Source organism: Pandoraea cepalis, from assembly GCF_902459625.1.
Lineage (GTDB): Bacteria > Pseudomonadota > Gammaproteobacteria > Burkholderiales > Burkholderiaceae > Pandoraea > Pandoraea cepalis.
Window position 1 is genome coordinate 57436 of the sequence record NZ_CABPRY010000005.1, and the last position, 57671, is coordinate 115106.

A 57671-nucleotide genomic window follows, 5' to 3' on the forward strand; every position below is an offset into this window, starting at 1 on the left:
CGCCCAGCCCGCCCGGCTCCGGCACGGGATAGATCAGGTGCGAGAACGGCGCGCGCTGCGCACAGGTGAAGTAACTTCCCTTCGCGTAGTAGCGCGGCGGAATGTATTCGGGGGCAAGGCCGACGAACGTGCGCGCGACATCCACGGCATAAAGACCTGCGCTGTTGACGACGATGTTGGCGCGCAGCGTCGACGTGACACCTGCCGTGTCGACATCCAGCTCGATGCCCTCGGCGTGCCCCACCCGGGCACCGACGACGCGCGCGTCGAACGCGAGCATGGCCCCCGCGCTTTGCGCATCGCCCTGCAAGGCGAGCATCAGACCGTGGCTGTCAACGATGCCCGTTGACGGCGACAGTAACGCACCAAAGGTTTGGAGTGTCGGCTCGCGCCGGGCGACTTCGCCTGCAGTGAGCCATTGCAGGTCGTCTACACCGCTGGCGCGCGCATTGGCGGCAATGGCCTCGAGCTCGCCCACCTGACGATCGTTGGTCGCGACGATCAACTTGCCGCAACGCCGATGCGCCACGCCATGCGAGGCGCAAAACGCATACAGGCGATGCTTGCCCTCGACGCACAACGTCGCCTTGAGCGAGCCGGGTGGGTAGTAGATACCGCCGTGAATGACTTCGCTGTTCCGCGAGCTGGTGCCGGTGCCGATCGCGCGCTCGGATTCCAGGATGATCACTTCCCGGCCGGCCATGGCCATCGCCCGCGCGACGGCCAACCCGACGATGCCCGCGCCGATCACCACGCAATCGACTTTATCCATCGCTGTTCCTTCGTGACTTTCCGATTCGCATGAAGACGCCACACCGTCGCGGGCCAGCCTCCTCATGCGGATCGGCTGCGGGAGACGATCCCGCAGCCTCACGCTTACAGTGCGCCCGTCAGCTCCGGCACCACCGTGAACAGATCGCCCACCAGACCGTAATCCGCCACCGAGAAAATCGGCGCTTCCGGATCCTTGTTGATCGCCACGATCACCTTCGAATCCTTCATCCCCGCCAAGTGCTGGATCGCCCCCGAAATGCCCACCGCCACGTACAACTGCGGCGCCACGATCTTGCCCGTCTGGCCGACCTGGTAGTCGTTGGGCACGTAACCCGCATCGACCGCCGCGCGCGAGGCGCCCAGTGCCGCGCCCAGCTTGTCCGCCAGCGGCTCGAGCACCTTCGTGTAGTTCTCGCCGCTGCCCAAGCCCCGGCCGCCCGAGACGATGATCTTCGCGCTCGTGAGTTCCGGACGGTCCAGCTTCGTCACTTCACGACCCACGAACTGCGACACGCCCGTGTCCGGCGTGGCCGCCACGGTTTCCACCGCCGCGCTGCCACCGCTGGCCGCAACGGGATCGAACCCCGTCGAGCGCACCGTGATCACCTTTACCTTGTCCGCGCTTTGCACCGTCGCAATCGCGTTGCCCGCATAGATCGGGCGCTCGAACGTGTCCGCGCTGTCGACCTTCGTGATGTCCGAAATCTGCGCGACATCCAGCAGTGTCGCCACGCGCGGCGCGATGTTCTTGCCGTACGCCGTGGCCGGCGCCAGGATGTGCGAGTACGCCCCTGCGATCGACACCACCTCGTCGGCGATGTTCTCGGCCAGGCCGTCACCGAAGTACGGCGCATCGGCCAGCAGTACCTTCTTCACACCGGCGATCTGCGCGGCCGCGTCAGCCGCCGCCTTCGCGTTGTTGCCCGCCACCAGCACATGCACGTCGTCGCCGCATTGCAGCGCGGCGGCCACCGTGTTCAGGGTCGCAGCCTTGATCGATTGATTGTCGTGTTCCGCAATTACCAGAATGCTCATCTCGTCGTCTCCCTTAGATGACCTTGGCTTCAGTCTTCAGCTTCTCGACGAGCGCCGCCACGTCCGCCACCTTCACCCCCGCGCTGCGCTTGGGCGGCTCCACCACCTTGAGCGTCTTCAGCCGTGGCGTCACATCCACCCCCAGATCCGCCGGCTTGACCGTCTCCAGCGGCTTCTTCTTCGCCTTCATGATGTTGGGCAGCGTCACGTAACGCGGCTCGTTCAGGCGCAGGTCCGTCGTGATCACCGCCGGCAGCGACAGCGACACCGTCTCCAGACCGCCATCCACTTCGCGCGTGACTTGCGCGCGGTTGTCCGCCACCGTCACCTTCGAGGCGAACGTCGCCTGCGGCAGCTTCGCCAGCGCCGCGAGCATCTGTCCGGTTTGATTGGAGTCGTCGTCGATGGCCTGCTTGCCCAGGATCACCAGTTGCGGCTGTTCCTTGTCGACGATGGCCTTGAGCAATTTCGCCACGGCCAGCGGTTGCAGCTCGTCGTCACACTCGATCAGGATCGCGCGGTCCGCGCCGATCGCCAGCGCCGTGCGCAGCGTCTCCTGCGACTGCGCCACGCCCGCCGACACCGCGATCACTTCCGTCGCCACGCCCGCTTCCTTCAGGCGCACCGCCTCCTCCACCGCGATTTCGTCGAACGGATTCATCGACATCTTCACGTTCGCTATGTCGACGCCACTGCCGTCGCTCTTCACGCGAACCTTTACGTTGTAATCCACTACCCGTTTGACGGGGACAAGCACCTTCATGCGGAACTCCCTTGATTCAGAAAACCCGGGCGGCGAGCCACGACGACGGCGCTTGCCCCCCGGGAACGTACGACCTTACTCGATCTCGCGCCCTTTCGTTTCAGGCAACAACAAGGCGGTAATCAGCACGACAAGATAGGCACCGCCGGCAAACATGCCGATGGCCGCACCAAGACCGCTGGTCTTGGCCAGATAACCGACCAGGCTCGGGAACAGCGCACCGAAGCCGCGCCCGAAGTTGTAGGTGAAGCCCTGACCATTGGCGCGCACCGCCGACGGAAACAACTCGGTCAAGTAAGCCCCCATGCCGCTGAAAATGCCCGACGCCGCGAAGCCCAGCGGGAAGCCGAGGACGAGCATCTGATCATTGCTCAATTGAAGCTGGGTATAAGCGTAGATGGTCACGCCCGACAGCACGGCGAAAATCAGCAGGTTGGCCCGACGCCCCAGACGGTCGGTCAGATAAGCCCCCGTCAGATAGCCGATGAACGACCCCAGAATGATCACGAGCAGATAGCCGCCGGTACCGATGACCGACAGATGACGCTCCGTCTTCAGGAACGTGGGCAACCATGTCGTCACGGCGTAATAACCGCCCTGCACGCCGGTACACAGCAGCGCGGCAAGCGCCGTGGTCTTGATGAGCGACGGCGAGAAAATCGCCCAGGCCGACGTGCGCTTGGCCGCGGAGGCTTCCTGCTTGCGTGTGCGCTCGAACAGCGCCGGTTCCGGCACGTTCTTGCGAATGAAGAGCACGAACAGCGCAGGGATCACGCCAATCCAGAAGAGTACGCGCCAGGCATAAGTCTCGGGCAGCAACGAGAACGACGCCGTGTAGCACAGCGCCGCCACCGCCCAGCCGATGGCCCATCCGCTTTGCACCGTGCCGACGGCGCGTCCGCGATACTCGGTGCGAACGATCTCGCCCATGAGCACCGACCCCACGGCCCACTCTCCGCCGAAGCCCAGCCCCTGCAACGCGCGCAGCACGAAGATCTGCTCGAAGTTCTGCGCAAAGCCGATCAGGACCGTGCAAATCGAGAACCACAGAATCGTCGCTTGCAAAATGCGCACGCGCCCGAAGCGGTCGGCGAGCACGCCCGCCAGCCACCCGCCGATGGCCGAGAACAACAGGGTCACGGTGGCCAGCATGCCGGCCTGCGCCTTGTCGATCTGGAAGACGGTGATCAACGTCGTGATGACGAAGGTGAACACCATGAAGTCAAGCGCGTCGAGCGCCCAGCCGCCGAATGCCGCGACAAACGTGCGCCGCTCCGTCTTGTTCATCTGCCGATACCAGTCCATCTTGTCTCCTCCTGACGTTTTGAAGTGCTTTGAAGTGGGGTTCGTACGCGGGCGCGCGGTGCGCCCGACAATGCCGGCAAAGTCAGTGCGTCAGGCCGTGGCCGAAAACCCGTAAAGACGCGCCGGGTTGTCCACGAGAATGCGGCGGCGTGTGTCGGCGTCGGGCGCCCACAGCGGCAGCAGATTGCGCAACGCACCGGTGTTCGGCATGCGCGTGAGCGACACATGCGGCCAGTCGCTGCCCCAGACCATGCGATCGGGGGCGTCTTCGATCAGTGCTTGCGCGAACGGCGTGACGTCGTCGAATGTCGGGAAACGCTCGCTGATGCGATAAGCCCCCGAGAGCTTCACCCAGTACCCGTGATCGCGCACGAGCGAGCGCAGTGCTGAAAAGCCGGGGGCGTCGAGCCCTTGGGCCACCGGCGTGTGTCCCATGTGATCAACGATACCCGGCACCGGCAGCTTCGTCATACGCGGCATGAGCTCGGGCAGCGCGTTCACGTCCATCAGGAACTGCATGTGCCAGCCGAGATCCTTGATGCGATGCGCGAGCGTTTCCATCGCCTTGAAGCCGATGCCACCGCCGAACAGCACGTTGATGCGCAGCCCGCGAACGCCCGCCGCGTGCATCGCCTCGAGTTCGGCGTCGGTCACCTCCGGCGAGACCACCGCGATACCGCGCAGACGGTCGGGATGACGGCGCAGTGTCTCGAGCAGATAGCGGTTATCCGTGCCGTAGACGCTGATTTGCACCAGCACGCCGTAGGTCATGCCGGTGGCATCGAGCATCGCGAGATACTTGTCTTCGGGCGCGGGCGGCGGCGTATAGCTGCGCTCGGGCACCATCGGGTACGCCTCGCTCGCCGCGACCACGTGCGCGTGCGTGTCGACGGCGCCGAACGGCACCACGAACGACGGTGGATCAATCTCGGGCAGCGGGCCGAGGCACAGCGGCGCTCCGGCGGCGGGGGTAACAATCATATCGACTCCTCAAGGGATGCGAGGGCGACGCTCGGAACGTCGGGCGCACGCCGGGGGAAAACCGATCGAGCGCCGGGGACGCCGGCACTCATCGACAAAGCACGCGCTTACAGCAGCTTGCCCGGATTCATGATGCCGGCCGGATCGAACACGGCCTTGATCTCGCGCATCAAGCGCAACTCCAGCGGCGACTTGTACTTCGCGAAGGACGCGCGCTTGAGCTGCCCGATGCCGTGCTCGGCGCTGATGCTGCCGCCGTAACGCGCCACTTCGTCGAGCACTTCGGCGGTGATTGCCTCGCCGTGCTTCGCCATGAAGTCGGCCGCCTCGCCCGCGGGACGCGACAGGTTGTAATGCAGATTGCCGTCGCCGAAATGCCCGAAGATGAAGGGACGCACCTGCGGGCACACGCGCCGCACGCGCGCTTCGGCGCTCGTCATGAAATCCGGAATCGCTTCGATGGGCAGCGAAACGTCATGCTTGAGGTGCGGTCCGTCGGCGCGCTGCGCCTCGGAGATTTCCTCACGCAACTTCCACATCGCCTCCACCTGCCCGAGCGTGGACGACACCACGGCGTCGGCACACAGATCGCGCTCGATGGCCGTTTCGATCACGCGCTCCAGCAAGGCGGCCAGCGCTTGTTCGTCCGCCGTATCGGCCAGCTCGATCAGCACGTAGCCGGGGTGTCGCTCGCCGAACGGCGCACGCACGTCGGGCACATGCGCCATCACCAGGTCGACACACTCGCCCGTGAAGAACTCGAACGCCTGCATGCGCGGGCCGCACGCCGCAAACAGCAATTCATACAAGGCCAGCGCCTGACGCGGCGACGTGACCGCGGCAATCACCACCTGACGCACGGGGGTCGGCGCGTAGAGCCGCAACGCCGCTGCAGTGATGATACCGAGCGTGCCTTCCGAGCCGATGAGCAACTGCTTGAGGTCGTAACCGGTGTTGTCCTTGCGCAGGGTGCGCAGGCCATGCAGGATCTCGCCGTTCGGCAGCACGGCTTCGACGCCGAGCACCAGTTCGCGCGTCATGCCGTAGCGCACGACGTTCACGCCGCCGGCGTTGGTCGCGAGGTTGCCGCCGAGCTGACACGAGCCCTCGGCCGCGAGACTGAGCGGCAGCAGGCGGTTTGCATCGCGCGCGACGCGTTGCAGGTCTTCGAGAATGCAGCCGGCCTCGGCCACCAGCGTGTTGGCGATGGTATCCAGACTGCGCACGGTATGCATGCGATCAAGACTGAGCACCACGTTCTGCGCCGATGCGTCGGGCGTGGCGCCACCGCATAGGCCCGTGTTGCCGCCACGCGGCACGACCGGCGTGCCCGTGCTCTGGCACAGCGCAAGAATCTTCGCGACGTCGTCCGTCGTGCGCGGACGCACGACCGCCTGGGCGTTGCCGCGATACATGCCGCGCCAGTCAGCGAGCCACGGCGCAACGTCGTCGGGGGAGGTGAAAACGCTGTCGGCGCCGACGGCGTCGACAAGGCGTTGAGCGAAAGCAGCGAGAGTCATAGGATCACGCGTCGAGGGTTACGGTGCGGAGGATGGCATCTGACGACGAGTCAGGCGCGGGTCGGCGCGATGGCGCCGGTAATGATGTCGCGCTCGGGCAGCGTCAGCCCGAGACGCGCCGAAGCACGCAACAGATGCGAGAGCGACGCCGCGCGCGCGAGCAGCGGATCGCGCGCTTTGATGGCGTTGAAAACAGCCACGTGTTCCTGATGCACCTGCGCGGCGAGTCCCTCGTGGCGCAGCGTGTTCGAACGCGCCGCTTGCACGACCTGCCGCATTTGCAGGTTCAGGTACTGAAGAAGATCGGCGTAGTAACGATTGTGCGTCGCACGTGCAATCGCGGCGTGAAATGCGGTGTCGTACTCCACGCCGTTGTCGGCGTGATACAGATTCGTCTCGAGTTTCGCCAGGATGTCGGCGAGTCGGCGAATGTCTTCGTCGGTATGACGAACGGCGGCGAGCGCGGCCGCCGTGCTCTCCAGATCGAGACGCAGTTCATAGACGCTGGCGAGATCGGCGGCATCGTGCCCGGCCGGAACCTGGAAGCCGCTCGAAGGCGTGCGGGCCTTCACGGTCACGCCCGCCCCTTGCCGGCTGTCGATCAACCCTTGGGCGCGCAGACGCTCAGTCACTTCGCGGATCACCGCTTGGCTCACACCGTACGTCTCGGCGAGTTGCTTGCCGGTCGGCAGCTTGGTGCCAACCGGATACACCCCCTGCCGGATCGCGTCCTGCAGTTGTTGCGCGACCTGTTCGGTCAAGGTTCTGGGCTTCGTCGTCATCCTGGCATGCCATCCGATATTTTTCTGGTTTGCATGTTATATGAAAACTTTTGACGTACCTCATCGCGTTAACCCTAGGCTTCAGCCGGATTCTGTCACGGCTTGGCCGCTCGCCCCCGTCCCATTTCCATCGCGCGCCCATTCCATGAATGACAAAGGCGGCGAGGGAGACTTACCCCCTCACCGCCTGCGGTGCGGCATTGATGCGCGCGACACGGGGATTGCGCGTGTTGCGCGACGCCCTTAGAAGCCGATCAGCGCTTCCGTGACGTGGCCGACGTTCGGCGGCGCCGCGAAGCAGTCGCTCACCAGCGCACGCCATTGCTGGAACGCTTCCGAGTTGCGGAAGTGGACGGTGTGGTCTTCGAGCGTTTCCCACGTCACCACGAGGCTGTAGTGCGTCGGTTGCTCGATGGACTTGAGCAAACGCATACCGTGGCAGCCTTTGGAGCCCTTGAACAACGGCGTCGCCTTGGCGACACCTTGCTCGAACGCGGCTTCGGTGCCGGGCTTCACTTCGATCTGGGCGATTTCAAAGATCATCGGATTTCCTCAGTGATTTGCGCGTGATAGCGCTTATGTCGATCTGGTTGTCGTCGCATGATGGCGCGGCCCGCGGCCCGGCATCGTCGACACCGGGCAGGCGCATGGCCCCGCGAGACCGTCAGATTCTATACCGCGCGTTCACGCGACGCATCGCATGAACGGCTGCACATCCTTTCCGCTTTTTTCGGCCATCGCGCGTCACGTCGATGCACGGACTTCGCTCATCGACACGCCACACGGCACCATCAACGTGCAGCATGGCGCCGACAATTTCATATCACCAGACAAAACATCAATATCAATCAATAGGATACAAATTGCTGGCACCACTCTTGCATATCATCGTTCTTCTTCATGTTTGCACCAAAAGAGCACATTCATGCCCAATTCCAATACACCCGGCGACGTGCTGTTCCTCCTGCTCGGCGCGATCCTGGTGCTTGCCATGCACGCTGGCTTTGCGTTTCTCGAACTCGGCACTGTTCGAAAGAAGAATCAGGTCAACGCCCTCGTCAAGATCCTGACCGACTTCGCGGTCTCGGGTCTCGCCTATTTCTTCATCGGCTATCCGCTCGCGTACGGCGTCGATTTCTGGTCGAGTGCCACAGTGCTGTCGGAGCACAACGGCTATGCGCTGGTTCGCTTCTTCTTCCTGCTGACATTCGCGGCGGCGATTCCCGCCATCGTGTCGGGCGGCATCGCGGAGCGCGCCAAGTTTCACCCGCAGTCCGTGGCGACGTTCTTCCTCGTCGGCGTGATTTACCCGTTCTTCGAGGGCATCGCCTGGAACGGCCATCTGGGGGTTCAGGACTGGTTCACGCATGCATTGGGGGCACCGTTCCATGATTTTGCGGGCTCGGTGGTCGTGCATGCTGTCGGCGGCTGGATCGGGCTGGCGGCGGTGTTGCACCTCGGCGCACGCCGCGGACGCTACAACGGCCAGGGACAAGTCGCCGCGCATCCGCCGTCTTCGATTCCGTTCCTGGCGCTTGGCGCGTGGATCCTGATTGTCGGCTGGTTCGGCTTTAACGTGATGAGCGCACAACGCGTGGGCGGCATCTCGGGGCTGGTCGCCGTGAACTCGCTCATGGCGATGGTGGGCGGCACGCTCGTGGCGATGTGGGTCGGACGCGACGACCCCGGCTTCATCCATAACGGCCCGCTCGCGGGACTCGTTGCCGTGTGCGCGGGCTCGGACGTCATGCATCCGCTGGGCGCGCTTGTTGTCGGTGCGGTCGCCGGCGGCCTGTTCGTGTGGCTGTTCACGGTGACGCAGAACCGTCTGCGCATCGACGATGTGCTCGGCGTGTGGCCGTTGCACGGCGTGTGCGGCGTGTGGGGCGGAGTGGCGGCCGGCATCTTCGGACAGAAGGCGCTCGGGGGCGTGGGCGGCGTGAGCTTCCTCGCACAGATCGCCGGGACCGTGATGGGCGTGGTGATCGCCTTCGCCGGCGGGTATGTCGTGTACGGTGTGATCAAACGTTGTGTGGGCCTACGGCTCGACGACGAACAGGAGTACTACGGCGCCGACCTCTCCATCCACAAGATCACCGCCACGCCGGAGCGTGAGACGAATTGGTGAGCGTGCTCGCGCCACGTCGCACGAAGCGCTGACGCGCAACGCTGCGCCGATCGCGAGGCTTGGACGTCAATATTGCTCGAAGGCCGCCTGAGCGCCGGGAACGGCCTCCGGCCTCTCGCCCCTTACCCCTTCGGCTTACCCCGTCTCCAACCTCTCCAGCAACATCGCCACAAACGTTTGCGTGACGGGAGGCAGTGTCCTCCCGCGCTTCTTGATCAACGCGATGGGCCGCACGAACGCGTTGTGATCGATGGGGCGAACCCGCAATTCCGGTTCCGCCCTCACTTCCCGGGCCGACGCCGGCAGGATCGTCACCCCGAGTCCCGCGCGGACCATGGCGACGGCCGTCATCATGTACGTCGGCTCGCAGGCGATTTCCGGTGTACAACCACCCCTCGCAAACGCGCCATCCACAACGGCTCGCACACTCGTGCCTTGCGCCGTCAGCACCAGTGGCACGCTCGCGAGATCCGTCAGCGATATGCGCTTGCGCCGCGCCAGCGCATGCCGCGCCGGGAGCACCGCCATCAGGTGATCGGCGCCTGCATACAGCACGTCAACCTCCGCGTCGCTCAACTCGCCGCCTGTCAGGCCAATATCGACCTCTTCGTTATGCACCAGCGTCTCGACCACCCCAGCGACGGCATCTCTCACGTGAAAGCCGGCACGCGGCACCGCGGCCTTCATTTGCTGGATCAACTCCGGCAGCACACTCGCCGCAAACGTCGGCAAACAGGCAATGCGTACCGTGCCGCTCGACCCGTCGCCGAGCGCGCGGGCATCGATCAGCACATGCTCCATGTCATGCAGCGACCTCTGCAACAACGGCAGTAGCTCACGCCCCGTCGGCGTCAGCGCAACATTGCGGCTGTTGCGATCGAACAGCCGCACGCCGACCGTCTCCTCCAGCCGCCGAATCTGCACAGTCAATGCCGGCTGTGACAAATGCAGTCGCGACGCCGCACGTGTGAAGCTGCCCGTCTGCGCCACCGCGATAAACGCGCGGATGTCTCGTAGATTCAAATCCATTATGTTTTTTGATTGCTGCGATCAAATCATTTCAATTGATTTATCAACGCCTCGAACTTACGCTCGATCGCATCAAAAAACAACATGGGAGACAAGCACATGCTGCCATTACTGGGGCTGGCTACCATCGTCGTGCTGCTCGGCGCGATTCTTTCGAAACGCATGTCGCCGCTCGTCGCGCTCATCATCGTGCCCATCGTGGCGTCGCTGATCGGCGGGTTCGGCTTTCAAACCAGCAAGTTCGTGATCGACGGCCTCAAGAGCCTCGCGCCTGTCGTCGGCATGTTCGTCTTTGCGATTCTCTACTTCGGCACCATCACCGACGCCGGCACGCTCGATCCGATCATCGATCGCATCCTGAAAGCCGTCGGCACCCGACCCACGCGCATCGTCATGGGCACGACGCTGCTGGCCCTGCTGATCCACCTCGACGGCTCCGGCGCCGTGTGCTTCCTCGTGACGATTCCGGCCATGCTCCCGCTTTACGACCGTCTGGGCATGGACCGCCGCGTGCTGGCAGCCGCCGTGTCGATGGCCGCGGGCATCAACTTCCTGCCGTGGACCGGGCCGATGATTCGAGCGTCGGCGTCGCTCCATCTGCCGGTGTCGAGCCTGTTCAATCCGCTGATTCCGGTGCAAGCCATCGGGCTGGTCTTCGTGTTCGGCATGGCCTACTGGCTCGGCCGCCGGGAAGAGAAGCGGCTCGGCCTCACCGCCGCGAGCGGTTCGATCCCGATGCCCAAACGCGAACTCTCGCCGGAGCAACAGGCGCTGCGCCGTCCGAAGCTCTTCTGGTTCAACATCATCCTTACGCTGGTCGTGCTCGGCACGATGGTCGTGATGGGCGAGAAGCTGCCGCCCGCGATCATGTTCATGGTGGGCCTGTGCGTTGCATTGATGGTGAACTACCCGGACGTCGACATGCAACGCAAACGCATCGACGCACACGCACGCGCGGCGTTGATGATGGCCGGCATTTTGCTCGCCGCGGGCGTCTTCACCGGGGTGATGCAAGGCAGCGGCATGCTCAAGGCGATGGCGCAAGCGGCCGTCGGCTTCGTGCCGCCGGACATGGCGGGCCACATTCCGGTCGCGCTCGGTCTGCTGTCGATGCCGCTGAGCATGCTCTTCGACCCCGACTCGTTTTACTTCGGCGTACTGCCTGTCATCGCCGAGGTCGCCGGACAGCTGGGCGTGCCGGCCGTGCACGTCGGGCAAGCCGCCCTGCTGGGCCAGATGACGACAGGATTCCCGGTCAGCCCCCTCACGCCCGCCACCTTCCTGGTCGTCGGCCTGTGCGGCATCGATCTGGCCGACCATCAGAAGTTCACGTTTCCGCTGCTGTTCGGCGCATCCATCGTCATGACGATCGCGTGTGTCGCACTCGGCGTCTTCACGCTTTAAGCCTTACTGAACGGACCCGACCCGCATGAACGGCACGCAACCCACCCCGTCTTCGCGACGAATCCGGATCGGCGCAGGCGCCGGATACTCGGGCGACCGCATCGAGCCTGCCGTTGAACTCGCGCAGCGAGGCGCGCTCGACTATCTCGTCTTCGAATGCCTGGCCGAACGCACGATTGGCATTGCGCAACAGGCACGTCGCCGAGACCCGCAATCGGGCTACGACCCGTTGCTGGAAGCACGCATGACCGCCGTACTGCCGGCAGCGCTGCGCAATGGCGTGCGGATCATCTCGAACATGGGCGCGGCCAACCCGCTCGCGGCGGCACGAAAGACAGCGGAGATCGCTCGCGCACTGGGGCTCGGCGGCGTGAAGATCGCCGCCGTCACCGGCGACGACGTGCTCGACGTCGTGCTGCAAGGCGACGCCCACTTCGAAGAAACGGGCGAGCGCGTGGCGTCTTACGGGAATCGTATCGTGTCGGCCAATGCGTATATGGGCGCGGCCGGCATCGTCGATGCCCTGGCGGCGGGCGCGCAAATCGTGTTGACGGGCCGGGTGGCCGACCCTTCGTTGTTCGTCGCGCCGCTGATCCACGAGTTCGGATGGCGCATGGACGATTGGGAAACGCTGGGACAGGCCACCGTCGTCGGGCATCTGCTGGAGTGCGCGGGACAGATCACCGGCGGCTACTTCGCCGATCCGGGCTACAAGGACGTGCCCAACCTCGCGACGCTCGGGTTCCCGATTGGCGAAGTCGCGCCCGACGGATCGGTCGTCATCACCAAGCTGCCCGACGCCGGGGGACGCGTGACACAAGCCACATGCAAGGAGCAGTTGCTTTACGAGATTCATGATCCCCGGCGATATCTTCAGCCCGACGTCGTGGCCGACTTTTCGCAAGTGCGCGTGGCGGAAGAAGCCTCCGACCGGATCCAGGTGACGGGCGGACGCGGCACCCCCCGCACGGACACGCTCAAAGTTTCCGTCGGCTACGTCGACGGATTCATTGGCGAAGGGCAGATCTCTTACGGGGGCCCGGGCGCCGTGGCACGGGCGAGGCTAGCGCTCGATATCGTTCGCGAACGACTGGCATTGACGGGGGTGCAGACGAGCGAATTGCGCTGCGATCTGATCGGCATGAATTCGCTGCACGGAGAAACGGCGGGCGCGCGCCACGCCGAGCCCTATGAAGTCCGTGTGCGCGTGGCGGGACGTATGTCATCCGCCGAGCAGGCATTACGCATTGGCAACGAAGTCGAGACGTTGTACACCAACGGTCCCGCCGGCGGTGGTGGCGTGACCAAGTCCGTACGCGAGGTGCTCGCGGTCCAGTCGGTGCTGTTGCCACGCGAGCACGTCAAGCCGTCCTTTACCTTCGTGGAGATCTGAGATGAAGCTGCGTGAACTCGCGCATTCGCGCACGGGCGACAAGGGCAACACACTCAACGTCTCGCTCATCTGCTACGACGCAAAGCATTACGAGCACTTGCGCGCCGAAGTCACGGCCGAGCGGGTGAAGGCGTTTCTGGGGGACGTCGTGCTTGGTGATGTCGTGCGTTACGAACTGCCTTGCCTGGGCGCGTTCAATTTCGTCCTGGGCAAGGCGCTCGGGGGCGGCGTGACGCGCTCGCTCGCGCTGGACGCCCACGGCAAATCGATGAGTTCAGCCTTGCTGGATTTTGAGGTCGCGACGCCGGATTGACACGCGACGCGCTCGACGCGCCGACACGCCCACCCCGACGACCGACGCCCTACCATTTCGCACCGACCGGCGACGGCCCGTCGGCATGCTGGCCAAGATAGTCGCGCAGATGGTCGACGAAGCAAGTGACCTTCGCCGAGAGGTTCAGGCGCTCCGGATACACCGCGTAGATGTCGGCCGGCGGCGTCTCGTACTCGGTTAGCACGTGCGCCAGTCGACCGGTGCGCAAATACTTCGCCACATCCCACTGGGCGCGCATCAGGATGCCGCGCCCGTCCAGCGCCCAGTTCAGGGCGACCTCCCCGTCGTTGGTGCTCAGCTTGCCGTGCACCTTGATCGTCTCGGTATTCCCGCCCCGGCTGAGCCGCCAATTGCCGTAAGCCCCGTCGTTCTGACGCAGCACGATGCACTCGTGCTGCGTCAAGTCATGCGGATACGCCGGCTCGCCCGCCGCGCGCAAATAGCCCGGCGAGGCCACGAGCATGCGCCGGTTCGCGGCAATCCTGCGCGCCGTGAGCCGGGAGTCCGGCATCTCCCCGAATCGGATCGCGATATCGATGCCGTCGTCGGGGAGCCCGACGGGCCGGTCCGTGAGGTGTAGTTGCACTTCCACATCGGGATACGCCAGCGTGAACGACGAGATGGCCGGGCCGACATACGAGCGCCCGAACCCCAAAGGCGCATTGACCCGGAGCGTCCCTTTCGGCGCCGCCCGGCTGCTCGATACCAGGCGCTCCATGTCGTCGATATCGCTCAGGATGCGCTGCGCGTGGGCGAAGTACACCTCCCCCTCGCTGGTCAGGCTGATGCGGCGCGTCGTCCGGTTGAGCAGCCGCACGCCAAGACGATCCTCCAGATTCGACAACCGCCGCGACACGGCCGGCGGCGTGAGATTCAGCTCGCGTGCCGTCGCCGCCAGACTGCCCTGCCGCACCAGCGTACAAAAGAATTGGAGTTCCGTATCCGCGTTCATTCGTAAATTTTTCGCAACAATGAATTAACTTTACATCGATTCAACTATTTATCCCAAGCATTAATCTCCGTTACCAGCCAGCCTCGTGTCGCGAACGCCCGATTCGGACACGTACATCGAGGTCGGCCGGCATGCCACATCAGATGGCAGACAACACCCATGCAGCCAGACCCGGCTGCGTGTCGGAACAACAGGAGACACCCCATGGATAACGAGCTGGAAAAACGCACGCTGCGCCGCATCACCTGGCGCATCGTTCCCTTCATCGTGCTGCTGTATTTCATCGCCTACATCGACCGGGTCAATATCGGCTTCGCGGCGCTGACCATGAAGAAGGATCTGGGTTTCAGCGCCTCGGCGCTCGGCTTCGGCGCAGGCATTTTCTTCTGGGGCTACTTCATGTTCGAAGTGCCCTCCAACATCGTTCTGCACAAGGTCGGTGCCCGCCTCTGGATTGCGCGCGTCATGGTGACGTGGGGGATCATCTCCGCGGCCATGGCCTTCGTTCAGGGCACGACCAGCTTCTACATCGTGCGCTTCCTGCTCGGCGCGGCGGAAGCCGGATTTTTCCCCGGCATCATTCTTTACCTGAGCTTCTGGTTTCCCGCGCGGCACCGTGCCGGTGTGACGGCGCTGTTCATGGCCGCGGCCCCGCTGTCGACCGCGATCGGCTCGCCCATCTCAGCCGCGCTTCTGCAAATGCATGGCCTGGCGGGTCTGGCCGGCTGGCAGTGGATGTTCGTTCTCGAAGCCGTGCCGGCGCTGGTATTGGGCGTGGTCGTTTTCTTCTACATGACCGACAAGCCGGAGCAGGCCAAGTGGCTCAAGGACGACGAGCGCACCTGGTTGGTCGACACGATGCGCGCGGAAGCCGCCAGCAAGGCGAGACATGCGGCGCACGGCCTCCTGAGCGGCCTGACCAATCCGCGTGTGCTGGCGCTCTCCCTGATCTACTTCGGCACCTCGGCAGGGCTCTACACGCTGGGCATCTGGGCACCGCAGATCATCAAGCAACTCGGCGTCTCGTCGATGACGGTCGGCTTGCTCAACGCGATCCCCCCGCTGCTCTCCGTGGTCGCAATGATCCTGTGGTCGCGTCATTCCGATCGCACCGGCGAGCGCGCCTGGCACGTCGTGATCGCCTGCCTGGCGGCGGCTGTGGGACTGGTTGTGGCCACGGGCGCCACCAGCATCGTCGGTCTCATTGCCGCACTCGCGCTTGTGAATATCGGCATCAGTTGCGCCAAGCCGCCGCTGTGGAGCATGCCGACGACGTTCCTGTCGGGCACGGCCGCCGCGACGGGCATCGCCACCATCAACTCCATCGGCAACCTCGGCGGCTTCGTCGGCCCGGCCATGATCGGCTGGATCAAGGACAAGACCGGCAGTTTCGAGGGCGGACTGTATTTCGTCGCCGGCCTGCTCGTGCTCTCCGCCGCACTGACCCTCGTGCTGGCCCGCACCCGCAAGCCGGCATCCACAGCAAACGGTGCCGTCGCGCATTGAGTGCACCGAGCACGCCACCGAACCATTTTTCAAGGAGCACCCCATGGACAAGGAAGCATCCATTCAGTCCCTGACGGACACCATGGCCAAATTCACGGCCTACATTGGCAAGCGATTGCCCAAGGACGTCAAGGCAAAGCTGGCCGATTTGCGAACGCTGGAAACCAACCCGCTCGCCAAGTCGGTGTACGACTCGATGGCGGGTAACCAGGAAGCCGCGGACAAGCTCGATCGTCCGAGCTGCCAGGACACCGGCGTGATCCAGTATTTCATCGAGGCCGGCGCCAATTTCCCGCTGTTGGGCGAACTGGAAGAGATTCTGCGCGAGGCGACCGAAACCGCCACGCGCATCGGACCGCTGCGCCACAACGCGGTTGAAACCTTCGACGAGCACAACACCGGCACCAACACCGGCACGCAGATTCCGTGGCTCGACTGGCGCATCGTGCCGCAACAGGACACCTGCACGATCGACGTGTATATGGCCGGTGGCGGCTGCACCCTGCCGGGTGCCGCCAAGGTGCTGATGCCGGGCCAAGGCTACGAAGGCGTGGCGGAGTTCGTCATGGACGTCATCACCGAGCGTGGCGTGAACGCCTGCCCGCCGCTGCTCGTTGGCGTGGGCGTGTCGACCTCGGTCGAGACGGCGGCGCGGCTCTCCAAGCTGGCGATTCTGCGTCCGGTCGATTCGAAGAGCGACAACCCGCGCGCCGCGCTGATGGAACAACTGCTCGAACAAGGCCTGAACGAAGTCGGCATCGGCCCGCAGGGGTTGACCGGCAACCACAGCGTGATGGGCGTGAACATCGAATCGTCGGCGCGCCATCCGTCCACCATCGGCGTGGCGATCAACACCGGTTGCTGGGCCCACCGCCGCGGCAAGATTCGCTTTAACGCCGACCTGTCCTACGAAGTGCTTTCCCACGAAGGAGTGGTGCTGTGAAGAAGATCCTGACGACCCCGATCAAGGATGAAGACCTGGAAGACCTCAACGTCGGCGACGTGGTGTACCTGACCGGGCGTCTCGTCACGTGTCGCGACGTGGCGCACCGTCGCCTGATCGAGCAGGGACGCGAGTTGCCCGTCAACCTCGAAGGCGGCGCGATTTTCCACGCGGGACCCATCGTGCGCAAGAAGGACGACGGCGGTTTCGAGATGGTGTCCATCGGCCCGACCACGAGCATGCGCATGGAGAAGTTCGAGCGCGAATTCATCCGCAAGACCGGCGTGAAGCTGATCGTCGGCAAGGGCGGCATGGGACCGGAGACGGCCGCCGGCTGCCAGGAACACAAGGCCATTCACGCCATTTTCCCTGGCGGCTGCGCGGTGCTGGCAGCAACATTGGTCGAGGAAATCGAAGGCGCGCAATGGCAGGACCTGGGCATGCCGGAGACGTTGTGGATCAACCGCGTGAAGGTGTTCGGGCCGCTCATCGTGTCGATCGACACAAAGGGCAACAACCTGATCCAGCAAAACAAGGTGACGTTCAACGATAAGAAAGCGCCGATTCTCGCGAAAATCAGTGAACAACTGAGTTTCATCAAGTAAGCGCAGGAACGCAGGGGCGCCAGAACCTAGGCCGCCGCCCGTTGCGAGTCCCCTGCGGGCCGCCGTTGGCCGGCGGCCACTTCATTTCCATGGCCGCGCACGCACGATCAACGAACGCCAAGCCGCCGTCATGACGGCTCAGCGTGCGGCGCTGCGCCATCTCCTCACACCCACGTCGACTCGATATCGACATGCGCTACGCCCGAGCGCGTGCGCGTAACGCCCGGCGGGACAGTGGGTCGATCATTCGGCGACGCCTCGGTCGCTTGCGCCGCCGGCGTACCGCACGACGACACCACACGTTCCAGTAACGCCGCGCTCCAGTGCTGATACAGCAGCAGCAACCGATACGACGTTCGGACAGGTGTCGCGCCCCCACATTGCCACGCCTCCCCCTGCCATCGATATCCCCACGGACTCTCGGCCGGATTCAGGCTCAGATAGCGGTGGCCATCAACGCACGACGTGTGGCACTGCACGTCGAACGCGACACAAGCGGCGGCGATGTCGTTCGCCGTCAACGATTCGCCGCACGTCAGTAGGCGCTCACGTAAGGCCTCGCTCGACGCGATGGCCGCCAGCAGCGGGGTGTCGCAATGCGTGGAGAGCTGCGTCACACGATCGACGCGATCGAGGACGGTCGCCTGATCGTCGGCCGGTACCGTCGCGAGCCGCTCACAAAGCGATTCCCATCGGCGCGTCAAGTCCTGCGCATCGCGAGTGAAGACCGCATTGCGCGCCCAGGTGCCGAGCAGACTCGTCACCGCGCGACAGGAATCGAGCATGAGCCCGGCCACGCGCAAGATGCCTCGATAACCATCGGTCCCGCTAGACGGGCTCGGCTCGCTCGCGAACCAGGACGGCATCCAAAGACCCAGCCGCGCGGGCGGCACGGCCGTGTTGGCGAATGTGAAGAGCGTGGCGACGTCGCGCGCACGTGTGAGCGTGCTCAGCGTGCCGCGCCACGACGACGGCGCGTCAGGGGATGGCGCAGGCGGTACCACGCACGCTTCCAGCAGCCGGCATCCCGCGTCCATGCGCTTGAGCACTTCGTCGACGGCATGGTGACGAATCAGCGTCGGCGAACCGAGCGACTGCGTCACGACGCCCTTCGCGCCCTCGAACGCCAGCAGCGTCCAGTCGGCCCACGGCACCCCAAACGGGGTGTTGGCGATCGAGGCGCCGCGACCGGCGCCCGGCGTCCCGGCGTCCCCTGGCGCGCCCTCCTCCCGGTAAAAGCACGCGGCAATGATCGCGAGCAGCGACAGGTTGCCCATGAGCGACAGGGCATCGCGCGCCGCACGAAAATGCCAACCGCGATCGCCGGTCGCGGCCACCGTGTCGATCCATCGCGCAATGTCGCGACACATCGGGTCGACATCGACCTTGATAGCAGTGGGCGTGGCCGATGCGTCGGCGTTGGCGTTGGCGTTGGCGTTGGCGTTGGCGTTGGCGTTGGCGGTAGCGGTAGCCGGGCGACTCGCGTTAGCGGTGCCGTAATGCACGCCCTCGTCGTGAGTGGGCGCCAACATCGCCTCGACCTGCGCGACGTTGCGCGCCAGACGCGCGTCGCGCGCGTGCGCAAGATCGAACTCCTTGCGATAGAAGTGCTGGCATGGCCCGGTCGTCACCCACAATCCCGCCCACGCCTTGGCAAAGGCCTGCGCAAGCGCAGGATCGACGCGATGTGACAGCACGCCCCCATCGCTGCGCGCATCCCTCGCCGTGTTGGCCGTCTGCGTCAGACGGGCGCCAATATCGGTTCGCGCGGCGCGGCGCGGCATCGTCGCCTCCGGCCGTCCCGACCGCCCAACGGCCGGCGCCGGGCCCCAGGCCCCTCCCCAACCGCTTGCGCCTGCACACTGCTGGTACCACATCGCTCCCCCCCCACCTGGTCGCCGCCGGGCGCGCCGGCAAACCGTCAACTATAGGGAGATGGCATGACGCATGCCGTGCCCCATGGAGCGAGCACGCGCGCCCATCCCGAATCCAGCCGTTGAACCCCGTCAGTGCCGCGTCGCAACCATCCCCCAGCGAGTGCCCACTTACGCAGCTTGCACAGGGCAGAGTACAACTCCCCTCTCGCCAAGTGCCAATGCGCCGGGGTAGACTTTCGGACACCTGACGTCAGCGGTCGCTCGCGCATTCCGGCGAGTCCCCCTTCGCTACGATTGCCGCGAAGCCGGTGGGCCGATACCATGCCGGCCAGCTAACGATCCACGACATTTCAACGCACGAACGCGAGCGCGCCCGCCGCGCGCCCCCTGCCCCAATGGTCGATACCTCATCTCAGACGTCTGCCGCGCCCCTCCATGCGCTTCCCCTTGTCCCGCTCGCGCCCCACGAGATCCCCCTGGGCGACGCCCTGCCCTGGGCCATCGTTGATCGCAATGGGGAACCCCTGCTTGCCGCGGGCGATATCGTCCCCACACAGGCGGGCCGCGACTGGCTGTTCGCGTCGTTCGCCCCGCACCGGGTCGCCAACCTCGGTGGAGACGACCTCGCCCCATCCGACGTTACCGCGCCCGCGGCGGCGGCTCCCGACAATGCGAGCTCTGCCGCCGCCGGCGCGACGCAACCGCAGTACGCGCTCACCGACCTGAATCTGCGCCCCGGCGACTGGCTGCAGATCCAATTGCCGCCGGGCGCCGGGTCGCAGCGGGTGCGCACGCGTGTGATCGGATACGCGCCGAATCAGATGCTGTTCATCACCGCCCCGACGGGCCGCGTCGCGCCGCTGACCCTACACGCCGGCGAGCGGCTCGAACTCTGGACATTCTCCGGCGAAGACATTTACCACTTCGTCTGTACGGTGGAGCGTGTGAAGCGGCTGCCGTTCGATTACGCCGTGCTCTCCGCGCCGGCGCAGATCCGCCGCAAGGTGCTGCGCCGTTCGCAGCGCGTGCCCGCCAGGCTGGTCGTATCGGTCGGTGCGGGTGAGGCGCGCCACCTTGCCCTGCTGCAAGACGTCAGCGCCGAAGGTGTCTCGCTGCTGGCCGACGCGCCGCTCGGCGCGCCCGGCGACAGCATGCAACTCGCGTTCCGCGTGCGTGTCGGCGACATCGACATGCCCATCGAAGCCAGTGGCACGATCCGCAGCGTGCAACAAGGCGACGACGGCAGTCATTTGCACGGCGTCGAATTGCCCGTGCTCGACCCGTCGCATTACGTCGCGCTCAAGTGCTACGTCTACGAGCGCCTGCTGGCGCTCGGGGGGGCCTGATGGCGAAGCCGAAGCCTCCCGAGGCCGAGCGTCCGCGCACGCTCGCCAGCCAGACGCTCTTCCGCGGCCTCGATATCGTGGAAGCCGTCGCCGCCGGCATCGACACCGTGCCGGCACTCTCGGCACATACCGGCATCACAACGTCGACCACACACCGGATCGCCTCGGCGCTCGTGCACGCGGGGTATCTGCGTTTTGAGCCGCGTCGCGGCTACCGGCTGGGCAACAAGCTCATCGAACTGGGGTTTCTTGCCTACCGACAAATCGACTTGCCACGCGTCGCACGCCCCACGCTCGAATCGCTCGCGAGCGAGACGCAGGACACCGTGCATCTGGCCGTCGCCGACGGCTGGGAAGTGATGTACCTCGACAAACTGCCGGGACAACGCGCCGTGGAGATCAGCTCGCGCATTGGCGGACGCAAGCCGATCTGCGTGACCGGCGTGGGCAAGGCGCTGTTGCTCGATCAGGACGAAGCGGCTTGGAAGGCACAACTTGCTCACTATCAGTCGCAAGCGCCGTCAACGTCGATCGACACGAAGGCGTGGCTCGCCCGCATGCACGACTACGCCCGTCTCGGTTACGCCTTCGATCTGGAAGACGACACGCCGCAAATTCGCTGTGTGGCCGCGCCGGTGTATGACGCAAGCCAGCATATCGTGGCCGCCATCAGTGTCTCGAGCACGACCAAGTACATGAGCCGCGAGCGCATGCAGGAACTCGTGCCGCGCGTGAAGCACGCCGCCGCGCAAATCAGTCACCAGCTCGGCTGGTCCGGTCACGGGGGCTAAGGCTCGTCGACCGAGATTCTCGTCGATAAAAAAACGGCCCTTGTGTGCAAGGGCCGTTGGCGTTAAGGCGTGGGAGACGCGGCTCCCTGGGAGATCCCTGGGGCGATGCGCGTCCGGGCGCTACGCCGCGCGTCGCTTGAGCAGATCGAGCGCCACGTCGACGATCATGTCCTCCTGACCGCCCACCATGCGACGCTGCCCCAGCTCGACCAGTATGTCGACGGTCTTGAGGTCGTAGCGCGCGGCAGCGGCTTCCGCGTGACGCAGGAAGCTCGAATACACGCCGGCGTAGCCGAGCGCCAGCGTCTCGCGATCCACGCGCACCGCGCGATCCTGCAACGGGCGAACGAGGTCGTCGGCGGCGTCCATCAACGTGTACAGATCGCAGCCGTGGTGCCAACCCAATCGCGACGCCGCGGCGATAAACACTTCCAGCGGCGCGTTGCCCGCGCCCGCGCCCATGCCCGCCAGACTCGCGTCGATGCGATCGCAGCCCTCCTCCACCGCAACGATGGAGTTCGCCACGCCGAGGCTCAGGTTGTGGTGCGCGTGCATGCCGGTGAGCGTCTCGGGCTTGAGCACGTCCTTGAAGGCGCGAAAGCGCTCGCGCACGTCGGTCATACCCAGCGCGCCGCCCGAATCCACCACATAAATACATGTCGCGCCATACGACTCCATCAACTTGGCCTGCTCGGCGAGATGCTGCGGCGTGGTCATGTGGCTCATCATCAGAAAGCCGACCGTGTCCATGCCCAGCTCGCGCGCGTAGGCAATGTGTTGGCGCGAGACGTCGGCCTCGGTGCAGTGCGTTGCGATACGCACCACACGCGCCCCTGCGTCGTAGGCTTCGCGCAGATCGTGCACGGTGCCCACGCCCGGCAACAACAAGGTGGCGACCTTGGCGTGCGTGACCGTCTCGGCCACGGCGGCAATCCATTCGAGATCAGTATGGGCGCCGAAACCGTAATTGAAGCTGGAGCCGGCCAGTCCATCGCCGTGCGCGACTTCGATGGAGTCGACATGCGCGGCGTCGAGCGCGGCGGCAATCGCTTTCACATCGGCAATGCGGTACTGGTGTCGAATTGCGTGGCTGCCGTCGCGCAGCGTCACGTCGGAGATATAAAGCTTTTTCTGCGTCATGATGAGGTGTGTCTCCTGAGAGCGCGTGCGACCGTCAGGCCGCGAGCGCCAGGCGAGTGGCGGCGATACGGTCGGCGCAGGCCAGCGCGGCGCTGGTCATGATGTCGAGGTTGCCTGCATACGCCGGCAGATAGTGCGCGGCCCCTTCCACTTCTAGAAAGACCGAGGTCTTCAGGCCGGTGAGCTTGCCCAAGCCCGGCACGTTGAGCGGGCGCGATGCGTCGAACAACTCGAACTGCACCTGTTGCTTGAGACGATAGCCCGGCACGTAGGCATGCACCTTGTCGACCATCGCCTGAATGCTTGCGGCAATGGCGGCCTCATCCCCCGGCTCGGACAGCACGAACACCGTGTCACGCATGATGAGGGGCGGCTCCGCCGGGTTGAGCACAATGATCGCCTTGCCGCGCGAAGCCCCGCCCAGCACTTCAATCGCTTTCGACGTCGTTTCCGTGAACTCGTCGATGTTGGCGCGCGTGCCCGGCCCCGCCGACTTGCTCGAAATCGACGCGACGATCTCCGCGTAATGCACCTTCGCCACCTGCGAGATGGCCGCGACCATGGGGATGGTCGCCTGACCGCCGCACGTCACCATGTTGATGTTTCGCGCGTCCAGATGCGCGTCGAGGTTGATCGACGGAATCACGTACGGGCCAATGGCGGCCGGCGTCAGATCGATCACCTGCACGCCACGCGCTTGCAGCAGCGCGTTGTGATGCGCATGCGCCTTGGCCGAGGTCGCGTCGAATGCGATGCGAATGTCCTCGAAACCGGGCATCGCCAGCAGGCCGTCGATACCTTCCGCGGTGACCGGCACGCCGAGGCGCTGCGCACGCGCCAGGCCATCCGAGGCCGGATCGATACCGACCATCGCGCCCATTTCCAGATGTTCGCTGTTGCGCATCACCTTGATCATCAGGTCGGTGCCGATGTTGCCCGAGCCGATGATCGCCACTTTCTGTTTGCGTCGTTCCGTCACTGTCGTCTCCTGAACGTATCCGTCCACTGATATGAGCCGCATCGTAATTGCGCGACACTCGAAATGTCAATATGTAAATATCGATCCCATATATTGAGATTGATAAAACACGAGCTTATCCACATTTTTTGTTCACAAGCCCGTTGATAACTTGCGGAAAAGCAGGGCAAGTGGCTGATTCGACAGGGAAGAATGGGGGCGCGCGAAAGTTGAGCCACGCGTGGGAAAACGCCGTCTGGCGGGGGTTTCGCGGAAGTTCGTTATCCACAGAATTTGTTTGCAAGCCAGTGGACAACTCGCGGATAGCTTTCTCAAGTCCTTGATCGGACAGAGAAAAAGGGTGGCGCGCATTTGCTGCGCGCCGTCGAGCGTCTTGCGATACCCCAATTTCGCATGGCCCACGCGGGCGCACGCGGCGAGAGGTTATCCACAGAAAATGTTCACAACCCGGTGAATAACACGTCGATATCCACGATAGGTCATTGACGCGAAACGACTTCTTCGGCGAGCGTCAGGTTCGATCAGCCCGTGCTTCGGGCTTGGGCCGTTACGCGAAAAATCGGCCATTCGAACTTTTGCAACGGCGACGAGGTCTAGAAAGATTGGAATGCCGGTCACGAAGCGCGTCGGGGCGACGTCCCAAGCTCGCGGCGTGCCGTTTGCCGGCACCATGCCGACGACCGTGATCGACACGTTTCTTGCAACACGACAAGCTCAACCATGAATACGAACCCCCGACGCACCGGGCGGCTCGCGCCATCGATTCGACTCGCACCGCCTGCCTCGCCCTCAAGAATTTCTCCCTCGTCTGGCCGCCACACGTTTGTCGCGCTGGGTGCGGCGTTGACGTTGTTGTCACCGCTGGCAGCCCATGCCGACGACGCCCCGAGTGGCATCTCGACGTGGACCGGCGCCATCGTCGATGAAGTGCGCGACGTTGCCACGCAAGGTGCGAGCGACCTCTACGTACCGCTGCATACCCATCACCTGCGCTTCGCCTACACGAGCGAAAAGATCGCCCAGTACAACGAAAACCCGTGGGGACTCGGCTACGGACGTGTGTTGTCCGACGGCGATAAGGGGTCGCGAATGCTGTACGCCATGGCGTTCAAGGACTCGCATAACGACTGGTCGCCGATGGCCGGCTACGGCCGCATCTGGAACATCGCCAACGCCGGGCCCGTGCGTTTCGGGCTCGGCTATACGGTCTTTCTGATGTCGCGCTCGGACACGCTCGGCGGCGTGCCTTTCCCCGGCGCGCTGCCCCTCGCCGAAATCGGCGTGGGGCGCGCCTCGGTCTCGACCACCTATGTGCCCGGCGGCAAGGGCAACGGCAACGTGCTGTTCTTCTTCGGTCGTTATACGTTCGGCAAGCCGGGTTGATCGTCGGACGTTGACCGGCCGCTCGCGTTCACCGGCCCGAGCGCCGCCTCATCGTGATCGCCGGCAGCAGATTCGGGCGCGGTGCGTGTGCACCATGCCCCGAACCCCGCGATGTAGCCGTACGCCAGCGCAGGCACGAGGAACGACAGCGCGATCCCCACACCATCGGCCAGCGCCCCCTGCAGATAGGGCAATACGGCCCCGCCGACGATTGCCATGCAGATCAGCCCGCCCCCCTCGCTTACACGCGCCCCCAGTCCGCCCACCGACAGCGAGAAGATCGTCGGAAACATGATGGCGTTGCCGAGGCCGCACGCCAGCAGCGCCGCCATCGCCAACGACGCTGGCAGCGCGAGCGACGCGAGAATCAGCACCACGTTGTAGATCGCGCAAAGACTCAGCAGCCGCCCGGGCGACACCTTGCGCAACAGCCACGCGCCCACGAATCGCCCCGCCATCGCTCCACCCCAATACAGCGCCAGATACCGGCTTGCCTGCGCATGGTCGACGATGCCCGTGCCCGCTTGTGTCAGATAGGCGATCAGGAAACTGCCGATACTGACTTCCGCGCCAACATAAAGAAACAGCGCCACGATGCCGTAACGCAAGGGACGGTGTGACAACAGACTGCGCACGTTGCCGAGCACGCTCGGTGGCGACACGCGGCGCGCACGGTGTTCCGGCGGCGTCAGCCGCCAGAGCACCCCGCCGCCGATGGCCAGCACCGCCGCCAGCAGGCCATAGGGGCCGCGCACACTGTCTACGGCGTGGCCGGTTGCGGACTGCGCCTGCGGCGCGAGGATCCAGAGCGCGGCGAGCGGCGGTCCGACGGTGGTGCCCAGCGAATTGAACGCCTGCACCAACGTGAGCCGGCTCGCCGCCGCCCCGCGCGTGCCCAACGTCTCGACGTAGGCGTTCACCGCGACTTGCAGCAACGTGATACCACTCGCCAACACAAAAAGCGCGGCGAGAAAGCAGGGATAGGACATGAGTGCGGCGGCAGGGAAGAACAGCGCGCAGCCGACGCCGGCCAACCACAACGAACTGGCCAGCGCGCGACGGTAACCGACGCGTGCGGTGTATTGCCCCGCCGGGTACGACACGACGAAATACGCGGCGAAGAAACTCGATTGAATCAGGGCCGCGTCGCGAAAGGTCAGGTCGAACGCGGCCTTGAAGTGAGGCACCAGAATGTCGTTCAGCGACGTAATGAGCCCCATGGCGAAGAAGAGCGTCGCGAGCATGGCCAGCACGCGATTCGCGGAAGGCATAGGGGCGGCGGGGAATTCGTTGGGCGAGGGAATATCAGGCAGACCAGGGGCATTCGTGCGATCGACAACCATGCATGTCTCCAGTGGACAACGAGCGGTGTTCTCGTTGAGAGCGGGGGCCGGGCATTAGCAGTCTAGAACGCGTTCTCGATGTCGGGACACGGGCGAAATCTCATAATTGCGCAACACCGGGATGGCATGTGATGCGGCTTCGCGTCTCCGAGTCCCCCTACGTTTCGCGACTTTCGACACTTGTCAGCCGACAACTTTTGATCGACTATCCGCGGCATAACGATTGCCGCCACATTCGGAGAAACATCATGCGGGGTTTGGCTTCCATGAGCATCGCGACGGCGTGGCTCGTCGCGGGCATATTCGGCCTCGCCGGCCAGGGGTACGCGCAGTCCGGCGGCGCATCGCGTGCGCCGGCCGCCGCGTGTGACTGTGCCCAGGTCGTCGCCGACTGTTCGGCCTCCGTGTCGGTGATTCCGATACGTGCGGTCAACGGCGCCTTCTCCGCCGACGTCATGCTGCAAACGGACGCCCCGTCGTGCGCCAAGGTCGATTACCGGCTAGACGACACGCCGTACGTCACGGTGCTGCCCGACGGCGCCGCAGGCGGCCAGCGCCTCTACGCCACGCGTGCGCTGACGCGCAACAGCGTGTCGCACCTGTCGTGTCATGTGTGCGCGGCGGCATCGGCACCGGTGCCGAACGACGGCCTGTCTCCCGGTATGGCCCGTGTCGACGGCGCCCCCGGCACCTACAGCGCGGCGCCCGCCGGCAGCGCTGGCACAGTGACCACTGCCGCCTCGACTGCGACTACCGCTACGACTGACACCACGACCTCCACGACCGTGTACACGCCGCCGATGCCGTCGGGCACAGCGGCGCAACCGGGCGCAGCCGCCCCCTTGCTCGTGGTGAATCCGTCCGGGCACTGGCGCGGTCTGTGCACGAATGCGCCGCCGTGGTGGAAGCCTTGGGGCTCGCCGATGACGCGTCTGATGGCGCTCGCGCTCAATGGCGCGCAGGTCACGGGCAGTGTCGACGATGTCGAGCCGAACGTTCACACCACGGTGCAGGGCACACTGTCGGGCGACCGTCTGCAACTCGCCGGCAGCTACGGCGCGAAGCACGACATCACGTTCGGCGCGAATGGCACCACGCTGACCGATGCCTGGTGCAACGGCGACGGTCGCTGCGAAACCTGCGAAATGCAGCGTTTTTAAGGCTTTGCGGGCCATCGACGTCGACGGCGGCGCGAGGCATGCGCACCAAAATCGCGCAAAAAAAGTGCCGAAGGCCGCACGAAATTCGAGAGGCAAATTCTCCAACGCGAGGACGGATCGCCACGTTGTCGATGAAACGAAGCGAAATGCGGCGCGCTTCCCCGCTCAGCCTTGTGCGGCAGGCACGCAACATAATTCGCGCACGGCTCGCACAACGCGATTTCTTAGGTAGAATCGTCGGCGCAGCAATACGTATCATTCGGGTGGCCGTTCTACGACGGCACTTTCTTATTCTCATCGATTGGATCGATATGGCAACGGCAAAGAAAGCAGCAGCAAAGAAGGCCCCTGTGGCAAAGAAAGCCCCGGCAGCGAAGAAGGCGCCGGTAGCGAAAAAGGCAGCACCGAAGGCCGCCCCGAAGGCAGCCGTGAAGGCCGCTCCGAAGGCAGCCGCCAACGGCAAGGTGTCGCCGATCAAGGACGCACTCAACAAGACCCAGCTCGCAGCCCACCTCGCCGAGCAATCGGCAGTCGCCGTGAAGGAAGTCAAGGCAGTGCTGGCCGCGCTCGAGAACACCATCGTCAGCTCGCTGCACAAGAAGGGTGTTGGCGAATTCACGCTGCACGGCCTGTTCAAGGTCACGTCGCAACAAATCGCCGCCAAGGCGAAGCGTTTCGGCAAGGACCCGTTCACGGGCCAAGAGCGCTGGTTCCCCGCCAAGCCGGCGTCGGTGCGCGTGAAGGTTCGCCCGCTGAAGAAGGTCAAGGACGCCGCCCAGTAAGTCCAGCGCTCGCGCCGCCGTGGCATCCACGACAGCGCGATTTGCCAGGACCGGGCAAGCAGTGCCTGAACACGGTGCCGAATTTCGGCACCGTTTTTTTCGTCTTCATCTTCCCGTCTCGTGCACGCCGAGACACTGATTTCGTCGTCCTCATCACTGTCTCGACACGGCGCCGCTCGTGCGGGACTCAGGGTTTTCGCTGGGGTTTGTGCGGAGTGGACGCGTCTTGTACCGCCCGCTACCATCGCTCGGGTTAACCGTCAGACGGCCGCGAGACGTTCGCCTCGCACCCGACCTCAGCATTCTGGTAACGCCTTCGCAGCCTCAGGAGACCCAGCATGACTCGCAAGTTATCGCGTCACCCTGCGCAAGTTCGGCATTCCCATTCCTTTACGCATCCGGCCAGCCGGCCAAACGTTCCCGTCACCCCCGACCTTCGCTCGCGTCGCGGCTTTCTCACCGCGCTCGGCGTGGCGGCCATGCCGGCCGGTTTCGTCGGATCGCTCGGCGGCACCCTGGGCGGCCTGCTCACGAGCACCCTGACGCTGTTTTCCACGCCTGCCCACGCGCAAACTGTGGCCGACATCAGGAAGAAGGGCACGCTCAACGTCGGCATGCTCATCGACTTTCCGCCGTACGGCACGACGAACGCGCAGATGCAGCCTGACGGCTACGACGCCGACGTGGCAAAACTGCTGGCGAAGGATCTGGGGGTCAAGGTCAACATCATGCCGGTGACGGGACCGAACCGGATTCCCTATCTGCTCAGCGGCAAGGTCGATGTGCTGGTCGCGTCGCTCGCCATCACGCCGGAGCGCGCCAAGCAGGTGCAGTTCTCCAAACCCTACGCCGCCGCGACCATCGTGCTGCTCGGCAAGACCGGCGCGCCCATCAAGTCCGCCGCCGATCTGAAGGGCTTGCGAGTGAGCGTCGCGCGGGCGAGTACCCAGGACATGGCCGTTACGAAGACGGCGCCCGAAGGCACCGAGATCCGTCGATTCGACGATGACGCGTCCGCGATGCAGGCGCTGCTCACCGGGCAGGTCGATGCCATCGGTTGCTCGGTGACGGTCGCGAACGCGATTCGTCAGCGAGCACCGGGCCAGTTCGAGCCGAAGTTCAATTTGCTGCAGCAGGCGATGGGCATCGCCTTGCGTCCCAATCAGCCGGAACTGCTCGCGGCGATCAACGACTTCGTCACGCGCAATACAGCCAACGGCGAGCTGAACAAGCGCTATCGCAAGTGGCTCGGCACCGATCTGCCGCACATGCCATAAGCACCGCCGCCCCCGGCGCTGAGCGCGCTGGGGCGCTTGCTTCCCCAGCAATTGTCCGACCGCGCCCGTGCCGACTCCGGCACGGCGCCAACCTATCGAAATGCACATTTCGATCCAATCTCCGCACCTCGCGAAGCCCTCCCGTAATACTCCGTAATTCCCTGCCGTCCCCCGCCCCACGGTCATCCCCCGCCCTTCCGACGTGATCTTCACAAAAATAGCTTTGCTTTCGATGCAATTTAGATATATCGTAAACACGTCTTAACTACATCGATAAGGAGTCGCATCATGCGTGGATCACGTGGCGATTTCATGGGCCGAGGCCCGCTGGACCTGGACAACATGGAGGTTGGCGACGACCGGCGCGGTGGGCGCCATGGACGGCGCGGCAGTGGCGAGGGATACGGTGACGCCCGCTTCGGACGCGGCGACGAAGGGCGCGGCGAACGCGGCGGCAGGGGCGGACGTGGCGGCGGCCGCCTCTTCGGTCATGGGGGCTTGCGGCTCGTGCTGCTGCACCTGATCGCGCAGCAACCCCGCCACGGTTACGAACTCATCAAAGCCATCGAGGAGAGTGTGAACGGCACGTACAGCCCGAGCGCGGGTGTGGTCTACCCGACGCTCACGCTGCTCGAAGAAATGGGCTATCTCCGTGTGCAGGAGAACACGGGCGACAGCCAACGGAAGTCTTACGAAATCACCGATACCGGCCGCGTCTATCTGGCGGAAAACGAGGTCGCGGTCACGGAACTGCTCGCACGGCTGACTACGCGCCGTGAGCGTTCGGAAGACATGCCGCCGCAGGTCATGCGCGCGCTGCACAACTTCAAATACGCCGTGCATCTGCGCCTGGGCGGCGAGCCGCTCTCGACCGAGCAGGCCAACGCATTCGCCGCCATTCTCGACGCGGCGGCGCAACAACTGGAGCGACTTTGATGAGAGATAACGCAGCACCGCCCGTCATCCCCGATCGCACACCGCAACGCGTGCGCCACGAACTTCGCCTGCGTCGGCTGGAAGTCCGTCACGTCGAACAGCTCACGCCGCACATGCTGCGCGTGACCCTGGGTGGCGACGATCTCGAAGGCTTCACCAGCCCCGGCTTCGATGACCACGTCAAACTGTTCTTCCCCGACCCGGCGACCGGCGAACTGGTGCTCCCGCAGCCCGGCGCGCAAGGGGTCGCCGAGCCCGCGCCCGGCGACGCACCACGACTGATGCGCGATTACACGCCGCGCCGGTACGACGCGGCGTCGCAAACCCTGGTAATCGATTTTGCGATGCACGACTCCGGCCCCGCCACGCAGTGGGCGCGCTCGGCTCAACCGGGTGACGGCATCGGTGTGGGCGGTCCACGCGGCTCGCTCGTCATTCCCACGACCTTTGACGGCTATGTCCTGATCGGCGACGACACGGCGCTGCCCGCGATCTCGCGGCGTCTGGCCGAATTGCCGGCCGGCGCACTGGCGTTCGTCTTCGCCGAAATCGACAGTCCAGCCGACCGCCTGCGCTTCGCCAGCGATGCCGACGTCGTGGTCGAATGGCTCTATCGCGAAGGCACGCCGGCCGGTCAAAGCACCGCGCTGATCGACGCGCTCTGCGTGGCCACGCTACCCGCTGGGGATGTGCATGCCTGGGTCGCGGCCGAGGCCGGCGTGGCGAAGGCCGTGCGTCGCCATCTCGTCGACGCGCGCGGGCTCAACCCGAAATGGGTGAAGGCGGCCGCCTACTGGCGACGCGGCGACGCCGCCGTGCACGAGACGCTGGACGACTGAGCTCGGAGGCCGCGTGTATGCTTTCTATCCCCCGCAGACGAGAGAACGCTCGGCACCGATGAATACGCCCCTGCTACCCGATACGAATCTATTTGCCGGCCTGCCGTCGCCTCCGGACCCGGCCGCAGCCGAGCAGTTCACTACGCTGCTTGCGCACCCCGGGATGCGTGTCGAGCGCATCGTCTCGACCGGACAGGCGTCTCCCCCAGGCTTCTGGTACGACCAGGCGCAGCACGAATGGGTCGTGCTGCTCACGGGCGGTGCGGGCTTGGCCTTCGCCGACACGCCCGGGCAGACACTCGTACTGAAGCCCGGCGACGCCGTCGCGATTGCCGCGCATCGCCAGCATCGTGTCGCCTGGACGACACCGGGCGAAACCACCGTCTGGCTGGCGATTCACTACGATTGACGACGTCCGCCGCGTTCCCCTTTGGAGAAATTCCCTGCCGTCTTTCGGAATTGCCTGATAGAAATGCCTGGAACAAATTCCGACTATGGAAACGCGTCCCGGGGATGTCGAATCTCGGCACCCGAAGGGCGGTTCACCCAAAAGGGGGTACGACGACATGGAGCAACGCAAACGACACGACGGCTTCGAGCGTTGGGCAGCGGGCGCGACGGCGCGTCAGGCGGCGCGCGATGATGCTCGCTGGCGCGTGTTTCGGGCACCAGAGCAGGCCGACTTTCACGGGTTTGTCGTCTGGTGTTACACGCAGGGTGTGTTTCTCGGTCAGGAATTCGATCGGCGCACCGACACCATCACGCACTGCTATGTGCGTAACGGTGCTTGGGCCGTGCAGTTCGATTCATTTGGGGAGGCGTGTGAACGTGCCTTCGACATTCATGCGCCAACGCTGATTCTGTACGCACCGGAGCGCAACGGCAGCGTCTTCATCACCAGTACCGAGCAGTAGGCCGCACGACGCGCCGACGTCTTCGGCGATGGGATGGCACCGGCCGGCGAAACGCCGCCCGGTGCTTTCTTCCGTGCTTGCCAGCCTAGCCGCGACAGCAGGCGTGTACGACTGTCGGGTCGGATCAGGCGTAGTGGCGGATGTCGTCGATTTCAGTCTGACCGAAATCGTCGCGCTCGGTCAGCGCCAGAATGCGCTGCGCCACCGCATCCGGCGACGACAGCTTGCCGCTGGCCTTGAGGTCCTGAAAACGCGCCAGCGCCGGAAAACTCTCCACGCTGCTACCGCGAATCGTCTCTTGCATGCCGGTATCGACCACACCGGGCGCGAGCGATACGGCCTGAACGCCGTGCTCGCGATGCTCCGCGTTGACCACCCGCGTGTACATGTCCAGTGCGGCCTTGGTGGCGCAGTACACCGACCAGCCGGCGGTCGGATTGCGGCCTGCACCCGACGAAATGTTCACGATCTGTCGCTTGGCCGCGAGTCCCTGCGTAGCGGCGAGAAAGCACGCCGTGAGCAGCATGACGGCGGTGACGTTCAGGGCGAAGGCCGCGCCAATGGCCGCCGGGTCCGTGAGGGCCGCGGCATTCGCGACCGGATTGACCGTGCCCGCATTATTGATCAGCAGGTATCGCGAGGCATCGCGCGGGAGTGCCGCGAAGATGCGCTCGGCGACCTGCGCTGCGGCATTGGCATCGGCCAGATCGACGGCCACTTGTTCAAGCGTCGCGCCTTGCGCGCTGGCCAGCGCCGCAAGGTCGTCGTCCGTGCGACGGGCCAGCGTCACGAGATGGGTGCCGGGGGCGAGCAGACCGCGCGCGAGCGCCGCGCCGAGACCACGGGATGCGCCGGTCAGAATGGCAATCGTTTGGGACATGGGGAATTGTGCGGTCGTATTAAGCCGCAGCATGAGACGAACAAGCCCGTCATTATCCGCGCATCGTCCCGGCCCCGCTATCCCGACGACACGTCGATTTTCCGTCGACCCGACGCCCGCTGCCTGAAATGCGAAATGAGGTATTGCGGAATATAATCACAATCAAAATGCGCCGGTGATTGCAAGTGTAGAAACGCATTCGGTGAGACGCGCGCAACGCTCGGTAAGCAGGGGCAGTGCAAGCATTGCGCACGCGTCGGTGTCCTGAATCGCCATGGTTGTCGCGGTCGGTCCAGCGCGTTGCCTGCGCTGCACGGTACCGCCTTATGGGTATATATTTCCCCCTCATGGAAACGATACCGAGAACTATTCCGGCGCCGGATGTTGCGCCAGCCACAAGCAAAACCGCACGCCCGGTGCCACCGCGCCCGCGCCAATACGATGCGCGGCTTGCGCGCTGGATGGTGACGCCGCTGGTCGACACGCGGGTCACGCCGAACCACCTCACGACGCTGCGCCTGATCGTCGGCCTCGCCTGCGCGTGGGCATTCGCGCAGGGCGGCTATGCGATGGCCAACCTGGGCGCCGTGCTGCTCGTCCTGTCGAACTTCATCGATCATACGGATGGCGAACTGGCGCGCGTCAGCGGCAAGACGAGCCGTCTCGGTCACTTCTACGATCTCGCGTCCGACGCCTTCGTCACGGTGCTGCTGTTTGGCGGTATCGGCATGGGCGTGGCGGCCGGTGCCCCGGGGCAATATGCCGTGCCGCTGCCACTGTCTGCCTCGGTGCTCGGCTGGATGGCCGGGGTTGCCGTCGCCCTGATCTTCTTCCTGCGCATGCGCATCGAGGAACGTGTCGGCAAGGCCGGCACGACACAAGCGCGCGTCGGCGGGTTCGAGACGGAAGACGTGCTTTACCTGATGCCGCTCGTCACGCTGTTCGACGGCACGCGCGGCTTCCTGATCGCCGCTGCCATCGGCGCGCCGCTCTTCGCGCTGCTGGTCATCGTCGACTACGTGCGCGCAATGCGCCGCCCGCTGCCGGTGGAGATGAGCGATGCGCTCCAACGGTCGGCTGCCGCCCCGGCAGGCGCTGCGGAGCCGGCCGCGCCGCCAGCGCGCACGGCTTTCACGGCAGATGCCGACATCGAACGGGCGCTGGACGTCATCGACGTCGACGCGCTCACGCGCGAATTCAAATCGCAGGACGCCTTCGTCTATCTCGAGACGTTCCTGCCCGACGCCGTCATGCAACCGTTGATCGCTGCCGCCCGCGCGGTGACACCGAACGTGAACCGTAACTACCTGCCCGGTCACAAGCAGGGGGGCAGCGTGAGCCGCCACACGCTCGACGAGCACGCCCCGTTCGTGGCCGAGTTGTACCGCTCGCCGGCGCTGATGCGCTTCCTGGAGCGTCTGGCTGGCGAGAAGCTGCTGCCGTCGCCGCAGGACGACCCGCACGCCTATGCGCTTTACTACTACACGCGTCCTGGCGATCACATCGGCTGGCATTACGACACGTCCTACTACAAGGGCCGCCGCTACACGCTGTTGCTGGGTGTAGTGGATCAATCGAGCTGCCTGCTCGAATACCGTCTTCACACGCGCAACCCCGGCGTGCCGCAAGTCGATGGTGCCGTCGCGTATCCGCCGGGCGCGCTGGTGTTCTTCGACGGCGACAAACTGCATCACCGCATCACACCGCTCGGCGAGAACGAGGAGCGCATCTCGCTCACGTTCGAGTACGTGACCGACGCGCGCATGGGCGCGTGGCAGCGCTTCATCTCGAACATGAAAGACGCGGTCGCCTATTTTGGATTCCGGCAAGTGTTTCGTCAGCTATTGGGACGGACGAAACGCTAAATGAACCGGACTGCCATCGTCTCTCTCACCCTTGGCTTCGCCCTTTTCGTCGCCCTGTTGATCTGGCAGGGCACGGGATCGGTGATGTCCACGCTGGCCGTCGCCGGCTGGGGCCTCCTGCCTGTCGCCGCGTTTCACCTCGTGCCGCTGCTGCTCGACGCCGCCGCCATCCAGGTGCTGGTCGCCAAATCGTGCTCGCTGCGCCGCGCCACGCTCACCCGCTGGGTGGGCGAGTCGGTCAACAGCCTGTTGCCCGCCGGACAGATCGGCGGGCCGATCGCGATGGTGCGCCAGATGAAGCAGCGCGGAATGGCCGGGCGCGAAGCCGCGGCGGCCATCACGGTCAGTACGACGCTGCAAGCCGTGGCGCAGATTGTGTTTGCGCTCCTGGGACTGGCCGTTTTCGGCATCAGCGCCACGCACCGCTCCGATGACAGCCTATGGCTGCCGATGCTGCTCGCCACCGCGCTTATCTCCGCTCTGCTCTATGCGTTTTACGCGGCGCAGCGGCGCGGCCTCTTCGGCTGGGCGTTTCGCCTGCTCTCGAAGCTGTCGTCCAAGCGCGACTGGTCGTCGCTGCTCGACCGGGCCGACGCCGTCGACGACATCGTGCAACGCATGTACGGCCAGCGCCGTGAGGTGCTCGCAAGCTTCTCGCTCAGTCTCGTGGGCTGGATCGTCGGCACCGGGGAGGTCTGGTTGATTCTGCAGTGCATCGGGTACCCGGTAAGCTGGGTCGACGCCCTGCTGCTCGAAAGCCTCGGGCAGGCCATTCGCGGCGCCGCGTTCTTCGTGCCGGGCTCACTCGGCGTGCAGGAAGGCGGGTACCTGCTGCTCGCCCCGCTCGTGGGTCTGCCGGCCGACGCCGCGCTGGCCCTCTCGCTGGCCAAGCGTACGCGCGAGCTGCTGCTCGGCGTGCCCGGCCTCGTCTATCTGCATTTCTCCGAACGCGGCTGGCGCCGTCAGCGGGCCGCGCAAGACAGCGCGTCGCTGCCTGCCGCCACCGATACCGCACCGCTTTAAAGAAGGATATCGACCATGCGGGCCATCATTCTCGCAGCAGGCATGGGCCTGCGTTTGCTCCAGCCGGAAGACAAGCAGTCGCCCAAGTGCCTGCTCGAGTTCGACGGTATGTCGTTGCTGGAGCGCCACTTGCGCATGCTGGCCGCGGCCGGCATCACCGACGTCGTGTTGGCGCTCGGCTTCCATCACGAGCAAGTGAGCGAGGCCATCGAGCGGCTGAACTGGACGCCGCGTCCGCAGATCCGTCTCAATTCCGAGTTTCATCTGGGCAGCGTGCTGACGCTGCACACCGCCGCCGACGCCATGACAGCGGGAGGGGACGTACTCGTCATGGATGCCGACGTGCTCTACGACCAACGTATCTTCAACGCCCTGGTCGCGGGCAAGACGGCAAACCGCCTGCTCATCGACCGCGACTTCGAGGTCGGTGACGAGCCGGTCAAGCTGTGCCTGCGCAACGGAGTGCCGGTCGAGTTGCGCAAGCAGGTCATGGTCGGTCTCGACTACGACACCGTCGGCGAATCGGTCGGCTTCTTCCGGTTCAACGAAGCGACGGCCACGCGCCTTGCGGAAATCACGCGCGATTACGTCGAATCGGGTCGCGCCAAGCTGCCGCACGAGGAAGCCGTGCGCGATTTGCTGCTCGAGCGCGGCGCGCAATTTGAAACAGCCGACGTCACCGGCTTCCCCTGGATCGAAATCGACTACCCTGAAGATGTGAAGCGCGCCGCCGACCAGGTGCTGCCACAACTCGAACCGCTCACGATGGTGTCCGAATGAACGCGCCCGACACATTCGCTCCTCCGCCGGTCGCGACCCGTGCGTCGCAACTGCGCGACATGCTGCGCAGCCCGCAGCTCGAATTCCTGATGGAAGCCCACAACGGCCTGTCCGCGCGCATCGTGCGCGAAGCCGGTTTCAAGGGCATCTGGGCGTCCGGACTCGCGATTTCGGCGCAGTTCGGCGTGCGCGACAACAACGAGGCGAGTTGGACGCAGGTGGTCGACAACCTCGAATTCATGGCCGACGCCAGCCAGTTGCCCATCCTGCTCGACGGCGACACCGGCTACGGCAACTTCAACAACATGCGCCGCCTCGTGCGCAAGCTCGAGCAACGCGGCGTGGCCGGCGTGTGCATCGAAGACAAGGTCTTTCCGAAGACCAACAGCTTCATCGGCGGCGAACGCCAGCCACTCGCCGATATCGACGAGTTCTGCGGCAAGATCAAGGCCGGCAAAGACTCGCAGGCCGACGACGACTTCTCCATCGTGGCGCGCGTTGAAGCGCTGATCGCCGGCTGGGGTATGGAAGAGGCGCTGCGCCGCGCCGAAGCCTATCGCCAGGCGGGGGCGGACGCCATCCTGATTCACAGCAAGCTGAGCCGTGCCGACGAGATCGTGCAGTTCGCCCGGGAGTGGGGCCGCCGCTGCCCGCTCGTGATCGTGCCGACCAAGTACTACAGCACGCCGACCGACGTGTTTCGCGAAGCGGGCATCAGCGTCGCCATCTGGGCGAATCACCTGATTCGCTCGGCCACGTCGGCCATGCAGGCCGTGGCGGCCGAGATCCACCGCAGCGAGACGCTCGTCAACGTCGAAGACCGCATCGCGACCGTCGACGAGATCTTCCGCCTGCAGGACACCGCCGAATACAGCGAAGCCGAGGACCGCTACCTGTCGGCCGCGAACGGGCCGTGCTCGGCGATCGTGCTGGCCGCGAGCCGTGGCAAGAACCTCGAGAGCGTGACGACCGACCGCCCGAAGGTGATGCTTCCCGTGGCGGGCAAGCCGTTGCTGCGTTGGCTGGTCGACGGCTTCAAGAAGCAGAACGTGAACGACATCACCGTCGTGGGCGGCTATCGCGCCGACGCGATCGACACGGCGGGCATCACGCTCGCGATCAACGAGCGTTACGCCGAGACCGGCGAACTTGCTTCGCTCGCGCGCGTGGCGAACGCCTTCGCGCACGACACGGTCGTGTCGTACGGCGACCTGCTGTTCCGCAGCTACATCGTGCGCGATCTGGTCGAGAGCGAGGCCGACTTCACGGTGGCGGTCGACTCAACGGCGGCGACAACCGCGCAGGCGGCCAACGCCAGCGTGCGCGACTTCGCCTATTGCTCAGCCGGCGACGATCGCGGCCTGTTCGGCCAGCGCGTACTGCTGGAGACGATCAGCCCCGACGCTGCGCACGCCGGGCGTGCGCCCAATGGCCGCTGGATCGGCTTGCTGGGGGTGCGAGGCGATGACGCCCGCGCGCGGTTGCTGCGCGTCTTCGCGGCCCTGCAGGCCCGCGCGGACTTCGACCGGCTCGGCATGCCCGACCTGATCAACGCCCTCGCCGCCGACGGCGCCAGCATCGAAGTGCAATACGTGCACGGCCACTGGCGCGGGGTGAACGACATGGACGAATTCCGCCACGCGGCCGACTTCGCGCATGGCCAGACGCCGTTGGGCGGCGCCGCGACGGAGACCCCGCATGATTGAGGCCGGACAGTTCGTCGAAGCCGCACGCCAGCACGGCTTCACGTGGTACACCGGTGTGCCGTGCTCGTTCCTCACGCCGTTCATCAACTATGTGCTGCAGGATCCGACGCTGCACTACCTGTCGGCCGCCAACGAAGGCGACGCGGTCGCCATCGCCGCCGGGGCGACGCTCGGTGAAGGCCATGGCGCTCGCGCGGTCACGATGATGCAGAACTCGGGCCTGGGCAACGCCGTGAGCCCGCTGACCTCGCTCACGTGGACCTTCCGACTGCCGCAGTTGCTGATCGTGACGTGGCGCGGTCAGCCGGGCATTACCGATGAGCCGCAACACGCGCTCATGGGCCCGATCACGCCCGCGATGCTCGACCTGATGGAAGTCCCCTGGGAGTTGTTCCCGACCGAACCCGAGGCCATTGCGCCGGCGCTGGCGCGTGCCGTTCATCACATGGACGAGACCGGTCGCCCCTATGCGCTCGTGATGCAAAAGGGCAGCGTCGCACCCTTCCCGCTACAACCGGCCGAGCGCCCCGCGCGTCCGGCGCAACCCGCCCCGGTATCGCTCATGCGAGACGTCACGCCGGCCGAGTTGCCCACGCGTCGCGACGCCCTGGCGCGCATCATCGCCCGGACGCCGCTCGAAGGCACCGTCGTGCTCGCGTCGACCGGCTTTTGCGGACGCGAACTCTACGCGCTCGACGACCGCGCCAACCAGCTCTACATGGTCGGGTCGATGGGATGCGTGACGACATTGGCCCTGGGCCTCGCGTTGTCGCGTCCCGACCTGCGCGTGGTCGCGCTCGACGGCGACGGCGCCGCGCTGATGCGCATGGGTGCGTTCGCGACGTTGGGCGCTTACGGCCCGTCGAATCTCGTGCATCTGCTGCTCGACAACGCGTCGCACGACTCGACCGGCGCACAGGCCACGGTCTCGCCAACGGTCTCGTTCGCGGGCGTCGCGGCGGCCAGCGGCTACGCGCTCGCGCTCGAAGGCGACACGCTGGACGTCATCGAAGCCTTGTTCGACGCCCCCGCCGCCCGCCTGAACGACGGCCCGCGCTTCGCTTGTCTGAGCATGCGTCCGGGAACGCCTGACGGGCTGCCACGCCCGAAAGTCACGCCCGAAGCGGTCAAGTCGCGCTTGATGGACCACATTGCACAACGCGCGCAGACTTCTGCCTGAGCGTCCCCCCCTTTCAAAAAAACTGCCGAGGAACCTTCGCCATGCTGTTACTGAATCCGGGCCCTGTTACGCTGACCGAGCGTGTCCGCAAGAGCTTGCTGCAACCCGATCTGTGCCACCGCGAGCCCGAATTCTTCGACCTGCAGGATGAGGCGCGCGCGCGTCTGGTCGCCGTGTATGGCCTCGATCCGGCGGTGTGGACGCCGGTGCTGATGACCGGCTCGGGCACCGCCGCCGTCGAGAGCATGACGGCAGGCCTCGTGCCGGAAGGCGGCCGCCTGCTGATCGTCGAGAACGGCGTGTATGGCGAGCGCATCTCTCAGATCGCCAAGCAATACCGCATCGATCACGACGTCATCCATTTCGAGTGGATGCAAGCGCCGGACCTGGCGCGGATCGTCGACAAGCTCGACACCGCGGGCGATCGTCCGTACACCCACGTGTCGATCATCCACCACGAGACGACGACGGGCCGCCTGAACGATCTGACCGGTCTCGCCGGTGCATGCCGTGAGCGCGGCATCGGCCTGCTGGTCGACGGCGTGAGCAGCTTTGCCGCCGAAGCCCTCGACTTCAACGATTCCGGTATCGTGGCCGTGGCCGCCACCGCGAACAAGTGCGTGCATGGCGTGCCGGGCGTGTCGTTCGTGATGGTGCGCAAGGACGCCCTCGCCAAGGCGGCGAGCCGCACGTATTACCTCGACATCGCGCGTCTGGCCAAGCTTCAGGCCGAGCGCAACACGCCGTTTACGCCGTCGGTGCATGCCTACTACGCGCTCGTGGAAGCGCTGCGCGAACTCGACGACGCCGGGGGGTGGCAAGCACGTCACGTCCATTACGGCGCGCTCGCCGAGCAGGTGCGCGCCGGTCTGGCCGCACTGGGCATCGACAGTGCACTGCCGCCGGGCGAGTCGTCCGTGGTGCTGCGGGCCTACAAGCTGCCCACCGGCGTCGACTATCCGCGCCTGCACGACTGGCTCAAGGCCGACGGCTTTGTGATCTACGCCGGCCAAGGCGGACTGTCGAAGGAATTGTTCCGCATCTCGACGATGGGCAACCTCACGGCCGCCGACATCGACCGCCTGCTGGCGTCCTTCGCCCGGCTGGTGAAGTGAGCGCGGGAACGAACCTTTGACCATGACCGAATTGCTCGCCAGCGTCTCCTCCCCTGCCGACCTGCGTGCGCTCTCGCGCGCCGACTTGCGCCGCGTGGCCGACGAATTGCGCGCCTGTGTGCTCGATAACGTTTCGCGCACCGGCGGCCATCTGTCGTCGAACCTGGGCACGGTCGAACTGACGATCGCGCTGCACTATGTCTTCGACACGCCCAACGATCGCATCGTGTGGGACGTGGGGCACCAGACCTATCCCCACAAGATCCTCACCGGGCGCCGTGGGGCGATGCCAACGCTGCGGCAATGGCACGGACTGTCGGGCTTTCCGAAGCGCGACGAATCGCCTTACGACACGTTCGGCACGGCGCATTCGAGCACGTCGATTTCGGCGGCACTCGGCATGGCGCTGGCCAGCCGGGTCAAGGGCGAGAAGCGTCACGCCATTGCCGTGATCGGTGACGGCGCGATGACGGCGGGCGAAGCGTTCGAGGCCCTGAACAACGCGGGCGTCCACGACGACCTGCCCTTCCTCGTCGTGCTCAACGACAACGACATGTCGATCTCGCCCCCGGTCGGCGCGCTCAATCAGTACCTCACGCGGCTGATGTCCGGGCAGTTCTACTCGGCGGGCAAGGAGAGCGTGCGCCAGTTGCTGCGCAACGCGCCCGCGCCGATGCGCGAGCTGGCCCACAAGCTCGAAGAGCACGCCAAGGCCCTCGTTTCCCCCACGGGCACGATGTTCGAGGAGTTCGGCTTCAATTACCTGGGCCCCATCGACGGCCACGATCTCGACGCGCTGATTCCCGCGCTCGAGAACATCAAGGCGCTCAGGGGGCCGCAGTTCCTGCACGTCGTCACGCGCAAGGGACGCGGCTACAAGCTCGCCGAGGCCGATCCGGTTCTCTATCACGGCCCCGGCAAGTTCAATCCGAGCGAAGGCATTCGGCCGGCCGCACCGGGCACTGTCTCGGCCAAGACCTATACGCAGGTCTTTGGCGAATGGATGTGCGATGCGGCGGCCGCCGACCAGCGTGTCATCGGCATCACACCGGCCATGCGCGAAGGCTCCGGCCTCGTCGCGTTCGAGCAGCGCTTCCCCGAGCGCTACTATGACGTCGGCATCGCCGAGCAACATGCGGTGACCTTCGCAGGGGGATTGGCGACCGAAGGGCTCAAGCCCGTCGTGGCCATCTATTCGACGTTCCTGCAACGCGCCTACGACCAGTTGATCCACGATGTGGCCTTGCAGAACCTGCCGGTCGTCTTCGCGATCGATCGCGGCGGCCTGGTCGGCGCGGATGGTGCTACCCATGCGGGCGCCTATGACATCGCCTATCTGCGCTGCATCCCGAACATGGTGATAATGGCCCCCGCGGACGAAAACGAATGCCGTCGGATGTTGCAGACGGCGCTCGGAATCGACGGCCCCAGCGCCGTGCGTTATCCGCGTGGCACCGGTCCCGGCGTAACGATCGAATCGGGGTTGTCTACGCTGCCCGTGGGCCGGGCCCAGATACGGCGTCGAAGCGCCGCCCCGGCAGGCCGTCGCGTGGCGATGCTGGCGTTCGGCTCGATGGTCGCACCGGCGGAACAGGTGGCCCACGAGTTCGACGCGAGTGTCGTCAACATGCGCTTCGTCAAGCCGCTCGACGACGCGACGCTGCTTGACATGGCGCGCACGCACGACCTCGTCGTCACGCTCGAAGAGGGCGCGGTGATGGGCGGTGCGGGCACGGCCTGTGTCGAGGCGCTCAATGCCAATGGCGTACAAGTCCCACTGCTGCAATTGGGCTTGCCGGACACCTACATCGATCAGGGCACGCCCGCGCAGCAACTCGCGTCGGTCGGGCTCGACGCCCCGGGCATCGCGGCATCGATTCGCCGGGCGCTGGCCGAGCGTCTCGGCGGCAAGGTCGAGGCGGTGCCGTCGGCGACTTGAGTGCGGCGGTTTATCCCGCTCGGTTCAGCGCATCCGATTTAGCGCATCCAAAACGACAAACGGCACCTTTCGGTGCCGTTTTTCCTTGCGTCGCTGCCGTCAGGTTGTTGGCGGCGGCGCCGGCTTCTTGCGCGGCTTGCCCATGAGCACCGGCTGGAAGAACACGGCGCCGATCAGCGTGCAGACGAGCGAGAGCGCCAGCAGTTTGCCCATGCTCGACGTGCCCGGGTGATGCGACAGCCACAGGCTGCCGAAGGCGATGCCCGTGGTCGCGGCCGACAGCACGATCGCCTGCGTCAGACCCGATGCGAGCAGCCGCGTCTGCCCGTGACGCCATGCGATCACGTAGTAGATCTTGAACGCCACGCCCACGCCCAGCAGCAATGGCAGTGCGATGATGTTCGCAAAGTTCAGCGGCAGGCCGATCAACACGCTGAGTTCGAGCGTGACGCCCGCCGAGACCAGCAGCGGCACCAGCGTGCGCAGCACGTCGCCAAAGTTGCGCAGCGCCAGCCATAGCAGCAAGGTGATCGAAAGCAACGCCAGCGCCCCCGCCTCGATGAACGCGCGAATGATCGTGTCGGCCGAGCGCAGGATCGAGATCGGTCCCCCTACGGCGTCCGGCGTGGTCGCCAGCACGGCGGCACTGAACTTGCGCAGCATGGCGTCGTCACTCGGATCCGCGCCCTTCGCCACGCGCGGCGAGATGTTCACGAGTGCGCGCCCATCGGCCGCCACCCATTGCGAGGTGATGTCCTCGGGCAGCGACTCGCGCGTCACGGCATGCGGCTGCAGGGCATCGCGCAACTGACCGAGCGCAAGCTTCAACGGCTCGGCGATCGCCCGATCCGCGCGATCGCGTGTCGCGGCGTCGGCCGCGGCGAGCTTGCGCAACGCGGCGGCCAGGCGCTGGGCCGGCTTTGCGCCGTCGCCCGGATGATCGAGCGCGGCGTCCTCCAACTGACCGGCGGCCGTCTTGAGCGCCGACACGCGCGCCGCATCGGCTACCGGTGCCAGCGGCGTTTGCGAAAGCACCGGCAGCAACGATTCGGCCGCCGTGCCGATCAACGCAAGCTTGGCGGGCTGCTCTGCCGGCAGGAATGTCGTGAGCGTGACCACGCGACCGACTTCAGGCACGGCGCGCAGTTTCGCGGCGTCGGCGTCGGCGGCGGCGAGCGTCGGGGCGAGCAGTTGCACGTCGTTGACCCCGGCCTCCGGCGAATTGGCCAGATCCCTCAGCGTCGCCATCGACTCGGTGTTCGGATCCTTCAGATGCAACGGGTTGAAGTCGAAGTGCAAATGGGCGAGCAGCGGCAGGCCCGCGACCACGAGGGCGAGCGTGCCGTACAGCAACGGCTTGCGGTGCTTCTCGGTGAATTCGTCGACCGGACCGAGGCTGCGAAAGCCCGGCGGACTCGGTTCGCCCTTCGGCTTGAACACACTGATGAGCGCCGGCAACAAGGTGATGGCCGACGGAAATGCCACGCACAGGATGCCCACGCCTGCGATCAATCCGAGTTCGGACACGCCGCGATAATCGGTCGGCAGAAACGAGAAGAAACTCGCGGCCGTGGCGGCGGCGGCCAGCGACAGCGGCATCGCAATTGCCCGGCCCGCACTCGTGAGCGCGCCGTGGAGTGCTTCGTCGCCCGACGCTCCCGGCCGATGGTCCAGGCGATGGCGCTCCTCGCGATAGCGCACGCCGAACTGAATACCGAAGTCCACCCCAATGCCAACGAACAGAACCGCGAACGCGACCGAAATCATGTTGAGCGCGCCGACCATCATCAATCCGAGCGCAAACGTGACGGCCAGCCCGGCCAGCAGCGTGATGAACACCGCGAGAATCATCTTGCCCGAGCGCACCGCCAGCCACAGCACGACCAGCACGGCGAGCAGCGTGACGACCGCGTTCGGACCGGCGTCCTGACGCACGGAGGCGAACTCCTCGTCGGACAACGGGCGCGGGCCCGTCAAACGCACCGTCGCGCCATAGCGCTCACCCAGCTTCAGGTCGGCCACCGCCTCGCGAATGCGCGTCGCGGCATTCGCCCCGGCTTCGAGGGCCGCGTAGTCCACCTTCGGCTGCACCTGGACGTAGCTGCGGGCCACGGTGTCGGGCGCGACGAGCGCTCGCCACGACATGGCCGCCGGACGCCCGGCAAGCACCGCCTCGGTCGTCTCGGCCGCATCCCCGAGCAGGTTGGCCATTTCCGGCAGATTGACTTGTCCGCTGAGGAGCGGCGTTTGCAGCGTGACCGACAGCAGGTTCGACAAACCGGTCAGGCTAGGGTCCTGCGCCAGACGGTTGAGCAGGGGCTTGGCGTCATCGAGCTTGCCCGTGAGCGACTTGACGTCGTCGAGCGGCGCGAAGAGCAGCGCGTTGTGCGCAAAGAACGCCCCCGAGCCGGGACGGCTCACCGCCCGGAACACGTCGGTCTCGGTCACCAGCTTCGCGGCCAGCTCGGCGGCGGCCCGGTCGGCGAACTCGGCCGCCGGGGCCTGCACCACGGCCAAGGTGAGGTCTGTCTTCTGCGGGAAAGCGCGATCGATGGCACGACCGCGCTCGGCGGCGGGTGTATTCAGATCGATCAGGCCCGAGATATCGGTGTTGATCGCAAAGTGCTTGGCGACGTACGCGCAACTCGCCATCACGAGCAGTAGCGAAGCGAAAATGACCAGATACGCGTGCTTCGCCGAAAAACGGACGATGCGCACGACGAGCGACGTCAGCATGTAGCGGTTCCGGAAGAGAATCGAGGTCCCCCCGCCCCGGCCGCCGCGCTCTAAAATGCCACGAAACGCAATGTATCAAGCGATACCGGGGAACCAATCGCAGACGAAGTCCGTCGATCAGCTCATGGAAGACAAGGAAACGGTGAATTGACGAAATCGCAGCAGTATACAAGGCCGCGTGAACTACACTACGGCCAACCCGATTGAAATCCACGAAGACGGTATGAACAAATTTCTGGTGACGGCACTCTCGGCCGTCGCATTCAGCGGCATCGGCCTCGCCTCTGGCGCCTGGGCACAGGCAAGCAGCAACAATCCGAACGACATGGTGAAGACGGCGGTCGAGACCGTCGTCAAGGCGGCCAAAGCCGACGCGGCAGCCCGCGACGGCGATGTCGCCGCCACTGCCCGTGTCGTGGCCCGCGACTTCCTGCCCTATACCGATTTCCATCGGACCACGCGTTACGCCGTTGGCTCGAAGGCGTTCGATGCGGCCACCCCGGCGCAGCAGCAGCAGATCTTCGAGCAGTTCCAGCAATTGCTCGTGAACACCTTCGCACTGCAACTCTCGCAGGTGCGCGGTAGCCAGATCGCGTTCAAGTTCACGCCGGCCAAACTCACGGCGAACAGCAGCGACGTGGTGGTGGGCGCCTCGGTCAGCGGCAACGGCGACAATCTGTCGGTGGCCTATCGTCTGGCCAAAACGGACAAGGGGTGGAAGATCTACGACATCAACATGATGGGCGAGAACGTGGCCAACGCATGGCTCATCCAGTTGTATCAACCGCAATTCAAGGCGCGCATCGCCCAGGGCGGTATCGACGGCCTGATCACCTACCTGCGCGACAAGAACGCGCGTTTCGGCAAGTAAATCAACAGCGTGACGACGCCTGCCGTGTCCGGTACCGCCGGGCCGCGGGCGTCAGTGGCGACTTGGCGGCACCTTCGACGCAAATCAGATCCAGATGAGCGCCGATTCGTCAACATTTACGAAATATGCGCTGGCGTCTCTCTACTCGGGAGTGCTCAGCAGCATTTGGCGGCGGCGGTTACAATCGTCGCTTGTCAAACGACCGGACGGCGGTCCCCCCAAGGGTGCGCGCGAATTGCCATTGGCAATGGCGCCGCGGGCGCCATGAGGCCATGGCGATCAGGCCATGCACCTCGATGGGAACCGTCATCCCGGCCGACCTGAGCCGGAGAGCTGAATGCAAGTCTTCCTTGCCCAACCCCGCGGTTTTTGTGCGGGTGTCATACGTGCCATCGAGATCGTGGAACGCGCCCTGGAAAAGTACGGCGCCCCGGTCTACGTGCGCCATGAGATCGTTCACAACAAGCATGTGGTCGATTCGCTCAAGGCCAAGGGCGCGCGCTTCATCGACGAGCTGTCCGAAGCCCCCGCGGGCGCGGTCACTATTTTCAGTGCCCATGGCGTGGCGCGCGTCGTTGAACAGGAAGCACAGACGCGCGGCCTGCGAGTGCTCAATGCCACCTGCCCGCTCGTGACCAAGGTGCACCTGCAAGGCAAGAACTACGTGTCCGCCGGGCGTGACGTCATTCTGATCGGCCACGCCGGGCACCCGGAAGTCGAGGGCACGATGGGCCAGATCGACGGCCCCGTGCATCTCGTGCAGACCGAGCGCGATGTCGACGCGCTGCCGCTGGCCGTCGACACGCCGGTCTCGTATGTGACGCAGACCACACTGTCGGTCGACGAGACTCGGGGTATCATTGCGGCGCTGCAAGGTCGCTTTACCGATATCGTCGGTCCGGACACCAAGGACATCTGTTACGCCACGCAAAACCGCCAGACCGCCGTGCGCGAGCTGTGCGAGCGTGTGGACGTGCTGCTCGTGGTGGGTGCGACGAACAGCTCGAATTCGAACCGCCTGCGCGAAATCGGCGCCGAAATGGGGCTGCCGAGCTATCTCGTGGCCGACGGCACCGAGGTCGATCCGGCATGGGTGCGCGGCCAGGCCCGCATCGGCATCACCGCCGGGGCGTCCGCGCCCGAACGCATGGTCGAAGACGTGATCGACGCGCTGCGCCGCATCGACACCGTCGAAGTGACTCTCATGGACGGCATCGAGGAAACCATCCAGTTTCGCCTGCCGTCGGAACTGACCAAAGACGAGCCGGTCGCCGCGCATCACGCGCTGGCCGGCTAACGCAATACGAACAGGAGCCGAACGTGGCCATCCCCTTCCTGCAACAGGCGTATGTTGGCGCCTATCTGATGAAACAACGCTTCAAGGGCAACAAGCGCTACCCGTTGGTGCTGATGCTCGAACCGTTGTTCCGCTGCAATCTCGCCTGCTCGGGCTGTGGCAAGATCGACTATCCGGACCCCATTCTGAACCAGCGCGTCTCGCTCAAGGACTCGCTCGATGCCGTGGACGAATGCGGCGCGCCGGTGGTCTCGATTGCCGGTGGCGAACCGCTGCTGCACAAGGAAATGCCGGAGATCGTCAAGGGCATCATCGCGCGCAAGAAGTTCGTCTATCTGTGCACGAACGCGCTGCTGCTCGAGAAGAAGATCGACGACTACCAGCCGAGCCCGTTCTTCGTTTGGTCGATTCACCTCGACGGCGACCGTGAAATGCACGACGCCGCGGTGTCGCAGGATGGCGTGTACGAACGCGCCGTGGCCGCCATCAAGCTGGCCAAGTCACGTGGCTTCCGCGTGAACATCAACTGCACGCTGTTCAACAACGCCGACCCGGAAAAGGTTGCCAAGTTCTTCGATTCCACGAAGGAAATGGGCCTTGACGGCATTACCGTGTCGCCGGGCTATGCCTACGAGCGCGCCCCGGACCAGCAGCACTTCCTGAACCGCTCGAAGACCAAGCAACTGTTCCGCGACATTCTCAAGCGCGGCAACGGCGGCAAGAACTGGACGTTCAGCCAGTCGAGCCTGTTCCTCGATTTCCTCGCCGGCAACCGTTCGTACCATTGCACGCCGTGGGGCAACCCGACGCGCACCGTGTTCGGCTGGCAGCGTCCGTGCTACCTGCTTGGCGAAGGCTATGCCAAGACGTACACGGAACTGATGGACACCACCGACTGGGACAAGTACGGCGTGGGCAACTACGAGAAGTGCGCCGACTGCATGGTGCACAGCGGTTTCGAAGCCACGGCCGTGAACGAGACGCTCTCGCATCCGTTGCGCGCGCTGGGCGTGGCGCTCAAGGGGGTCCGCACGGACGGCGCGATGGCCGACGACGTTTCGTTCGCCAAGCAGCGTCCGGCCGAGTTCGTGTTCTCGAAGCACGTCGAGATCAAGCTCGACGAGTTGCGCCGGGCCAAGGCCTAAATGCCGTCGCGTGTCCTGGTCACCGGCGCCTCCGGGTTCGTCGGGTCCGCGGTAGCACGCGCGGCGCTGGCGCGCGGTCACGAGGTTCGCCTGCTGGTGCGCGGCACCAGTCCGCGCGCGAACCTCGCCGATCTTCCTGTCGAGGTCGTGGAAGGCGATATGCGCGACGCGGCGTCGATGCAGCGCGCGCTCGCCGGCGTGGATGCCCTGCTCCACGTGGCCGCCGACTATCGTCTCTGGGCGAAAGACCCCAACGACATCATGCGGGCCAATATCGACGGCACGCGCACGGTGATGGAAGCCGCGCTGCGCGCGGGCGTCGGGCGCGTGGTCTACACCAGCAGCGTTGCCACGCTGCGCGTGCACGACGCCGTCGGCCCCGTCGACGAAACCTCCCCGAACGACGAAGCGACGACCATCGGCGTGTACAAGCGCAGCAAGGTCGCCGCCGAGCGTCTGGTCGAGCGGATGATCGCCCACGACGGCTTGCCCGCCGTGATCGTCAATCCGTCTACGCCCATCGGACCGCGCGACATCAAGCCCACGCCGACGGGACGCATCATCGTCGAGGCCGCGCAGGGCAAGATCCCCGCGTTCGTTGATACCGGTCTTAACCTCGTGCACGTCGACGACTGCGCCGAAGGCCATCTGCTCGCCCTGGAGCACGGCCGCATCGGTGAGCGCTACATTCTTGGCGGCGACGACGTGCCGCTGCGTGACATGCTCGCGGGCATCGCCGACATGGTGGGGCGCCGCGCTCCGAAGATCGCGCTGCCGCGCTGGCCGCTCTATCCGCTCGCGATGGCGGCGCAAGGCGTTGCGCGCTTCACCGGCAAGGAGCCGTTCGTCACGGTCGACGGCTTGAAGATGTCGCGGTATCAGATGTACTTCTCATCGGAGAAGGCGAAACGCGACCTCGGCTACACCGCTCGTCCCTACGCTGCGGGCCTGCAGGACGCGCTCGCCTGGTTTGGCTCCGCCGGATATCTGACATGACCGCTCTGGCCTGGATCGCCGCGCTTTCGCTGGGCATCTGGATCTACCTGCTCAGCTCGCAAGGCGGCTTCTGGCGTGCGCGCGAGCGCGACGATCTGGATGAAGACCGTCTGCCTGTGCCCGATGTCTGGCCATCGGTGGCGGTGGTCATTCCCGCGCGCAACGAGGCGGAATCGATCGCTCAGGTCGTGGCATCGTTGTGCCGCCAGGACTATGCCGGGCGGCTGCGCATCGTGGTCGTCGACGACCAGAGCAGCGACGGCACGGCCGATCTCGCGCGCGAAGCCGCCGCGCGGGCGGCGGCCGACGGCTTCACGCGCCGCGTGGATGTGCTCAGCGGCCAGCCCCTGCCCGGCGGCTGGACCGGCAAGCTGTGGGCCGTGAGCCAAGGGGTCGCGTTCGCGAGCGATCCGGGCACGAACGACGATGGCATCCCCCCCGACTACCTCCTGCACACCGACGCCGACATTGCCCATCTACCCGAGAACGTACGCCGACTGGTCACGCGGGCGGTCGGCGATGGCCGCGTGCTCGTCTCGCTGATGGCGAAGCTGCGCTGCACCGCCTGGTTCGAGCGCACACTGATTCCAGCGTTCGTGCTGTTCTTCCAGATGCTTTACCCGTTCGCGTGGGTCAACGATCCGAAGAAACGCATGGCTGCGGCCGCGGGCGGATGCATGTTGATCCATCGCGCTTCGCTCGAAGCCGGTGGCGGCATCGAAGCCATTCGCGACGAGATCATCGACGACTGCGCGATGGGACGCCTGCTCAAGCGGCAAGGCGCGATCTGGCTGGGGTTGACCGAGCGCGCCCTGAGCGTGCGTCCGTACGACAACCTCGGAGAGATTCGCAAGATGGTGTCGCGCACGGCCTACGCGCAGTTGCAGTATTCGCCGGTGTTGCTTGCGGGGACCCTCGTCTCGCTACTGCTCACGTTCATCGTGCCGCCGGTCATGACGATCTTTGCCACGGGCATCGCCCAATGGCTCGGCCTCTTCGCGTGGATGGCGATGACGCTGGCCTACGTGCCGATGTTGCGCTTCTATCGGCAGCCGTCGAGCTTCGGCCCGCTGCTGCCGCTCGTCGCTGCGCTCTATACCGTCTTCACGTTCGACTCGGCGCTACAACACTGGCGCGGTCGCGGTGGCATGTGGAAGGGGCGCGCTCAAGCACGCGGCCAGCAATCGTCGGACGCTTGAATCGGCACACCGACCGACGTGTGCCCGAAAACAAAAATGCCAGCCCGTCGACAACGACGCGCTGGCATTTTTGTTGAGGGTGATCGTGGTGATGGATGGCGGGGAAAGACGCCGTGATCAGAGGCCGGCAGCCACCGCGCCGAATCCGTCGCCCAGTTCGCGCGCGACGACCTCGCGCCCATGGCGCATGGCCTGATTGGCGCGGCTCGCATCTTTCCCGACACGCAGCAGCGCGGGCAATTGAAGCGGATTGACGGCGAGCGAGCGCAGCACGCCGAGGATATCGGTGGAGCCGTCGCTGCGAAGTCCGGCGAGCGCCGCTGGGGGGAGCGAGCGCTCCGCCGGGTCGATCACCACGCGGGCGGCGACGAACGGTAGTCCGTGCGCCTGTGCCACGCGTGCGACGATGTGCGACTCCATGTCGGCCGCCGCCGCCCCGCTCTCGCGCCACAGGGCGGCCTTGTCGTCGGCCCTGACGACAGGGGCCGTCACCCCGGCCAGATCGGCGTGCAAGGCGTCGGGCATGGCACGACGCAGCGCATCGGCCCAGCGCACGCACGACACATACGCGTGCGCCTGCTGCGGCATATCCAATACCCTATGCGCGATCACCCACCGACCGGGCGCCACGCCGGGCCTCAAACCGCCCGCCGTGCCGAAGCTCACCAGCCCGCGCGCGCCGTCGCGTGCCATCGTGGCCTCCAGGTCTGACGCGAGCGTATTGTTTTGCGCGCAGACCACGACCACCCCGTCGCCGCGCGCGATGCGGGCTTCGAAGGGCATACCGGTCACCACGATGATGGGCGGGGTCATGGCGGGCGCGATCACATCCCGCACGGCACCGGGCAGTCATTGCGCACCGTCAGGTTGCGGTAGCGCGCGAGTGCCCACAGCGGGAAGAACTTGCGATAGCCGTGATAGCGCAGATAGAACACGCGCGGGAAGCCCGTCGCCGTGTACAGGGCTTCGTCCCACAGCCCTTCATCGTTCTGCGTACTCAGCAGATAAGCGACACCGTGCTTGACCGCCGGGTCGTCGGCCTTGCCCGCCGCCATCAGGCCGAGCAGCGCCCACGCCGTTTGCGACGCCGTGCTCGGTGCCGCTTCGTAGCCCTGGTAGTCGAGCTTGTAGCTCTCGCCGTCCTCGCCCCATCCGCCGTCGGCGTTCTGGATCGAGAGGAGCCATTGCGCCGCGCGCGCCATGGCCGGATGCGCCGGCGGCACCCCCGCCGCCTGCAAGCCGCACATCGCCGACCACGTGCCGTACACGTAATTCATGCCCCAGCGGCCGTACCAACTGCCGTCGGCTTCCTGATCGTCGAGAATGTATTTCAACGCCAGATCGGCCGAGGCCTTGCGCTCCGGCGATGGCGGCAATTGCGCGAGCATTGACAGGCATCGCGCGGAGACGTCCACCGTCGGCGGATCGAGCAAGGCGCCATGGTCCGAGAACGGGATGCTGTTCAGATACAGATGCGTGTTCTCGGGCTCGAATGCGCCCCAGCCGCCGTTACCGCTCTGCATGCCGATGACCCACTCCGTGCCGCGATCGATCGCGTGACGCATCGGCCGCGGGCTCGCGTCGACCGTGTCGTTCCCGAAGGCGCCCACGAGCTTCTCGTAGCGATCCATCGCCATGGCGACCACGGCGGTGTCGTCGACATCCGGGTAGTGCGGATTCGCGAACTGGAAGGCCCAACCGCCCGGACGCACGTTCGGGCGGCGTGAAATCCAGTCGCCGCGCACGTCCAGGATCTGCAGCGGAATGAGCCACTTCAGCCCCTTGCCTGCCTGCTCGATGGCGCGCTTGTCGCCGGTTTCGAGCAGCGCGTGCGCGGCCAGCGCGGTGTCCCACACCGGCGACAGACACGGCTGCACATAGGTCTCGTGATCGGCAGGCGTCACCAGCTTCTCGACCGACCGGCGGGCGATCGCGCGGCTCGGATGCGCTTCGGGATAGCCAAGCGCGTCGTACATCATGACCGCGTTGGCCATGGCCGGATAAATCGCACCGAGGCCGTCTTCTCCGTTCAGGCGCTCCTCGACGAACGCGACGGCACGCTGGATCGACTTCTCTCGCAGTTTTCTCGGAAAGAACGGATCGAGGGCTCGCAGCACATGATCGACGCCCGAAAAGCACGTGAACCAGAAGCGGCTCTGGTGCGGTGCGCGCCTGGGCGGGCCAACGTCTTTGGGACGACCGATGAACAGCTCGTCGATGCCGACGCCCTTGGGATTACGCGCGCGCGGGCGCTTGGCTTGCAGCACAAGCAACGGCACGATCACGGTGCGCGCCCAGTACGACACCTTCGACAGATGGAAGGGGAACCACTGCGGCAACAGCATGATCTCGACGGGCATCATCGGCACGGCCTTCCACTCCAGCACACCGTACAGCGCCAGCAAGATTCGCGTAAAAACGTTCGAGTTCTGCGCACCGCCACGCGAGAGGATGGCCTCGCGGGCGCGCACCATGTGCGGGGCGTCAATGGGATCGCCGATCATCTTGAGCGCGAAATACGCCTTCACGCTCGCGCTCATATCGAACTTGCCCTGATGGAACAGCGGCCAGCCGCCGTGCTCGCCCTGGATGCGGCGCAGATAGGCGGCGATCTTCGCTTCGAGTTCGGCGTCGACCGGCTCGGCCAGATGGTGACGCAGCAGCACGTATTCCGCCGGAATCGTGGCGTCGGCTTCCAGTTCGAAGAGCCAGTGACCGTCGTCTTGTTGCAGGTCGAGCAACGCCGTGATCGAGCGGTCGATGCCCGTCTCGAGCGTCTGCGTTGCCATCGCCGTGCTCACCTTATGGGCAAGCTCGGTATGCAGTTCGAGGTCCACGGCCGTGGCAGTGGCCGTGCGTCGCGCTTCCTTTTCGGAAGCATCGCGTATCGTGTCCATGGCATTCTTGCCTACTCAAAGGCGTGTGATCGGCGCGGTGTACGCGCCGGTTAAACAGTGTCATTGACGATAGGTGCCGGGTTCTGTCGCCCGGCTCATGCACGAGACGGTTCGACAAGCCTCAGGCGGGATGCAGCACGTCGGCCGCCCGGTTGCCGCTGCGCAGCGCGCCTTCGATGGTCGCGGGCAGGCCGGTGGCCGTCCAGTCTCCAGCGAGCGCGAGATTGCGCCAGCGCGTGCGCGCGCCGGGGCGAAGCTTGTCCTGCGCCGGCGTTGCCGCAAACGTGGCGCGCTTCTCGCGCACCAATTGCCACACCGGCATCGGCGTGGCGGGTACCTGACAGGCGCGCGCGACCTCGTCCCAGATGCGCAGCGCGAGCGATTCCCGAGATTCGTCGAGCAAATGGTCCGCCCCGCTGATCGTCACCGACAACCGGCCGTCGAACGCGAAGATCCAGTCGCTCACGCCGTTCACCACGCCGATCATCGGCGGGCAGCCCGGCGGCGGCGGCACCTGGAAATGGGCGTTGACGATGGCCCGGTATTCGTCGGGCGTCGTCAGGTCCGGCACCAGCCCGGCCGCCACGTTTGGCGGCACCGCCAGCACGACGGCATCGTCCGCCGCCAACGCCTGCGGTCCGTCGCCAAAATCGATCGACGCCACACGACTGTCGTCCGGCGTAAATCCCAACGCCCGCACGCGGTGCTGCATCATCACGCGCGCGCCGTTCGCTTTCAGGAACGCCAGCGCGGGCGTGACAAACGATACGTCCAGGCCCTCGCTCGCGATCAGCGGATGACACGCCTTGCCGCCCGCCGCGAGCGTTTCGCGAATGACGGCGGCCGCCATCTGCGCCGAGCCTTCGGCCGGATCGGCGTTGAGCACGGCGAGAAAGAGCGGGTGAATCAGGCGCTGGTAAAGCGCGGGCGGACAACGCATCGCGTCGGTCATCGTCGCGTCGGGCCCGGCGCGCAGCAGCGGCGCGAGCGACAGGTAGTCCGACCACTTCGTGCCCGGCACGCGGGCGGTGCTGTCGAAGATCCACCATGGCAGGCGCCCTTCCGACAGACGCACCGTCCAGCGCTCGTCGCTCGTCAGATCGACGAATGCGAATTCCGCACGATCGGGGCCGGTCAATGTGTGTTCAGAGCCGATGGTGCGCGTAAATTCGCGCATCGTTGTATTGCCCGAGAGCACCAGGTGATTGCCGTTGTCGATCACCGCGTTCAACTGCCGGTCGAAGTAGGACCGGCAGCGTCCGCCTGCCTGCGGTGCCGCCTCATGCAGCACGACCGGCACGCCACGCTTCACGAGCCTTACCGCGGCGGCCAGGCCTGCCAGACCGGCACCGATAACGTGAGCCGTGCCCGACATCAGAACGCCATCTGCCGCAGCAGCATCAGCATGAGACGCCAGCGCGGCACACGCACGCGCTCGCGAGGCACGGCAAAGCCGCGCGCAATGAGCTTGTCGAGGATCGCGCCGTAGGCTTTGGCCATCACAGCGGGCGCAATCACCACGCGGCGCGGGTACGGCGCCATGATGGCGCGCGCCTTCGCATAATGTTCTCGGGCCTGCGCCACCAGGGGCGCACAGGCGCGGTCGAGCTGGGCGGCAACGACGTTCTGCGGCGTGGCGCCCACGATGCCGGCCTCGGCCAGCGTTTCGCGCGGCAGATAGACGCGGCCGATGCCGGCATCTTCGTCGATGTCGCGCAGGATATTCGTCAGTTGCAGGGCGCGACCGAGATGATAGGACAGGTCGATACCGTCCTGCTCGGGCATGCCGAACACCTTGACCGACAGACGACCGACGGCGCTCGCCACGCGATCGCAATACAGATCGAGCGTGGGCAGGTCGGGCGCGACGATGGGGCCGCAGGCATCCATTTCCATGCCGTCGATCACGGCGAGAAAGTCATCGTGCTTCAGGCCGAACTGCTTGACCACGCGGGCAAGGTTCGCGAGCGACGGCGCCGGGCGTGCGTCGTACAGATCGGCCAGATCGCGTCGCCACGCGGCCAGACGCGCCATGCGGCTCGCCGACGTGTCGTCGCCGTCGTCGGCAATGTCGTCTACGGCGCGGCAAAAGGCATAAATCTCGAACATGCCTTCGCGCTGCGCGGGCGGCAGAATGCGCATGGCAGCGTAAAAACTGCTGCCCGCCGCCACGCGTGCGCTGCTTGGCTCAGGCGACATTTCGATCGGTTCGGCGACGCTCACGAGGCTCCTCGTCGTGCAGGGGAACGGGGTAACACCACGGAAAAAACTCAGGGGATTCTTGCAAGGAGGGAAGTATACCGGGGATTGGCGCGACTTTCCCGCCAGGATTCGGAACGATAGCATAGAATCTCGGGGCCCTCAGCGCCACCGCGTTGCCCCATTTGCCCCACCCGCCTGATGACTTCCGACGCCAAGATCGAGCATTACGAGAACTTCCCGGTCGCCAGTATCCTGCTGCCGCGCGAGATGCGCGCGCCGGTCGGCGTGATCTACAACTTCGCGCGCACGGCCGACGACATTGCCGACGAGGGCGATGCGTCCGACGCGGAGCGTCACGCCGGCCTCGCGGCTTATCAGGCGGAACTCGACAAGATCGCCGCCGGACAGCCCACGTCGCCCGACAAACCGCTGTTCGCGGCCCTTGCGCGTGTCATGGCCGAGCATCGGCTCCCGGTCCAGCCATTCTCCGACCTGCTGAGCGCGTTCGATCAGGACATCGACGTCAAGCGTTACGCGACATTCGCCGACCTGCGCGACTACACGCGCCGCTCGGCCGACCCGGTCGGGCGCATCATGCTCGGCCTGTTCAAGCTCGACACCCCCGAGAACATCGCCTGCTCGGACGACATCTGCTCGGCCCTGCAACTCATCAACTTCTGGCAGGACGTGGAAGTCGACTGGCGCAAGGCGCGTGTGTACCTGCCGCAGGACGACATGGCGCGCTTCGGCGTGACCGACGCCGACATCGGCGCGCAGACGTTCGACGATCGCTGGCGCGCGCTCATGCGCTACGAGGTCGACTTTGCCCGGCGGATGATGCTGCGCGGCGCGCCGCTCGCCAACCGCGTCCCCGGCCGTTTTGGGCTCGAACTGTGCTGCGTGGTGCATGGCGGGCTGCGCATCCTCGACCGGATCGGCGCCGTCAACTACGACGTTTTCCGTCATCGTCCGCAACTGGGGAAGGCCGACGGGCTGCGCGTGTTCCTGCGTGGCCTCGGCATGAAACTGAGCGGCACGCCGCCCAAAGCCCGCGCGGACTAGCGTCTGCTCACAAGCAGCCACACGCGGGGCCACCGGCTGCGACGTCATGCCGCAGGCTCCGCACCGCCTGAGCGCGCCCGCGCTTGACCCATCGCAAGACCCGTTCGCGGGGCAGGTGCCAGACTGCCCTTTTCGCGTGGGCGCGCCGTCACACGGCGCCATCGCCTGCGCGAGCCCACCTCGACGAACGGAACTGACATGAACGAGCAATGGTTGACGCTGGCCGGCCGCCGGCTGGTGCCGGTAGTGCAAGGCGGCATGGGCATCGGCATCTCCGCGCACCGGCTCGCCGGCACGGTGGCGCGGCACAACGGCATGGGGACGATCGCGAGCATCGATTTGCGCCACCATCATCCTGACCTGCTCGCCGAAGTGGACGGCCTTCACACGCCGGAGGGCAAGAAGGCGGCCATCGAGGCGGTCAACCTGATTGCGCTGGACCGCGAGATCCGCGCCGCCAAGGCGATTGCCGACGGTAACGGACTGGTGGCGGTCAACGTCATGAAGGCGGTGAGCGCACACGCATCGCTGGTACGGCAGGCGTGCGAGAGCGGCGC

The 57671-nt window shown here is 65.4% G+C and carries 51 protein-coding genes and 1 pseudogene (2 of these 52 only partly in view); 32 read left to right on the forward strand and 20 right to left on the reverse strand.

Annotated elements, in window-relative coordinates:
- The 8 genes from PCE31107_RS12820 to PCE31107_RS12855 form a co-directional block, all read right to left on the reverse strand.
- Positions 1-772, reverse strand: the 5' portion of a protein-coding gene (locus PCE31107_RS12820) for an NAD(P)/FAD-dependent oxidoreductase (RefSeq protein WP_130025357.1). 332 nt of this gene lie to the left of the window's left edge; only the first 772 of its 1104 coding nucleotides appear in the window; its start codon is at positions 770-772; its stop codon lies beyond the left edge, outside the window.
- Positions 773-876: 104 nt separating this feature from the next.
- Complete coding sequence (locus PCE31107_RS12825) at positions 877-1809, reverse strand: electron transfer flavoprotein subunit alpha/FixB family protein (RefSeq protein WP_150608856.1); 933 nt, start codon at positions 1807-1809, stop codon at positions 877-879.
- A 13-nt stretch (positions 1810-1822) separates the two neighbouring features.
- A complete protein-coding gene (locus PCE31107_RS12830; protein WP_150608857.1) occupies positions 1823-2572 on the reverse strand; it encodes an electron transfer flavoprotein subunit beta/FixA family protein in 750 nt (249 codons plus the stop codon).
- Between the two features lie 75 nt (positions 2573-2647).
- A complete protein-coding gene (locus PCE31107_RS12835) occupies positions 2648-3877 on the reverse strand; it encodes an MFS transporter (protein ID WP_130025355.1) in 1230 nt (409 codons plus the stop codon).
- 90 nt (positions 3878-3967) lie between these two features.
- Positions 3968-4858, reverse strand: coding sequence for an amidohydrolase family protein (locus PCE31107_RS12840; RefSeq protein ID WP_174966652.1), 891 nt, complete (start codon positions 4856-4858; stop codon positions 3968-3970).
- A gap of 107 nt (positions 4859-4965) precedes the next feature.
- A complete protein-coding gene (locus PCE31107_RS12845; protein ID WP_150608858.1) occupies positions 4966-6378 on the reverse strand; it encodes an FAD-binding oxidoreductase in 1413 nt (470 codons plus the stop codon).
- 50 nt (positions 6379-6428) lie between these two features.
- Positions 6429-7160, reverse strand: a complete 732-nt coding sequence (locus PCE31107_RS12850) for a FadR/GntR family transcriptional regulator (RefSeq protein ID WP_150608859.1) — start codon at positions 7158-7160, stop codon at positions 6429-6431.
- Positions 7161-7403: 243 nt separating this feature from the next.
- Entirely contained in the window at positions 7404-7703 is a 300-nt protein-coding gene (locus PCE31107_RS12855) for an antibiotic biosynthesis monooxygenase family protein (RefSeq protein ID WP_130025352.1), read from the reverse strand.
- 382 nt (positions 7704-8085) lie between these two features.
- Between PCE31107_RS12855 and PCE31107_RS12860 the strand changes: the two genes are divergently transcribed.
- Positions 8086-9288: an ammonium transporter gene (locus tag PCE31107_RS12860; RefSeq protein ID WP_130025351.1), complete on the forward strand. Its 1203-nt coding sequence runs from the start codon at positions 8086-8088 to the stop codon at positions 9286-9288.
- A gap of 135 nt (positions 9289-9423) precedes the next feature.
- On the opposite strand, the gene PCE31107_RS12865 is transcribed toward PCE31107_RS12860, so the two are convergent.
- A complete protein-coding gene (locus tag PCE31107_RS12865; protein ID WP_150608860.1) occupies positions 9424-10317 on the reverse strand; it encodes a LysR family transcriptional regulator in 894 nt (297 codons plus the stop codon).
- Between the two features lie 99 nt (positions 10318-10416).
- Between PCE31107_RS12865 and PCE31107_RS12870 the strand changes: the two genes are divergently transcribed.
- Genes PCE31107_RS12870 through PCE31107_RS12880 form a run of 3 tightly spaced genes read left to right on the forward strand, consistent with a single transcriptional unit; the run spans position 10417 to position 13427 of the window.
- Positions 10417-11721 carry a CitMHS family transporter gene (locus PCE31107_RS12870; RefSeq protein ID WP_150608861.1) on the forward strand — a complete coding sequence of 435 codons (1305 nt, stop codon included), beginning with the start codon at positions 10417-10419 and terminating at the stop codon, positions 11719-11721.
- Between the two features lie 25 nt (positions 11722-11746).
- On the forward strand, positions 11747-13114 hold the full coding sequence (locus tag PCE31107_RS12875; protein WP_150608863.1) for an acyclic terpene utilization AtuA family protein: 1368 nt from the start codon (positions 11747-11749) through the stop codon (positions 13112-13114).
- Between the two features lies 1 nt (position 13115).
- The gene (locus PCE31107_RS12880) at positions 13116-13427 is read left to right on the forward strand and encodes an AtuA-related protein (protein WP_130025348.1); all 312 of its coding nucleotides are present in this window, start codon (positions 13116-13118) and stop codon (positions 13425-13427) included.
- 49 nt (positions 13428-13476) lie between these two features.
- Here PCE31107_RS12880 and PCE31107_RS12885 read toward each other — a convergent pair whose 3' ends face one another.
- Positions 13477-14400 (reverse strand): LysR family transcriptional regulator, encoded by a 924-nt coding sequence (locus PCE31107_RS12885; RefSeq protein WP_130025347.1) that lies wholly within the window; start codon positions 14398-14400, stop codon positions 13477-13479.
- A gap of 204 nt (positions 14401-14604) precedes the next feature.
- Here PCE31107_RS12885 and PCE31107_RS12890 point away from each other — a divergent pair, with 204 nt between their 5' ends.
- The 3 genes from PCE31107_RS12890 to ttdB are packed head-to-tail and all read left to right on the forward strand — an operon-like array spanning position 14605 to position 17454.
- Positions 14605-15906 carry an MFS transporter gene (locus PCE31107_RS12890; RefSeq protein ID WP_150608865.1) on the forward strand — a complete coding sequence of 434 codons (1302 nt, stop codon included), beginning with the start codon at positions 14605-14607 and terminating at the stop codon, positions 15904-15906.
- 43 nt (positions 15907-15949) lie between these two features.
- On the forward strand, positions 15950-16849 hold the full coding sequence (gene ttdA / locus PCE31107_RS12895) for a L(+)-tartrate dehydratase subunit alpha (RefSeq protein ID WP_130025345.1): 900 nt from the start codon (positions 15950-15952) through the stop codon (positions 16847-16849).
- Positions 16846-17454, forward strand: a complete 609-nt coding sequence (gene ttdB / locus PCE31107_RS12900) for a L(+)-tartrate dehydratase subunit beta (protein WP_150608867.1) — start codon at positions 16846-16848, stop codon at positions 17452-17454. Before ttdA ends, ttdB begins: the two co-directional genes overlap by 4 nt.
- A 164-nt stretch (positions 17455-17618) precedes the next feature.
- Here ttdB and PCE31107_RS12905 read toward each other — a convergent pair whose 3' ends face one another.
- Positions 17619-19238: a hypothetical protein gene (locus tag PCE31107_RS12905; RefSeq protein ID WP_150608869.1), complete on the reverse strand. Its 1620-nt coding sequence runs from the start codon at positions 19236-19238 to the stop codon at positions 17619-17621.
- A gap of 488 nt (positions 19239-19726) precedes the next feature.
- Between PCE31107_RS12905 and PCE31107_RS12910 the strand changes: the two genes are divergently transcribed.
- Both PCE31107_RS12910 and PCE31107_RS12915 read left to right on the forward strand, forming a co-directional pair.
- Positions 19727-20677: a flagellar brake protein gene (locus tag PCE31107_RS12910; RefSeq protein ID WP_150608871.1), complete on the forward strand. Its 951-nt coding sequence runs from the start codon at positions 19727-19729 to the stop codon at positions 20675-20677.
- Positions 20677-21468 (forward strand): IclR family transcriptional regulator, encoded by a 792-nt coding sequence (locus PCE31107_RS12915; RefSeq protein WP_150608873.1) that lies wholly within the window; start codon positions 20677-20679, stop codon positions 21466-21468. Before PCE31107_RS12910 ends, PCE31107_RS12915 begins: the two co-directional genes overlap by 1 nt.
- 120 nt (positions 21469-21588) lie before the next feature.
- Here the strand turns inward: PCE31107_RS12915 and dmpG are convergent, their stop codons facing one another.
- Both dmpG and PCE31107_RS12925 read right to left on the reverse strand, forming a co-directional pair.
- Positions 21589-22608, reverse strand: coding sequence for a 4-hydroxy-2-oxovalerate aldolase (gene dmpG / locus PCE31107_RS12920; RefSeq protein ID WP_150608875.1), 1020 nt, complete (start codon positions 22606-22608; stop codon positions 21589-21591).
- Between the two features lie 34 nt (positions 22609-22642).
- Positions 22643-23587, reverse strand: a complete 945-nt coding sequence (locus PCE31107_RS12925; protein ID WP_150608877.1) for an acetaldehyde dehydrogenase (acetylating) — start codon at positions 23585-23587, stop codon at positions 22643-22645.
- Between the two features lie 720 nt (positions 23588-24307).
- Here PCE31107_RS12925 and pagP point away from each other — a divergent pair.
- Entirely contained in the window at positions 24308-24970 is a 663-nt protein-coding gene (gene pagP / locus PCE31107_RS12930; RefSeq protein WP_150608879.1) for a lipid IV(A) palmitoyltransferase PagP, read from the forward strand.
- On the opposite strand, the gene PCE31107_RS12935 is transcribed toward pagP, so the two are convergent.
- The gene (locus tag PCE31107_RS12935) at positions 24946-26313 is read right to left on the reverse strand and encodes a sugar MFS transporter (protein WP_217425200.1); all 1368 of its coding nucleotides are present in this window, start codon (positions 26311-26313) and stop codon (positions 24946-24948) included. The genes pagP and PCE31107_RS12935 overlap by 25 nt on opposite strands.
- Before the next feature lie 248 nt (positions 26314-26561).
- Between PCE31107_RS12935 and PCE31107_RS12940 the strand changes: the two genes are divergently transcribed.
- The 7 genes from PCE31107_RS12940 to PCE31107_RS12970 all read left to right on the forward strand — a co-directional run bounded on the left by PCE31107_RS12940 (position 26562) and on the right by PCE31107_RS12970 (position 32221).
- Positions 26562-27473 (forward strand): hypothetical protein, encoded by a 912-nt coding sequence (locus tag PCE31107_RS12940; RefSeq protein WP_150608881.1) that lies wholly within the window; start codon positions 26562-26564, stop codon positions 27471-27473.
- A gap of 311 nt (positions 27474-27784) precedes the next feature.
- On the forward strand, positions 27785-28255 hold the full coding sequence (locus PCE31107_RS23930) for an HU family DNA-binding protein (protein WP_017233739.1): 471 nt from the start codon (positions 27785-27787) through the stop codon (positions 28253-28255).
- Between the two features lie 479 nt (positions 28256-28734).
- Positions 28735-29532 carry a transporter substrate-binding domain-containing protein gene (locus tag PCE31107_RS12950; protein WP_130027766.1) on the forward strand — a complete coding sequence of 266 codons (798 nt, stop codon included), beginning with the start codon at positions 28735-28737 and terminating at the stop codon, positions 29530-29532.
- A 288-nt stretch (positions 29533-29820) separates the two neighbouring features.
- Positions 29821-30468, forward strand: a complete 648-nt coding sequence (locus PCE31107_RS12955; RefSeq protein ID WP_150608883.1) for a PadR family transcriptional regulator — start codon at positions 29821-29823, stop codon at positions 30466-30468.
- Positions 30468-31307 carry a siderophore-interacting protein gene (locus tag PCE31107_RS12960; RefSeq protein ID WP_150608885.1) on the forward strand — a complete coding sequence of 280 codons (840 nt, stop codon included), beginning with the start codon at positions 30468-30470 and terminating at the stop codon, positions 31305-31307. The genes PCE31107_RS12955 and PCE31107_RS12960 overlap by 1 nt, the downstream gene beginning before the upstream one ends.
- A gap of 58 nt (positions 31308-31365) precedes the next feature.
- Complete coding sequence (locus PCE31107_RS12965) at positions 31366-31716, forward strand: cupin domain-containing protein (protein WP_130025333.1); 351 nt, start codon at positions 31366-31368, stop codon at positions 31714-31716.
- Between the two features lie 157 nt (positions 31717-31873).
- Positions 31874-32221, forward strand: a complete 348-nt coding sequence (locus tag PCE31107_RS12970; RefSeq protein ID WP_130025332.1) for a hypothetical protein — start codon at positions 31874-31876, stop codon at positions 32219-32221.
- Between the two features lie 124 nt (positions 32222-32345).
- Here the strand turns inward: PCE31107_RS12970 and PCE31107_RS12975 are convergent, their stop codons facing one another.
- Positions 32346-33101 (reverse strand): SDR family oxidoreductase, encoded by a 756-nt coding sequence (locus PCE31107_RS12975; RefSeq protein WP_150608887.1) that lies wholly within the window; start codon positions 33099-33101, stop codon positions 32346-32348.
- A 461-nt stretch (positions 33102-33562) separates the two neighbouring features.
- Here PCE31107_RS12975 and PCE31107_RS23860 point away from each other — a divergent pair.
- From PCE31107_RS23860 to dxs, 8 genes and pseudogenes are all read left to right on the forward strand, one after another.
- Positions 33563-34138, forward strand: a pseudogene (locus PCE31107_RS23860) (CDP-alcohol phosphatidyltransferase family protein); the annotation flags it as partial.
- 15 nt (positions 34139-34153) lie between these two features.
- Positions 34154-34966: a HalD/BesD family halogenase gene (locus tag PCE31107_RS12980; protein ID WP_425494728.1), complete on the forward strand. Its 813-nt coding sequence runs from the start codon at positions 34154-34156 to the stop codon at positions 34964-34966.
- On the forward strand, positions 34967-35989 hold the full coding sequence (locus tag PCE31107_RS12985; protein ID WP_150608889.1) for a flippase-like domain-containing protein: 1023 nt from the start codon (positions 34967-34969) through the stop codon (positions 35987-35989).
- 15 nt (positions 35990-36004) lie between these two features.
- On the forward strand, positions 36005-36769 hold the full coding sequence (locus tag PCE31107_RS12990) for a phosphocholine cytidylyltransferase family protein (RefSeq protein WP_017233748.1): 765 nt from the start codon (positions 36005-36007) through the stop codon (positions 36767-36769).
- Positions 36766-38475 carry a phosphoenolpyruvate mutase gene (gene aepX / locus PCE31107_RS12995; protein WP_150608891.1) on the forward strand — a complete coding sequence of 570 codons (1710 nt, stop codon included), beginning with the start codon at positions 36766-36768 and terminating at the stop codon, positions 38473-38475. Before PCE31107_RS12990 ends, aepX begins: the two co-directional genes overlap by 4 nt.
- Positions 38468-39655, forward strand: coding sequence for a phosphonopyruvate decarboxylase (gene aepY, locus PCE31107_RS13000; RefSeq protein WP_150608893.1), 1188 nt, complete (start codon positions 38468-38470; stop codon positions 39653-39655). Before aepX ends, aepY begins: the two co-directional genes overlap by 8 nt.
- Positions 39656-39696: 41 nt before the next feature.
- Positions 39697-40770 carry a 2-aminoethylphosphonate aminotransferase gene (locus tag PCE31107_RS13005; RefSeq protein WP_150608895.1) on the forward strand — a complete coding sequence of 358 codons (1074 nt, stop codon included), beginning with the start codon at positions 39697-39699 and terminating at the stop codon, positions 40768-40770.
- 22 nt (positions 40771-40792) lie between these two features.
- The gene (gene dxs, locus PCE31107_RS13010) at positions 40793-42709 is read left to right on the forward strand and encodes a 1-deoxy-D-xylulose-5-phosphate synthase (RefSeq protein ID WP_150608896.1); all 1917 of its coding nucleotides are present in this window, start codon (positions 40793-40795) and stop codon (positions 42707-42709) included.
- 99 nt (positions 42710-42808) lie between these two features.
- Here dxs and hpnN read toward each other — a convergent pair whose 3' ends face one another.
- The gene (gene hpnN, locus PCE31107_RS13015) at positions 42809-45445 is read right to left on the reverse strand and encodes a hopanoid transporter HpnN (protein WP_150608898.1); all 2637 of its coding nucleotides are present in this window, start codon (positions 45443-45445) and stop codon (positions 42809-42811) included.
- A 223-nt stretch (positions 45446-45668) separates the two neighbouring features.
- Here hpnN and PCE31107_RS13020 point away from each other — a divergent pair, with 223 nt between their 5' ends.
- The 5 genes from PCE31107_RS13020 to PCE31107_RS13040 all read left to right on the forward strand — a co-directional run bounded on the left by PCE31107_RS13020 (position 45669) and on the right by PCE31107_RS13040 (position 50953).
- A complete protein-coding gene (locus tag PCE31107_RS13020; protein WP_026132272.1) occupies positions 45669-46316 on the forward strand; it encodes an MlaC/ttg2D family ABC transporter substrate-binding protein in 648 nt (215 codons plus the stop codon).
- A 337-nt stretch (positions 46317-46653) separates the two neighbouring features.
- Positions 46654-47613, forward strand: a complete 960-nt coding sequence (gene ispH, locus PCE31107_RS13025) for a 4-hydroxy-3-methylbut-2-enyl diphosphate reductase (RefSeq protein ID WP_017235476.1) — start codon at positions 46654-46656, stop codon at positions 47611-47613.
- 23 nt (positions 47614-47636) lie between these two features.
- Complete coding sequence (gene hpnH / locus PCE31107_RS13030; RefSeq protein WP_130025324.1) at positions 47637-48758, forward strand: adenosyl-hopene transferase HpnH; 1122 nt, start codon at positions 47637-47639, stop codon at positions 48756-48758.
- Positions 48759-49754 carry a hopanoid-associated sugar epimerase gene (gene hpnA, locus PCE31107_RS13035; protein WP_150608900.1) on the forward strand — a complete coding sequence of 332 codons (996 nt, stop codon included), beginning with the start codon at positions 48759-48761 and terminating at the stop codon, positions 49752-49754.
- Entirely contained in the window at positions 49751-50953 is a 1203-nt protein-coding gene (locus PCE31107_RS13040; protein WP_150608902.1) for a glycosyltransferase, read from the forward strand. The genes hpnA and PCE31107_RS13040 overlap by 4 nt, the downstream gene beginning before the upstream one ends.
- 117 nt (positions 50954-51070) lie before the next feature.
- Here PCE31107_RS13040 and PCE31107_RS13045 read toward each other — a convergent pair whose 3' ends face one another.
- The 4 genes from PCE31107_RS13045 to hpnD form a co-directional block, all read right to left on the reverse strand.
- Positions 51071-51766: a phosphorylase gene (locus PCE31107_RS13045; RefSeq protein ID WP_150608904.1), complete on the reverse strand. Its 696-nt coding sequence runs from the start codon at positions 51764-51766 to the stop codon at positions 51071-51073.
- An 11-nt stretch (positions 51767-51777) separates the two neighbouring features.
- Complete coding sequence (shc, locus tag PCE31107_RS13050) at positions 51778-53850, reverse strand: squalene--hopene cyclase (protein WP_150608906.1); 2073 nt, start codon at positions 53848-53850, stop codon at positions 51778-51780.
- Positions 53851-53971: 121 nt separating this feature from the next.
- Positions 53972-55225, reverse strand: coding sequence for a hydroxysqualene dehydroxylase HpnE (hpnE, locus tag PCE31107_RS13055; RefSeq protein ID WP_150608908.1), 1254 nt, complete (start codon positions 55223-55225; stop codon positions 53972-53974).
- Complete coding sequence (gene hpnD / locus PCE31107_RS13060; RefSeq protein ID WP_150608910.1) at positions 55225-56073, reverse strand: presqualene diphosphate synthase HpnD; 849 nt, start codon at positions 56071-56073, stop codon at positions 55225-55227. Before hpnD ends, hpnE begins: the two co-directional genes overlap by 1 nt.
- A 177-nt stretch (positions 56074-56250) precedes the next feature.
- Here hpnD and hpnC point away from each other — a divergent pair, with 177 nt between their 5' ends.
- On the forward strand, positions 56251-57114 hold the full coding sequence (gene hpnC / locus PCE31107_RS13065) for a squalene synthase HpnC (protein WP_150608912.1): 864 nt from the start codon (positions 56251-56253) through the stop codon (positions 57112-57114).
- A gap of 198 nt (positions 57115-57312) precedes the next feature.
- Positions 57313-57671, forward strand: the beginning of a protein-coding gene (locus tag PCE31107_RS13070) for an NAD(P)H-dependent flavin oxidoreductase (RefSeq protein WP_150608914.1). 820 nt of this gene lie beyond the right edge of the window; only the first 359 of its 1179 coding nucleotides appear in the window; it begins with the start codon at positions 57313-57315; its stop codon lies off the right edge, out of view.

Coding starts and splice junctions, on each gene's coding strand:
- PCE31107_RS12825 (WP_150608856.1), bottom strand. CDS start 1,809: ATGAGCATTCTGGTAATTGCGGAACACGACAATCAATCGATCAAGGCT.
- PCE31107_RS12830 (WP_150608857.1), bottom strand. CDS start 2,572: ATGAAGGTGCTTGTCCCCGTCAAACGGGTAGTGGATTACAACGTAAAG.
- PCE31107_RS12835 (WP_130025355.1), bottom strand. CDS start 3,877: ATGGACTGGTATCGGCAGATGAACAAGACGGAGCGGCGCACGTTTGTC.
- PCE31107_RS12840 (WP_174966652.1), bottom strand. CDS start 4,858: ATGATTGTTACCCCCGCCGCCGGAGCGCCGCTGTGCCTCGGCCCGCTG.
- PCE31107_RS12845 (WP_150608858.1), bottom strand. CDS start 6,378: ATGACTCTCGCTGCTTTCGCTCAACGCCTTGTCGACGCCGTCGGCGCC.
- PCE31107_RS12850 (WP_150608859.1), bottom strand. CDS start 7,160: ATGACGACGAAGCCCAGAACCTTGACCGAACAGGTCGCGCAACAACTG.
- PCE31107_RS12855 (WP_130025352.1), bottom strand. CDS start 7,703: ATGATCTTTGAAATCGCCCAGATCGAAGTGAAGCCCGGCACCGAAGCC.
- PCE31107_RS12860 (WP_130025351.1), top strand. CDS start 8,086: ATGCCCAATTCCAATACACCCGGCGACGTGCTGTTCCTCCTGCTCGGC.
- PCE31107_RS12865 (WP_150608860.1), bottom strand. CDS start 10,317: ATGGATTTGAATCTACGAGACATCCGCGCGTTTATCGCGGTGGCGCAG.
- PCE31107_RS12870 (WP_150608861.1), top strand. CDS start 10,417: ATGCTGCCATTACTGGGGCTGGCTACCATCGTCGTGCTGCTCGGCGCG.
- PCE31107_RS12875 (WP_150608863.1), top strand. CDS start 11,747: ATGAACGGCACGCAACCCACCCCGTCTTCGCGACGAATCCGGATCGGC.
- PCE31107_RS12880 (WP_130025348.1), top strand. CDS start 13,116: ATGAAGCTGCGTGAACTCGCGCATTCGCGCACGGGCGACAAGGGCAAC.
- PCE31107_RS12885 (WP_130025347.1), bottom strand. CDS start 14,400: ATGAACGCGGATACGGAACTCCAATTCTTTTGTACGCTGGTGCGGCAG.
- PCE31107_RS12890 (WP_150608865.1), top strand. CDS start 14,605: ATGGATAACGAGCTGGAAAAACGCACGCTGCGCCGCATCACCTGGCGC.
- ttdA (WP_130025345.1), top strand. CDS start 15,950: ATGGACAAGGAAGCATCCATTCAGTCCCTGACGGACACCATGGCCAAA.
- PCE31107_RS12905 (WP_150608869.1), bottom strand. CDS start 19,238: ATGCCGCGCCGCGCCGCGCGAACCGATATTGGCGCCCGTCTGACGCAG.
- PCE31107_RS12910 (WP_150608871.1), top strand. CDS start 19,727: ATGGTCGATACCTCATCTCAGACGTCTGCCGCGCCCCTCCATGCGCTT.
- PCE31107_RS12915 (WP_150608873.1), top strand. CDS start 20,677: ATGGCGAAGCCGAAGCCTCCCGAGGCCGAGCGTCCGCGCACGCTCGCC.
- dmpG (WP_150608875.1), bottom strand. CDS start 22,608: ATGACGCAGAAAAAGCTTTATATCTCCGACGTGACGCTGCGCGACGGC.
- pagP (WP_150608879.1), top strand. CDS start 24,308: ATGAATACGAACCCCCGACGCACCGGGCGGCTCGCGCCATCGATTCGA.
- PCE31107_RS12935 (WP_217425200.1), bottom strand. CDS start 26,313: ATGGTTGTCGATCGCACGAATGCCCCTGGTCTGCCTGATATTCCCTCG.
- PCE31107_RS12940 (WP_150608881.1), top strand. CDS start 26,562: ATGCGGGGTTTGGCTTCCATGAGCATCGCGACGGCGTGGCTCGTCGCG.
- PCE31107_RS23930 (WP_017233739.1), top strand. CDS start 27,785: ATGGCAACGGCAAAGAAAGCAGCAGCAAAGAAGGCCCCTGTGGCAAAG.
- PCE31107_RS12950 (WP_130027766.1), top strand. CDS start 28,735: ATGCCGGCCGGTTTCGTCGGATCGCTCGGCGGCACCCTGGGCGGCCTG.
- PCE31107_RS12955 (WP_150608883.1), top strand. CDS start 29,821: ATGCGTGGATCACGTGGCGATTTCATGGGCCGAGGCCCGCTGGACCTG.
- PCE31107_RS12960 (WP_150608885.1), top strand. CDS start 30,468: ATGAGAGATAACGCAGCACCGCCCGTCATCCCCGATCGCACACCGCAA.
- PCE31107_RS12965 (WP_130025333.1), top strand. CDS start 31,366: ATGAATACGCCCCTGCTACCCGATACGAATCTATTTGCCGGCCTGCCG.
- PCE31107_RS12970 (WP_130025332.1), top strand. CDS start 31,874: ATGGAGCAACGCAAACGACACGACGGCTTCGAGCGTTGGGCAGCGGGC.
- PCE31107_RS12975 (WP_150608887.1), bottom strand. CDS start 33,101: ATGTCCCAAACGATTGCCATTCTGACCGGCGCATCCCGTGGTCTCGGC.
- PCE31107_RS12980 (WP_425494728.1), top strand. CDS start 34,154: ATGAGCGATGCGCTCCAACGGTCGGCTGCCGCCCCGGCAGGCGCTGCG.
- PCE31107_RS12985 (WP_150608889.1), top strand. CDS start 34,967: ATGAACCGGACTGCCATCGTCTCTCTCACCCTTGGCTTCGCCCTTTTC.
- PCE31107_RS12990 (WP_017233748.1), top strand. CDS start 36,005: ATGCGGGCCATCATTCTCGCAGCAGGCATGGGCCTGCGTTTGCTCCAG.
- aepX (WP_150608891.1), top strand. CDS start 36,766: ATGAACGCGCCCGACACATTCGCTCCTCCGCCGGTCGCGACCCGTGCG.
- aepY (WP_150608893.1), top strand. CDS start 38,468: ATGATTGAGGCCGGACAGTTCGTCGAAGCCGCACGCCAGCACGGCTTC.
- PCE31107_RS13005 (WP_150608895.1), top strand. CDS start 39,697: ATGCTGTTACTGAATCCGGGCCCTGTTACGCTGACCGAGCGTGTCCGC.
- dxs (WP_150608896.1), top strand. CDS start 40,793: ATGACCGAATTGCTCGCCAGCGTCTCCTCCCCTGCCGACCTGCGTGCG.
- hpnN (WP_150608898.1), bottom strand. CDS start 45,445: ATGCTGACGTCGCTCGTCGTGCGCATCGTCCGTTTTTCGGCGAAGCAC.
- PCE31107_RS13020 (WP_026132272.1), top strand. CDS start 45,669: ATGAACAAATTTCTGGTGACGGCACTCTCGGCCGTCGCATTCAGCGGC.
- ispH (WP_017235476.1), top strand. CDS start 46,654: ATGCAAGTCTTCCTTGCCCAACCCCGCGGTTTTTGTGCGGGTGTCATA.
- hpnA (WP_150608900.1), top strand. CDS start 48,759: ATGCCGTCGCGTGTCCTGGTCACCGGCGCCTCCGGGTTCGTCGGGTCC.
- PCE31107_RS13040 (WP_150608902.1), top strand. CDS start 49,751: ATGACCGCTCTGGCCTGGATCGCCGCGCTTTCGCTGGGCATCTGGATC.
- PCE31107_RS13045 (WP_150608904.1), bottom strand. CDS start 51,766: ATGACCCCGCCCATCATCGTGGTGACCGGTATGCCCTTCGAAGCCCGC.
- shc (WP_150608906.1), bottom strand. CDS start 53,850: ATGGACACGATACGCGATGCTTCCGAAAAGGAAGCGCGACGCACGGCC.
- hpnE (WP_150608908.1), bottom strand. CDS start 55,225: ATGTCGGGCACGGCTCACGTTATCGGTGCCGGTCTGGCAGGCCTGGCC.
- hpnC (WP_150608912.1), top strand. CDS start 56,251: ATGACTTCCGACGCCAAGATCGAGCATTACGAGAACTTCCCGGTCGCC.